Below are 57,312 nucleotides of genomic sequence, written 5' to 3'. Positions count from 1 at the left end.
GAGCGCCTGCTGGCCGAGGAAGACGCCCCGGACGAGGCGGCATTGACCGACGATATTGAGTGGCATCGGGGCGATCCGGGATCACGCTTTCACTGGCTCGGTGGATCGCAGTCCGTGGCATGGCTGGAACCCGGCGCGCGGCCTACGCTGATGCGCTTTACCGGTATCGCTCTGGCCGGTCCGCTAAACGAGGCGCTGTGGCAGACGCCACAGACGTTGGGCGCGGTGGATCGAGCGTCTCTCGCCGAGTGGCTGGAGAGTCAGTATGCCCTCCCGGGGGCGGCAGAGCTGGCGGGCTTTCTGGACTTTCTGGTCGAAGCGGGTGATCGCCAGGAGTACGCCATCAACTATGCCCCCTATACCTTGAATCGCAAGCGCCTCGAAGCTGAAATCGCGATCCTGGAGTCCGGCGAGTGTGGGGATGATGAGCGCGTCCACCTGTGTCGTCTGCAGCGGGTGCGCGACAACGCCTGTCGCTGCAACGACGAAGATCTCGCGGCCTGGGATGTGGCCCAGCTGGTAGACCTGACGCTGGCAGGGCGTCAGCTCGGCTGGCTGGACGACGAGCAGCTCAACACCTACCTGAACGCCGCCATGGATCTTGCCGGACGCCATTACGGCAGTTGGCAGGACTACGCTGAAGGGCTTTACAGTGGTTTCGGCTTCTTCATGGACGATACGCCAGAGCGCGACGCCTTTCTATCCCGTTTTCGGGAAGCACTCAACGCCTGGTTGACGGCGACACCGCTGCTGGCCGGCGCCTGGGCCAGTCTCGATTTTCCCGCCGGTCATGGCCGTCACTGGACGCCGTTGCATATCGACGTGCTGCCCCATGCCGCAGGCTATTTGCATTAACACTGTTCATTAACGAAGAGGGGTCGTCAAACCCTTCGTGATCGCCTATGATCCGCTGAACGCTGCGAGCCGTTGATCCGGTAGCAGCGTTTTTCTAGTGGATACCCGAAGATTCAAGCCGAATGCAGGCCGTTCTGGCAGTGATACCCAATGAGAGGGTGGCTCGTTTCCTGACGTGGCCTCTCTAGCGTGTCACCGCCACAGCGATGCCTCTCGTCCGTGGCCCAGTTTGCCGGCGAGACGACGCCTGTTCGGCTGACTGGTGAACGAGGTTGCGCTGCATGTTAAAACGCACGGCCATGGGGCTGGCGCTGGTCATCACAATGGCCGGCTGCTCGGCGCCAGCAGAACAACAACAGGTCAATGCGCAGTATTCCCTACCCGTGGTGCCTCAGGGGCAGACCGCGACACGCGTGCCGCCGATCGAGCGACAGCTGACCGCGATCCACGAATTTCGTCAGATGACCGTCTCTCCGACCGTCATTCGCGAGGCGCTGCTTGACGAGCACGAGCGCTGGGTGGGGACGCCCTATGTGCTCGGTGGCGAATCCCGCCGCGGCATCGATTGTTCCGCGCTGATGCAGCACGTCTTTGGCGAAGCCTTTGCGGTCGATCTGCCACGTACCACCGATCAGCAGGTGCTGGAAGGCAGTCGCGTTGCGCGCGATCAGCTGAAGTCGGGCGATCTGGTCTTCTTCAGGCCGCCGGGCCTCTACAATCATGTCGGGGTGTATGTCGGCGACGGCTATTTTCTACATGCGTCGGCTTCTCAGGGGGTCAAGCTATCGCGTCTGGATAACGTCTACTGGAAGCGCTACTACTGGCAGGCGCGTCGTCCCATGGAACGAACCCAGCTCGCGCAGCGGGTGATGTCGTCGCGTGGCGAGGGCTGATCGTAGTTGTCGATCGTATCGATCGTATAGCCTGACGGACAAGACGCACAAAAAGCAGGCATAAAAAAGAAGGGCAGCCATCGGCTGCCCTTCTTGCGTTCGGCACAGGCGCCTGCAGGCAGGCACCCGTATGTCCGAGGCGTCTTCAGTGCTGATGACCACCTTCGCCATGAACATGACCGTGAGAGATTTCTTCTTCGGTCGCGTCGCGCACTTCGGTGATCTCGACGTCGAAGTTCAGACGCTCACCAGCCAGCGGATGGTTGCCGTCGACGGTCACGGTGTCGCCTTCAACCTTGGTGACGGTGACCATCAGCGGGCCTTCTTGGGTTTGCGCCTGGAACTGCATGCCGGGCTGCACTTCGTCGACACCCTGGAACGCATCACGCGGGACTTCCTGAACCAGCGCCGGCTGGACGTCGCCGTAGCCTTCGCCCGGCTCGACAGCGACTTTCAGCTTGTCGCCGTTGCCACGGCCTTCGAGCTCCTTCTCGAGCCCGGGAATGATGTTGCCCGAGCCGTGTAGGTAGGTCAGCGGGTCGCGACCCTCTGAGCTGTCCAGCACTTCTCCTGCATCGTTGGTCAGTGTGTAGTGGAACGCGACCACGGAGTTCTGGGCAATCTGCATCTCGAAACCTTTGCGTTTGTGCATGTCAGGCATATCCTAACGTGCCATGGCGTATCTGTCAGGTCGCGAAAGGCGTGAATCTGCTCGTGAGGGCGCGTGAGCGGTTGAAGGCGCGGACGGTTGCGCCGTTCCCGGGCTGTGGGTAACCTCGCCTAGGGGAGACCATGTTTTTCGCGGTACTAGGAGAGTGTCGTCATGACCGTTTTCGTTGTGTGGATCATCGCCTTCGCGGCCGTGTTTCTGCTGGCCTACAAAGCTTGGGATGGCGCCTTCGGGCGAGCGGTTTCGCGCTGGCTGCCTGGCGTGCTGCAGGGCGATCCGGCCCAGGATCGCTGGATTATCTCGGGCGCGCTTGCGGTGCTCGCGGCCACGTTTTTCGTCAACCCGATCTCGATGCTGCTGACGCTGATCCTGCTGGCGCTCGTGATTTGGGGTGGCAAGCGTCTCGCCTGCTGGACGATGCGTCGGGTCAAGCTGCACTGATTTCCCTTGCCGCTCGCCATGAGGTGGTGAGCGACTAACAACGACGGGCGGTGCCAACTGGCACCGCCCGTCGTTGTTGAAGCGTTATCTGCGGGCCAGAGGCAGTCGGCCGTGACCCGCGTGGTATGGCGTCAGAGCCAGGTCGATAGCGTGATCGAGCCGAACTGGTCGCTGTCACTCTGCTCCTCGAACTCATGGGTACGCCAAAGCGCACTGTAGGTCAGCTGCCAGCGGTCCCAGGCCATGGCCAGCCCCATCTGGGCGTCGCCGACCCACTTGCGGCGATCCACCGAATGGCTGTCCTCGAAGGAGTTGCCGTCCAGCAGCATATTATGTGCCATGAACCGCCCTTCGAGATTGGCGAACAGGTACCAGCTGAATCCGCCATCCTGCTTGAAGAAGACGCGGCTGCCTTGTGAAGGCGCCACGGCGGGAATGCCGAAGCTACGATCGAGGCCCTGACCGACCCGCAGGCCGAGGCCGGTCGATGCATAGGTATAGAGGTTGCCAAGCGCAAAGCCGACAGAAGGGCCATATTCGGTTTCCAGTGCGCCGAGCTGGCTCTGTTTCCACCAGGCGGTTTCGTAAGCGACGTTGACGAATGGTTCGTTGTTGAGCTGATTGTGCCAGCCCTTGGGGTCGTCACTGTCGACCAAGTGATGGAAGTTTTCCTGCACTGTGTGCCCGCCGGCACCGGGACCAACGATACCGACGTCGAAATAGAGTCCGCTGGTACGGCGCCAGCCGGTCAGTTGCTCATCATCGAACAGCGATAGTCCGGCGTAGAGCACGCCGGCATAGGGGCGGTCATCCTCGATCAGGCGGCTTTCGTCGATATCTTCCGGGGTATAGATCTGCTGCCCGAAGCGATAGGAAGCGCCGTCCAGTGAGGCCGCGCTCCACCCGGGGATCAGGTCGGCGAAGTCGCGCGTCCAGTGGCCGGCGCCGGGCTCGAAGGACCAGTCGATTTCAAGGCCGTTAGTGTAGTGACCATCGTCACCGCTGGCGAAGATGTCGTTTTCGGATTTGAGTGTGAGCAGACCGTCTGCCCAGGTTGAACTTGAGATGGCAGTCAGTGCCACGGCGACGCTTGCGCGCGCCCATGAGTGTCCCTTCATATCTCGTGTTATTCCCTTTGAACGAGCTGTAAAACAAGCACACATACAATAGCGTATGTATCGCTACTCGCCCACTCGATCTTCGTATCACCCCCTCCAACGAAAAAGGCGCCCCGAAGGGCGCCGCGATACGGGCGAAACCGCGTCGGTCGATGCGCGCGTTTGGCCGCCAAGCGTCGGTCAATAGGGCGCGACGCTCACGCTGGAGCCGCTCGCGATCAAACGCACGCGCTGGCCGACCTGCCAGTTGCGGTCGGCTTTCTGGACGACGACCACGTTTTGACCACTATCCTGACGAATTTCGAGTTCATAACCGTCGACGCGGTCGGTGGCCTGCTGAACCTTGCTGCCGGCGATGGTGCCGCCGATGGCCCCGGCTGCCGTCGCGAGCGTTCGGCCGGAGCCGCCACCCACCTGGTTGCCGAGCAGGCCGCCAATCACCGCGCCGCCGAGACTGCCGAGCACGCTGTCGCCATTGCCGCCCTGGATCTGTACCGGACGCACCGACTGAATAGTGCCGTAGCTGACGCTCTGGGCCGTGCCCGCCTGATTGCCACGATAGACGTCACCCGAATAGGTCGAGTTGTTGGCACAGCCGGCGAGCGCCAGAATGCTCAGGGCGAGCGCGGGAATCAGCATACGTTTCATGATCAAACCTCCTGAAGACTTGCCAGCAAAGGGCGCGTGGCGAACATATTAAAACAGTGTTCTAAAACGCGTCCAGTGCTGTCCTTTCCATCGATCCGCCGTAGGGGTGCGCATCCAGTGTAGGCGAGGTGGCAGTGGTGCGCCCGCCAGCGCGTCACAATCCTCTCTGCGCATCCATGCGTCTTTGCGCCCCGTACATCTCTGCACCCCATGCGCGGTTCGTCAAATGTCGGCCGAACCACTCCTGTTCCAGATTTGCCTCGGCTACGAGTCAGCGTCGTCAGGCTCCAGCCCGCTCAGGCTGCCCGCGTCGAGCAGGGCGGCGAGCACGCGTTCGGCTTCTGGCCAAACCAGTACGCTCGCGTCGATGGGAGAGTCCGTCGCCAGCCGTTTGGCCAGCGCGGCGTCACAGACGAGCGCATCGCCGTCAGCGAACAGCGTGGCGCGGGTATCGTCCAAGTTGCGCCAGGCAAACCGCGAGCCCGGTGAGTGATGGAGTTCGCCCCCTGCCTCGAGCGCTTGGCGCAGCGTGCCAGGATCGGTCGGCGTTTCCGCCGCGACGAGTTGATCGAGGTACTTGGGCTGGGTCATGGCGCGGCCGAACCACTGGGCGATCTGATCGGGGCGGTCGATCGCCTCCAGCAACAGCTGGCGCACGCGCTCGATGGCGCCGTCGTCGAGTTCCGTCGGATGGGACGGTGGTTGCAGGTCGTCATCCGCATAGCGCCGGCTATCACCCATCTGCTCGCCGACGTAATCGGCGAAGCCGGTGACGATCTCGTCGCCGGACGGGGCGCGGAAGCCTACGGAGAAGGTCATGCAGTCATCCGACTGACTGACCCCGTGGTGAGCCCATCCGGGCGGCAGATAGAGCATGTCGCCCGGCTCGAGAACCCAGTCACTGTCGGCTTCGACCTCGAAGCGTTCGAGGATGCGCAGGTCGATGCCCGGGATGATGGCCGCGTCGTCTTCGACCTTGCCGCCCAGCTGCCAGCGGCGCTGACCGCTGGTCTGCAGCAGGAAGACATCGTATTGGTCGACGTGCGGCCCGACGCTGCCTCCCGGCGGTGCATAGCTGACCATGATGTCGTCGAGGCGCCAACTGGGCAGGAAGTCGAATGCCCCCAACAGCTCGGCGACCTCCGGTACATAATGGTCGACCGCCTGCACGAGTAGCGACCAGCCGCTCTCCGGTAGTCGTGCAAAAGTCGATTCGTCGAACGGGCCATGGGATACCTGCCACGCCTTGTCGGGGCCCTGCTCCTCGACCAGGCGGGACTCGATGCCGTCTTCGCAGGCTAGCCCTGCGAGGTCGTCCGGCTCCAGCGGCGAGTCGAAGTCAGGCAGGGCGCCACGGATCAGTAGCGGCGACTTCTGCCAGTGACGCGCGAGAAACTCGGCCGGCGTCAGGCCGCCGAGCAGCGCACGAGGTGAATGGGCGGTCGTCATATCGATCTCCCCAACGTGACGGGTCCGACGCCGTGTTGACGACGGAGCTGGCGATGGCTTGGCACGAACACCTAGAGCGCTTTGGCCTGGTCGGCGGCGTTGCCGACATAGGTGGCCGGACTCAGCGCCTTGAGCTCGGTCTTGACCTCATCCGGAAGGGCCAGGGTATCGATAAAGGCGGCGAATCCGGCCTGATCGATCCGCTTGCCGCGGGTCAACTCCTTGAGCTTCTCGTAAGGTTTTTCGATGCCGTAGCGGCGCATGACGGTCTGGATTGGCTCGGCGAGTACTTCCCAGCTGCTGTCGAGATCATCGTCGAGGCGCTGAGGATTGGCTTCCAACTTGCCGATTCCCTTGAGCGACGCCTGGTAGGCGATCAGGCCGTAGGCCAAGCCCACGCCCAGGTTGCGCAGTACGGTGGAGTCCGTCAGGTCGCGCTGCCAGCGCGAGATCGGCAGCTTGCGCGCCAGATGGTCGAGCAGTGCATTGGCCAGCCCCAGGTTGCCTTCGGAGTTCTCGAAGTCGATCGGATTGACCTTGTGCGGCATCGTCGAAGAGCCGATCTCGCCGGCCACGGTGCGCTGCTTGAAGTAGCCCAGCGAGATGTAGCCCCAGACATCGCGATCGAAGTCGATCAGGATCGTGTTGAAACGGCTGATGGCATCGAACAGCTCGGCGATGTAGTCGTGTGGCTCGATCTGTGTGGTGTACGGATTGAAGCCGAGACCCAGCGACTCGACGAAGGTCTGGGCGTTGGCGGCCCAGTCGATCTCCGGGTAGGTCGCGAGGTGCGCGTTGTAGTTGCCGACGGCGCCGTTGATCTTGCCGAGCAGCTCGACCGACTCGATCTGGCGGAGCTGGCGGGCGAGACGGTAGGCAACATTGGCCATCTCCTTGCCCAGCGTTGTCGGACTGGCGGTCTGGCCGTGCGTGCGCGACAGCATCGGCTGGTCGGCATGGGCCTGGGCCAGTGCGGCGATGGCGGTCTGAACTTCGCGCATGGTCGGCAGCAGGGCATCGAGACCGTCGCGCAGCATCAGCGCATAGGAGAGGTTGTTGATGTCCTCGCTGGTGCAGGCGAAGTGCACGAATTCAGTGATCGCGTGCAGTTCGGGCTGCTCGGCGATCGCTTCCTTGATGAAGTATTCCACCGCCTTGACGTCGTGATTGGTGGTTCGCTCGATGGTCTTGATGCGCTCGGCATCCTCGAGCGAGAACGACGTCACGAGCCGATCGAGGAAGGCGCGAGCGACATCCGACAGGGGCGGCACCTCGGCGATCCCGGGATGGTCCGCCAGGCGTTCCAGCCAGCGAATCTCGACGGTAACGCGAGCGCGGATCAGGCCGAACTCGCTGAAGTGTTCGCGCAGAGGCGCGGCCTTGTCGGCGTAGCGGCCATCCACGGGCGAAAGGGCGGTCAGGGCGGAGAGTTCGTTCATCGTTGAGTTCCCGAATCGTCGCGCGAGCCGGCCGGCTCGCGATCTAAAGTGGCGTTGGGTTGCACCCGTCAGTGGGCATCCAGCTGTTGCAGTGCGCGCTTGATGGCGCCGCGCTGGAAGATCAGGCGCCAGCGGCGCCCCCCCTGCTGATGCCACAGCAGGGCGAAGCGAACGCCGCCGAGCAGCGCCGTGCGAATTCGTTCCGGCATCATCGGGCTCTGCAGAAGGCTGGGCTCCCCCTGCACGACGATGCGATAACGGAAGGTCGATAGCGTTTCCTGGTAGAGCTCGCCGAGACTGGCGATGACATTCTCGTGGGTCTCGCCGAAGTGTTCCGCCTGCCCTTGGATGCGGCTCAGGCGCTCGCCCAGCGTGTTCATCATGGCGGCATCGTCGCGCAGCTTCTGCATCAGCAGAATCATCGAGAAGCCATAGCGCATGACCGTCGCTTCGCTCTGGCGGCGCGACATCACCGCCTGCAGCGTATCGATGCCCAGACGCAGGTTGTTGTGATGCCCTCCGTAGACGGCTTCGAAGGTCTCGGGGTTGGTCTCCAGCGTGGCGCGGATCAGGGTGTTCCAGGCACGCTCGTCGCACTGGCCGGTACGGGCGAGCTGGTCGACCACGGCGGCCGCCTGGAAGACGCCGGCGAGCGCGAGGCCCTGCCGGCCGTTGGCGTCGAGCGGTGCCGATTGAATGGGCGTCGGATTCATGCCGAACGCTGGCTCCCTGTCTTGGCGGTCGAAACCGGGGCGGTCGAGGTGTCGTCGGTCGAGGCGTCGAGCGATGACGTGGTAGTCAGTTCGGTGGCCCGGATCACGGCGCCACCGAGGCAGATGTCGCCATCGTAGAGCACCAGCGACTGTCCCGGCGTCACCGCGCGCTGCGGGGTGTCGAAACGCACCGTCAGGCCGCCGTTGGGCAGCAGCGTGGCGTGGCAAGGCACGTCCTGCTGGCGATAGCGGGTTTTCGCCTGCAAGGTTGTCGACGCGGGCGCGTGTCCGGCGACCCAGGCGGCCGTCTCGCAGTGCACCACATCGCTGTATAGCAGTGGGTGCTCGCCCTGTGCCACGACCAGCACGTTGCGCTCGAGATCCTTGGCAGCGACGAACCACGGATCTTCGCTATGATCCTTGAGCCCGCCGATGCCCAGGCCGCGTCGCTGCCCCAGGGTGTAGTACATCAGCCCCATGTGCTCGCCGATGACATCGCCATCCGGTGTCTCGATCTGTCCCGGCTGGGCGGGCAGGTACTGCTTCAGGAAATCACTGAAGCGACGTTCGCCGATGAAGCAAATGCCGGTGGAGTCCTTCTTGCGTGCGGTCGCCAGCCCGTGGCGCTCCGCCAGGGCGCGCACTTCCGGCTTTTCCAGCTCGCCGACGGGGAAGAGAGTACGGGCAATGGCCTCGCCCGGCACCGCGTGCAGGAAGTAGCTCTGGTCCTTGTTGGCGTCCAGTCCCTTCAGCAGTTGCGCCTGCCCCGACGTGTCCAGGCGGCGACGTACATAGTGGCCGGTGGCGATCAGATCCGCGCCGAGCATCTCCGCATAGTCGAGGAAAACCTTGAACTTGATTTCACGGTTGCAGAGGATATCCGGGTTGGGCGTCCGGCCGGCCTGATATTCGGCGAGGAAGTGCTCGAACACGTTATCCCAGTACTCGGCGGCGAAGTTGGCCGTATGCAGCTTGATGCTGAGGGTGTCGCAGACCGCCTGGGCGTCGGCAAGGTCATCCATGGCGGTGCAGTATTCGGTGCCGTCGTCCTCGTCCCAGTTCTTCATGAACAGCCCCTCGACGCGATAGCCCTGCTCGAGCAGCAGCAGGGCAGTCACGGAGGAGTCGACGCCGCCCGACATGCCGACAATGACCTTGGCGGATGACGAGGGGGGCGCGGAAGCGGTGGAGAGACTTGCGGTGGTCATGGCGATTCTCGGGACATAGAGGTCGCGCCGCCCGGAGACGAGGATCGACTGCGGTGGGCGCGTACCGCCGGAAAATGAAGACCGGAGATTATAGCCGAAAGCGCGTGATGGCATCGAGTCCGACGCGCGGACAGTGAGGAGCGACCCTCTCAGCGGTCGCGAATGAGCTCCAGCGGATAAAGACGGGCGTCTCGGGTATCGCGCAGCCGCTGCATGACGACCGGGCTGCGCAGGCGCCGTTCGCGGTGGAGATCGTCGATCTCGTCGAGCGTCAGCCAGTGCGCCGCGACGATGCCATGATCGAGCGAATTGCCCAGATGGGCCAGCGGCAGGCCGACGAAGCCATGGCTATGAAAGGTGAGACCATCGGTCGTGTGATGAACATAGAGTCCGAGATAGTGCGTGATCGCGACCTGCCAGGCGGACTCCTCGCGGACCTCGCGTTCGGCGGCGGCCACCAGTCGCTCGCCGCGCTCCAGGTGCCCTGCCGGCTGGTTGAACAGACTGAAGGGGCCGCCACGATCTTCTTCCACCATCAGGTAGCGACCGGCGCGTTCGACCACGACGGCCACGGTCACGCGGGGTGTCCAGCGGTTCATTGCATTGTTCTCCCCAAGCGATGATTCTCCCGAAACGAGGTTCCGCCATGAAGACTTCGGCTCTGGAACTTAGGCCGATCATACCCGCTCTGCCACAATTCGAAAGCTCGCTATCGAGTTGTCAGGCACGCCGCCGAATTGTCAGGCACGCCGCCGTTCAGCGCTTACGCTGTCGTCGAGCGCGGCTACGCGAGGCAGGGCGTGTGGCCGTCTGCGGCAGGTTGAGTGTCTCGCTGCGCCATTCACCGGGCGCCAGGCCCGCGAGCTGCCAGGGGCCGATCGCCGTGCGGATCAGGCGCAGGGTGGGGTGGCCGACATGCGCGGTCATGCGGCGAACCTGACGGTTGCGCCCCTCGCGTAGTTCGATTTCGAGCCAGCTCGTCGGAATCGACTCACGGTAGCGCACCGGCGGCGTTCGGTCGGGCGGAGCCGCTTGCGTCAGGTAACGCGCCCGTGCCGGGCGCGTCGGTCCGTCCTTGAGCGTGACGCCATCGCGCAGTGCCTGCAGTGCGGTTTCACCCGGCTGGCCTTCGACTTGCACCCAATAGCGTTTGGCCAGTTTCTGACGCGGATCGGCGATGCGCTGAATCATGGCGCCATCGTCGGTCAGCAGCAGCAGACCTTCGGAGTCGTAGTCGAGCCGGCCGGCCGCGTAGACATCGGGCTCCTCGAGATAGTCGGCCAGCGTGCCGCGCCCCTCGCTGTCGGTAAACTGACTCAGCACGCGATAGGGCTTGTGCAACAGGTAGATCCGACTCATGACAACAAAACGCCGGGACGTGGTGTCATCGGGCACGCATTCGTCATCCGAACGGCGCCGCGGCATGGCGCTACCGGTTGTGGTCGACTATTTTCAAGCAGGGCTTGCATCGGGGTGGCTTCGCCCGCATCTTCATTGAACCTCGGGTCTTCAACGGTATCCAATACCTCACAGAGTCCCATTTCGATGTACCTGAGTCGTTGCATCCAGGGATTCCTCCTTACTATGTCAGAGATCGAAGAAAGAGTGTCGCCCTATTCATCAAGGGGCCCGGCGCACATGGGCATGACGCGCCCTCCGGAGCCCGATCACGAAGAGCAGGGCGATGTCGCCGAGCAGACATCGGAGCCCAAACTGGCCCCGCCGCCCATGTACAAGGTCGTGCTCTACAACGATGACTACACGCCGATGGAGTTTGTCGTCGAAGTTCTGCAGCGATTTTTCGCCATGGACAGCGAAAAGGCGGTCCAGATCATGCTGGCCGTACACACTCAGGGCAAGGCGACTTGTGGCATCTTCACGCGTGACGTGGCCGAGACCAAGTGTCACCAGGTCAATGAGTATGCACGCGAGTGCGAGCATCCATTGATGTGCGACGTGGATGCCGCGGACTAGCGAAACGGTGCCGGCAGCCAAGAATGGCGCCGGCAAGCAGGATTCGAAACGGTAGGAAGCGGTAACGCGGGAACAACGCTTTCGTCGTTGGGGCTTGCGAAACCGCTGATTGTGCCCGATTGTGAAAGTGCCGACCGACGCCCTAAGCGGCTATAAAGGGGACTGCCATGTTGAGTAAAGAACTTGAACTCACCCTGAACACGGCCTTCACCGTGGCGCGCTCCAAGCGACACGAGTTCATGACCGTGGAGCACTTGCTGCTGGCGCTTCTCGATAATGCCTCGGCAGCCGATGTGCTGAACGCCTGTGGGGCGAATCTGGAAAAGCTTCGTGCCGATCTGCAGGACTTTATCAATTCCACGACGCCGCTGATTCCGGAAGATCAGGAGGATCGGGAGACACAGCCGACGCTGGGTTTCCAGCGCGTGCTGCAGCGTGCCGTCTTCCATGTGCAATCGTCCGGCAAGAGTGAAGTGACGGGCGCCAACGTGCTGGTCGCGATTTTCTCCGAGCAGGAGAGCCAGGCGGTCTATTTCCTCAAACAGCAGAGCGTGGCGCGTGTCGATGCGGTGAATTACATCGCGCACGGCATCTCCAAGGTGGCCGGACACGGCCAGTCCCAGCAGCCTTCCCAAGAGGGCGAAGAGGGCGAGGAGGCGACAGCCGAAAACGGCCAGCATCCGTTGAATAGCTACGCTACCAATCTTAACGAGCAGGCGCGCCTGGGTAAGATCGACCCGCTGATCGGGCGAGATCACGAACTCGAACGCGTCGTTCAGATTCTGGCGCGTCGGCGCAAGAACAACCCGCTACTGGTTGGCGAGGCCGGTGTCGGCAAGACCGCCATCGCCGAGGGGCTGGCTAAGCGAATCGTCGAGGAAGACGTCCCCGACGTCATTTCCGACGCAGTGGTCTACTCGCTGGATATGGGCGCACTGCTGGCGGGTACCAAGTATCGCGGCGACTTCGAGAAGCGTCTCAAGGGACTGCTGGCCGAGCTGCGCAAGCAGGACAACTCGATTCTGTTCATCGACGAGATCCACACGGTGATCGGTGCCGGAGCGGCCTCCGGGGGCGTCATGGACGCGTCGAACCTGCTCAAGCCGCTGCTCTCCTCGGGTGAGCTGCGCTGCATCGGTTCGACCACGTTCCAGGAGTTCCGGGGTATCTTCGAAAAGGATCGCGCGCTGGCCCGTCGTTTCCAGAAAGTCGACGTGCCCGAGCCGACGGTCGAGGACACCATTCGGATTCTCAAGGGGCTGCGCGGCCGTTTCGAGGAGCACCATCAACTCAAGTACACCGATGGCGCGCTCGAAAGTGCTGCCCGTCTCGCAGACCGTTATATCAACGACCGCCACCTGCCGGACAAGGCGATCGACGTGATCGACGAAGCGGGGGCGCACCAGCGCCTGCTGCCGCCAGAGGCCCGCGTGCCGACCATCGATGTCGATCAGGTTGAAGCCGTGGTGGCGTCGATCGCGCGAATTCCGCCAAAGAGCGTCTCCAGCTCGGACCGCAAGTTGCTCTCGAATCTGGAGCGCGATCTGAAGATGCTGGTCTTTGGCCAGGACGAGGCGATTACCAGCCTGTCGGCAGCCATCAAACTCTCCCGTGCGGGGCTCAAGTCGCCCGACAAGCCGGTTGGCAGCTTCCTCTTCGCGGGGCCGACCGGGGTCGGCAAGACCGAGGTTGCCAGGCAGCTGTCACATCTGATGGGGATCGAGCTGGTGCGCTTCGACATGTCCGAGTACATGGAGCGGCATACCGTATCGCGGCTGATCGGTGCGCCCCCGGGCTACGTCGGCTATGACCAGGGTGGTCTGCTGACCGAAGCGATCAACAAGCAGCCACACTGCGTGTTGCTGCTCGACGAGATTGAAAAGGCGCACCCCGAAGTCTTCAACCTGCTACTGCAGGTGATGGATCATGGCCGACTGACGGACAACAACGGTCGCGAGGCCGATTTCCGTCACGTGATCATCATCATGACCTCGAATGCCGGCGCCGAGCAGATCTCGCGACGTTCGATCGGTTTCCAGACGCAGGACCATTCCACTGATGGCATGGAAGTGATTCGCCGCACCTTTACGCCGGAGTTCCGCAACCGTCTCGACGGCATCATCCAGTTCCACGGCCTCGAGCCGTCGATCGTGCGCAACGTGGTCGACAAGTTCCTGGTTGAACTGCAGGCGCAGCTGGACGAGAAGCGCGTGCAGTTGGATGTCGACGACGATGCGCGGGCCTGGCTGGCCGAGAAGGGTTACGACCCGGAAATGGGGGCGCGTCCCATGGCTCGAGTGCTTCAGGAGAAGCTCAAGAAGCCTCTGGCGGAGATGATCCTGTTCGGCGACCTGGCCGAGAATGGCGGCGTGGTACATGTGCGCGTCGAGAACGACGAGCTGCAGCTGGAAACGGAGGCCGAGGTCGCCTGACCGTCGACTACGAAGCCTTGGGGGGCGTCAAGCCCCCGTTAACGACAACGCCTCGCCATGGCAACATGGCGAGGCGTTTTCGATTCGGGACTTCTCGGATTGGCCCTTGGCGCGGGCGACTGGCTGGTGCCGGGAATGGCGGGAAGGCTTCCCGACAGGCCGGGCGGAAAGGCCGCTAGAGCCGAGTCTCTATGATCAGCGGGAGCGGTAGACGATGCGGCCCTTGGAGAGGTCGTACGGGGTCAGCTCGACCTTGACCTTGTCGCCGGTCAGGATGCGGATGTAGTTCTTGCGCATCTTGCCCGAGATGTGTGCTGTCACGACGTGGCCGTTCTCCAGCTCAACGCGGAACATGGTATTGGGCAGCGTGTCGACGACGACGCCTTCCATCTCGATATGATCTTCTCGTGCCATATAGGCGATCCCTCTGGAAAGATTGAATTCGAGGCGCGAAAGGGGCGTCAATCAACGTCATTCACCGCGAACGGCTGCGATGGCCACCCGCGGTCAACGACGTTTCGGCCCACCCGGGCCCTGAAGTGCGCAACATTATGGGCCATCTTGAAAGGGAAGGCAAAAAGCACGGCGTGCAGGCTTGCAAAAGCCCTGGGTTTGATGTTCGACGGACCCTCTGCTTCCCGGCGCGGTGTCGATGACCCGGCTGGCTCAGGTCAACGCCGCGGCGGGGACCACGCGCTGCCAGCGTCCACCGTTGAGATATTCCAGCGGTTGGTAGTCGCCCTTGTAGCGCATCTTCTGGCAGTCGCGTATCCAGTAGCCGAGATAGACGTGGGGCAGGTGGCGCTTACGCGCTAGTTCGATCTGACTGAGAATGGCATAGCTGCCCAGCGAGCGGCGCTCGAAGAGCGGGTCCGGATCAAAAAAGGTGTAGATGGCGGACAGGCCATGACTCAGTAGGTCGGTGGCAGCGACGGCGATCAAGTGATCGCCAAGCCGGAACTCCATCAGCTTGGCGAACGGGTGGGAACGCGTCAGAAACATTCGATACTGCTCGCGACTCGGCGGGTGCATGTCACCGTCGGCATGGCGGGCTCGAATGTAGGCGGCGTAGAGGTCGTAGTGCTCCTCGTTGAACTCGACCGGCCGCAGGCGCAGCGTCAGATCCGCGTTGCGTCGCATCAGCTTGCGCTGCGTTCGTGAGGGAATGAAATCGTCGACCGGAATACGCACCGAAATACAGGCGCTGCAGGCTTCGCAGTGGGGGCGATAAAGGTTGCTGCCACTGCGCCGGAAGCCCAGTAGTGTCAGGGCATCGTAGACTTCCGGTGCCAGAGACTCCTGCGGATCGAGAAACAGCGTCGTAGCCTCTCGGCCCTCAAGATAGCTGCAGGGATGGGGAACCGTCAGGAAGAAACGAAGATCGCGTGCCTGACGCTGCGGGCTGTTCGCATTGTCGCTGCTCACGAAGACTCCGTTGGCCATAGGGAGGCCGGCTGAGGTGCGTTGACGTTTTGTTCAAGATAGTCGAGGAATCTCTCTCGAGCGATCTCTCTTGCGCCCATGCTGGCTAGATGGGCGGTATGCATCTGGCAGTCGATCAGTGCGAAGTTGTGTTGTTCCAGATGTCGCGCCAGATGAACGAGCCCGACCTTGGAGGCGTCGGCGCAGCGGCTGAACATCGATTCGCCAAAGAAGATCTTGCCTAGTGATACGCCGTAGAGCCCGCCTACCAGTTGGCCTGCTCGCCAGACCTCGACGCTATGCGCCAGGCCGGCGTGGTGGAGCTTGCAATAGGCTGCTGCCATTGCCTCGTCGATCCAGGTGCCTTCGGCGTCGGATCGGGCTTCCGCACAGGCGCCGATCACCCTCGAAAAGGCCTGGTCGAAGGTTACCGAAAAACCTCCATTGCGTAGGCGCTTGGCCAGGCTGAGGCGAACGACAACCTCTTCGGGAAACAGCACCATGCGGGGCGAGGGCGACCACCAGAGTATGGGTTGGCCCTCGGCGTACCAGGGAAAGATGCCGTGGCGGTAGGCGGTTTCCAGCCAGGCTGGCGTCAGCGCGCCGCCGGCCGCCAGCAGCCCATCGGGCTCGTCGAGCGCTTCCGACGGCGGCGGGAAGGCAATCACGGAGGGCGATAACCAGGGCAGCATGCAGCAATCTCTGACATCGGATGAGGAGGCAGCATAACAATCCGGCTTGGCTATGTCCGTTGGCGTCGGTTGAACGGGCCGTTGATCAGCGGCGTCGAGCGACGCTTGTCGATAACGCAATTTGTCGGGAGCAAGGCGGCGATTTGTCGAGAACAGGGCGGCGAGCGAGTCGCCGGCGGGGCGTGGCGAAACAGGGTCGAAAAAAAAAGCTGTCTGACAGCTCTCAAGCTCGCGTAGGAAAAGGCCGATAACATGATGACACTTTTTCTTACGGAAATATCATGACCGCAATTCAACAGCGTTTCCGAAGGGCCAGCATCGGTACCAAGCTGGCTCTGATCGTAGCTCTGCTGCAGATCCTGGTATTGATGGGGCTGGCCTTCGCCATGGCTCAGGTCAGCTCTGGTCAACTGCGCCAGGCCACCAAGCACGAGCTGGTCACCCAGCAGACCGCGCTTACCGACATGATGTCGTTGTTCGACTACAGCCTGCAGCATCAGGCTGACCGCTTTCTGAGCATCTTCGCCGATCAGTATTCGGGGCGTTTTGCCCTCGAGCCGGATGAGCGGGTGGAGGTTTCCGGCCGTGACACGCCGGTGCTGAAAGATGGGCTCGAAGTCATCAATGACAACACCTGGAAGCTGGACCGCTACACCAGCCAGACCGATACTCCGGCGACGATCTTCGCGCGTGACGGCGACGATTTCGTACGTGTGACGACCTCGCTCAAGGATAACGATGGCAAGCGAGCCATGGGAACGCTGCTGAATCGGGAGTCGCGCAGCTACGCCAATCTGATGCAGAACGAGCCCTACATCGGGCTGGCACGCCTCTTCGGGATCCCCTACATCACTAAATACCAGCCGATTACCGATGCCGATGGTCAAGTCATCGGTGCCTTGTTCGTCGGGGTCGATGTCAGCGCCGAAATGGCCGAGATGCAAGATCGCATTCGGGCAATGGGGATCGGTGCCGGCGGCTACACCATGCTGGTTTCGGCGGCGGGTGACACCCGTGGTGAGGTGCTCGCCGGTGGCCCCTACGAAGGTGATAACCTGCTGGAAGGGCCGGCAGCCGATTCGTTCGCGCCGATGTTCGCGCAGGATGCCGGCGAGGTCGAGTTCGTCGCCGACAACGGCGTCGAACGGTTGGCCGCCTACTCTCGCTACCCGGGCTGGCAGTGGATTCTGGTCGGCTCGGTGTCGCTCGACGAGATCATGGCTGATGTGGTCGAGGCACGAAACGTCTTTCTGGGCATTGCGCTGTTGGTGGCCCTCACGCTGAGTCTGACGCTCTACTGGATCTTCCGCCGCCTGGTGTCGCGGCCCATGGTCCGCGCTGTCGGGCTCGCCGAAGCGCTGGCCGAGGGGGATCTCTCGCAGCGGATCGAGACGCGTCGGCAGGATGAGATCGGCCAGCTCGCGGTCGCGATGAACGGTATCGGTGACGGCCTCGAACGGATTGTCGGGCAGGTCCGCGATGCCGTGACTCAGACCGATAGCCACACGCGAGAGCTGGTGGCCGGCAATGAGGAACTCTCCTCGCGGACGGAGTCACAGGCCGCGAGTCTCGAGCAGACGGCGGCAAGCACCGAGGAGATCAACGCCACGGTGCGCCAGAATGCGCAACGCGCGCGGGAAGGCGACGAGCAGGCCCGCCAGACCTCGAGCGCAGCCGGAAATGCACGCGGCACCGTGGAAGCTACGGTAGCGGCGATGCAGCGCATCGACGGCATGGCGAAACAGATCGCAGACGTGGTTGGCGTGATCGACAGCATTGCTTTCCAGACCAACCTGCTGGCACTGAACGCATCGGTGGAGGCCGCGCGTGCGGGCGAGCAGGGGCGGGGCTTCGCCGTGGTGGCGCAGGAGGTTCGAGGTCTTGCGGAGCGCTGTGCCACCTCTGCGCGCGAGATCAAGACGCTTGTCGAGCGCACCGTGGCCGAGGTCGATAGCGGCAATCAGCAGGCTGCGGAAGCGGGCGAGCGAGTTGGTGAGATCGTCACCCAGATCGAGCGCATTAGCCTGCTGATCTCCGAGATTCGCCTGGGTTCGGAAGAGCAGTCTCATGGCATCGAACAGATCAATATGGCGATTGCGCAGATCGACGAGACCACGCAAAGCAATGCAGCGCTGGTTCGGCAGTCGAGTGCTTCCACCCAGCAGCTCGGCGAGCAGAGCCGTCGGCTATCCGACACGGTAGCGCTGTTCCGGCTACGTGATGAAGGTGGTCATGTCGAGCGCTCACCGACCTCATCGCTGGCCCCGCCGGCGCGCGAGGCTCGACCCTCGACCCGACCAACGCTGCCGGCATGAAGCGCGCGGCCCTGCCCCGGGGCCGCGTTCGCGTCAGCTTGATTAGCCCCCTGTGATGTCGCCTCGGCGCCCGGTATGATGGCCGTTTAAGGATCCCGGGCCCGCGTGGCCCGGTCGTGGATCGCCGATAGCCGTATGGGCGACGGAACGCCGCCTGCGGTATCGGCCATGCAATGCGTGACGCCACTATCCAGGGCGGGCGCGAGGGGGTTGATCGTTTGAGTGCCAAGAGTCCGGCCAAGAAAAGCCGTCGTTCATCGACGCAGGCGCAAGCCAGGGAGCAGGCCCGCCGCGTGATCATGCATCTGCAGGGCGTGACGCGTGAGGGTGCCTTCATTCTGCTGCTCGCCGTCTGCGTCTTCCTGTTGCTGGCACTGTTCAGCTATTCCCCTACCGATCCGGGCTGGACCCAGAGCGGCCCCGACCAGTCGGTTACCAACTGGATGGGACCGATCGGTGCCTGGCTCTCTGACGTCCTCTACTCTCTATTCGGCGCGAGTGCGCTGTGGTGGCCGGGTATGTTCGGGCTCGGTGCCTGGCGCATCATGCGTCAAACGCAGGTCCAGATCGCTTGGGATCCGATGGCGCTGGCGGTGCATACCGGCGGCCTGTTGCTGTTGCTGATGAGCACCACGACGCTGGGAGATCTGCACTTCTACAACGCGGCGAGCGATCTGCCCAATCAGGCCGGCGGTATCCTCGGTAAGGGGATTGCCGGCTCGCTGTCGGGGCTGGTCGGTGTGCGAGGCACCACGCTGATCGCGATTGCCGCTTTCATGTGCGGTTTCACGCTGTTTACCGGGATGTCCTGGCTGACAGTGATGGACGAGCTCGGCAGCTCGCTCAACCGGTTCTGGCGTTGGCTCAAGGTGCGCCGCGCCGAGCAGCGCGAGCGTCGGGCGCAGCGTCGGGTCGAGGCCCCGGCGAGCCGTGAAAAAACACGTGGCAGGGCCGCGGTCGACGGCGCGGAGCCATGCACGAAGCCGGCGGCGGCGCCAGCCGACGAAGCCGACTCTCCGGCATCGGCCGTCGAAACCGAGGCGCCCCGCAAGGCGCGCTGGTGGGAGAAGTGGCTTCCTATCCGCCGGGGGCCGGTGCTCGACGAATGGGGCGACGATATCGGCGAAACGACCGAGCGTCGCGAGCCGGCGTGGCAGGAAGCGCTGGCGGGCGGCGCAGACACGCCGAACGACTCGTCGATGTGGCGCCATGATGGCCGCACCGACATCCCTTGGGACGTGCCAGCGCGGACGCCGTCCGCCAAGCGTCCCGAGTCTGCCTATTCAGCGCGTCAGCGTCAGGAAGAGGCGCGTGAACCGACGCTGGGCAAGCTGCCCGACGAGGCGCCGGAGGCGCCTCCCGAGACGACATCGGCGCGAGACGCGGAGGCCGTCGATGACACCGAAGGGGCCTCGACGACATTCCGCGCGGACGTGACCCGTCGGCGGATTCCGCAAGCCTTCCAGGCCCCGACGGCCGAAACCGAAGCGGCATCCAATGCCTCGATGGCAGGCGATGCGTCGACGAGCGCCTCCGAGCCGGCTTCAGACGCCGTCGCGACGCCAGCGTTGTCCGCCGATGACGATGCGGCAGAAGCAACACCCACTCGCTGGGGTATTCATGCGGAGCGTGACGACGTTGCCGGGCCATGGGGACAGGCGGCGGGCAGTGCGCCGCTCGAAGCTTCTTCTGCCGCGATGGCGCTGACCGCTCGAGAGGGCGCGTCGTCGACGTCGGCAGCGTCTTCCGACACCGAAACGTTGCGATCCGGGACTCCAGAGGCCGGGATGCCACCTTCCGAGCCATCGTTGGCTTCGCCGCCGCCGTTCGACACGGATGACGATCGGAATATGTCTGTCGCTCCCCCTTCGGCGGTTCCGTCCGCCTCGCCGTCGCGTGTCGATTGGGCCGCGGCCGAGGCCGACAGTGGAGAGATGTCGCCTGAAACGGCCCTCGAAACACCGGCGGACCCATCACCGATGCGAGAACGGCCCGACTGGCCGGAAGAGTCGAATGGCATCGACGTGGCGGGCGCCAGCGAAACGATGCCGAGCGAACCGGCATCGTTCGAGCGCGAGATCCCGCGCCCAGCACCGACGCCGCAGGCCGCGTCGACCCCGGTCACACCGGTGGCAAAAAGCCGACACGCTGCCGACGAGCCGCCGGCCACGCCGAGCGACGCGCCGCCGCATGTGGCAACCGCCGAGCAGGCGCGAGCCGGTGCGCTGGAGAACCAGCCGACCTTGTGGACCGTGGAGCACTTGCAGAGTCAGCGGCCGGGCGGCGACGAGCTGCCGGAGCCGACTGGCGACCTGCCGTCGGTACGGCTGACGACGCCGGCCGATCCGGAACAGCCCAACTATACGCCGGAGCAGCTTGCCGACATGGCCGAGCTGCTGGAGATGCGCCTGCGCGAGTACGGCGTCAAGGCCGAGGTGGTCGACACCTGGCCGGGGCCTGTCATTACGCGCTTCGAGATCAAGCCCGCCGCCGGCGTGAAGGTCTCCAAGATCAGCAATCTGGCGAAAGACCTCGCACGCTCGCTGATGGTCAAGAGCGTGCGTGTGGTCGAGGTGATCCCGGGCAAACCGACGGTGGGTATCGAGATCCCCAACCCGCATCGGGCGATGATTCGTATCCGACAGGTACTCGACTCCGATGTCTACCAACAGGCGGATTCGCCCGTGACGCTGGCGCTGGGCCAGGACATCGGCGGCAAGCCGGTGGTTGCCAACCTCAACAAGATGCCACACCTGCTGGTCGCGGGCACGACCGGTTCGGGCAAGTCCGTCGGCATCAACACCATGCTGGTGTCGATGCTGTTGAAGGCCACGCCCGACGAAGTGCGCATGATCATGGTCGACCCCAAGATGCTGGAACTATCCGTCTACGACGGCATCCCGCATCTGCTGGCCCCTGTAGTCACCGACATGAAGGAGGCGGCCAACGCCTTGCGCTGGTGCGTCGCCGAGATGGAGCGGCGCTACAAGCTGATGGCAGCGATGGGGGTGCGCAATATCGCTGGCTTCAACGCCAAGCTCGACGAGGCGGAGCGCCACGGGGCCCAGGTGCAGGACCCGCTGTGGGAGCCGCAGCCGTGGGAGATGCATCAGCAGCCACCAACGCTCGAGAAGCTGCCCTATATCGTGGTGGTGATCGACGAGTTTGCCGACATGTTCATGATTGTCGGCAAGAAGGTCGAAGAGCTGATCGCCCGCCTGGCACAGAAGGCGCGTGCGGCCGGGATTCACCTGATTCTGGCGACCCAGCGGCCGTCGGTGGACGTGGTGACTGGCCTGATCAAGGCCAACATTCCGACGCGGATGGCGTTTCAGGTGTCCTCGAAGATCGATTCGCGCACCATTCTCGACCAGGGCGGTGCGGAAAACCTGCTCGGCCATGGCGACATGCTCTATCTGCCCTCCGGTGCCGGCATGCCGCAACGTGTTCACGGCGCCTTCGTCGACGATGACGAGGTGCACCGCATCGTCGAGGACTGGAAACGCCGTGGCGAGCCCGAGTACATCGAGGAGATTCTCTCCGGCGGTGTCTCGGCCGACGCGCTGGCCGGGCTGGAGGCCGAGGGCGGCGGCGACGGCGAAGACGCCGAGCAGGATGCACTCTACGATGAGGCAGTCCAGTTCGTCACCGAGACACGCCGTGCCTCGATCTCGGCAGTGCAGCGGCGCTTCAAGATCGGCTACAACCGGGCAGCCCGACTGGTGGAGTCGATGGAGCAGGCCGGCGTGGTCACCTCCATGGGCAACAACGGTTCGCGGGAAGTGCTGGCGGCGCCGCCGCCGGTCGGCGATTGACCACCGCCTCGATGGCCGCCGGGTAAACCCGGCGGCCGTTTTGTGGTCCAACACCTGTCGATACGATTACGTCGGCGGTCTGCGTCGCCAGAAACACGTCGCAAGGCACACGCCCTACATGGACTCGAGACAAGGAACGCCCATGCGCATGATAAAAGTGTTGGCCATCACCGGCGGCCTGCTGGCGGTGCCGTTCGCCGCGCAGGCCGATCAGGCCTCGGCCGATCGCCTGAGCCATCTGCTTGAGCCGCTGAAGACCTATTCAGCAGATTTCGAACAGCAGATCCTGGATGCGGGCGGCTCCAGCCTGCAGGACACGAGCGGCCACATGTGGCTCTCGCGGCCGGGCCATTTTCGCTGGGAGGTCAACCAGCCCTATCGCCAGTTGGTGGTGTCCGATGGCAATGAAGTCACGCTCTATGACCCGGATCTCGAGCAGGTCACGATTCAGCCGCTGGATGACCGCGTGACACATACGCCGGCACTGTTGCTCTCGGGACGCGCTTCGGCGCTTGCCGACAACTACGACGTGACGCGCCAGCAACAGGGGGCCACCGAGACGTTCACGCTGGTCCCGCAGGCGAACGATACGCTGTTCGAACAGCTCAAGCTGACGTTCTACAGCGAAAAACTCGATGCGTTGCAGATGACCGACAGTACGGGGCAGCGTACGGCGATCGATTTCGACGACGCCGAGACCAATGTCAGCATCGATCCCGCGCAGTTCGCCTTCGAGATTCCCGAGGGGGCCGACGTGATTCGCGAGCAGAGCCCGGCTGCGCCCTGAAAACGCCTGACGCTGCGTGTGCAAGCTTGAAAGGCCCCGTCATCCACGGGGCCTTTTTGATGCCGGATCAGGCCTCGCCGGCGTCGGCCTGGCGATCGAGCTCCGCGCGCCAGGCCAGCATCTGGCGGTAGCGCTTCTCTTGGCCGAATTCGCTGGGGTCGTAAAACTGCCTTCGCGGCAGGTTCTCGGGCCAGCAGTCGTGCTGGCTGCCGGCGGGATAGCCGTTGGGCTCGCTATGGGCGTAGCGGTAGCCGTCGCCGTAGCCGAGGGACGACATCAGCTTCGTCGGCGCGTTGCGCAGATAGATCGGCACTTCGAGATTCGGGTGCTCGGCAACGAACGCCTTGGCCTGGCTCCAGGCCTGCTCGACACGATTGCTCTTGGGTGCCACGGCCAGATGGACGGCGGCATGGGCGATGGCTCGTTGCCCCTCGTAATCGCCGAGGCGCAGATAGGCATCCCAGGCGGCGATCACCATCGGCAGCGCGCGCGGGTCAGCGTTGCCGACGTCCTCGGACGCGATCGCCGTGAGGCGGCGCACGACGTCCAGTGGGTCGCCACCGGCGCCCATGAACTGGGCGATATAGAGCAGGGCCGCATCGGGGCGTGACGAGCGAACGGACTTGTGAATGGCCGAGAGTACGTCGTAGTAGTGCTCGCCCTGATTGTCGAATGCCGCGGCCTGATGGCCGATCACCTCGATCACCGACTCCCGTTCCAGATGCTCGCCGTGGGCATCCTGGCGCGTGAAGTCGCAGGCGGTCTCGAGCAGGCCGAGCGCACGGCGGGCGTCGCCGGCAGCGGCACGCGCGAGGATCGACAGCGCTTCGTCGCTGGCCATGATCTGGCGTTCGCCCAATCCCAGTGTCTCGTTGCTCAGGGCACGCTTCAGGACGACGATCAGATCACCGTCGCTGAGCGACTTGAGCACGTAGACCCGGGCGCGTGACAGCAGCGCCGAGTTGACTTCGAACGAGGGATTCTCCGTGGTCGCCCCAATCAGCGTCAGCAGGCCGGACTCGACGTGCGGTAGCAGCGCATCCTGCTGACTCTTGTTCAAGCGGTGGATTTCGTCGAGGAACAGTAGCGTCTGGCGCTCCTGAAGCCTTCCCTCGCGGGCACGCTCGACGGCGGCGCGGATATCCTTGACCCCTGCCATGACTGCCGAGAGCTGCTCCAGCCGTGCGCCGGAGGCTTCGGCCAGGATCTCGGCGAGGGTCGTCTTGCCGACACCGGGTGGTCCCCAGAGGATCATCGAGCGCACGCTGGCGCTTTCGGCCATACGACGCAAGGGCTTGCCCGGGCCGACCAGCGCCTGCTGGCCGACGTAGTCCTCCAACTGACGCGGGCGCATGCGGTAGGCAAGGGGAGCGTTCTCTTGAGCGCGTCGGGCGTCGTCGTCGGCAAAAAGGTCCATGGCTTCTTCCAGGCTGGCTGTCGGCAGCGAAACGGTACATTTCGCTACAGCAAATCAGACGTTAGGCGTAGAGCGTTTATCGCAAAAACCGCTAGGGTAGGAAATTCTAGCGTGTCGTCGCGCGTGGGCCCAATGCCGGCCGTGTCGGACGGCCCTGGCAAGTCATGGCACTTGTCGGGTGTCGGTCAATCGGTGGTCCCGACGTCATTCGGCGTGACACACACTACACTAGGCGGATAAGGCGGTGTGCTCGGCACCGCCACTGCACGGACAGGAGACTTCCCATGCCCATGCTGACCCAGTTACGCCAGGATCACGCCAATATGGCGCGCCTGTTGCACGTATTGCATCTGAAGCACAAGACGCTGGCCGGGGGCGATCGCCCCAACTTCCGCCTAATCCGGGAGGTCGTGGACTATATTCTCGATTACATGAGCGGGTTCACGATTCCGCTGGAGCGTATTTGCAGCGAGCAACTGGTCGCCCGCGAATCGCAGATCGACGAATTGAGCACCCGCCTTGCAGATGACTATCAGCATCTGCACGAGCAACTCATGCGGCTCTCTCAGGATATCGACATGATCCTGATGGATGGCGTCATGCCGATGGACAAGTTTGCCGACGACCTGCGTTCCTATCTCGACGCGCACCGCGCCTATCTCCGGGCAGAACGCGAGGAGCTCTTCCCGCTGATTCGCGAGCATTTCGACGAGGACGACCTGGCCCGGCTCTCCCGTGAACTGCCTGCCCAGGCCGAAGCCGAACTGGCAAGGCTGCAGGAAGCCTACCCCGAGCTCTATACCGAGTTTCGCGAAGCCCCTTCGCCGCTCGCTTCCTGACACCCCTACTGACGGTTCGCGGCTCGACGACGATCGCCACTGCGCGATCGTCGTCGCTTGCGTAGAATGGGCGGCGGACGAGGGCAAGAGGGCAGCGGATGGACCGACTGCAGGCAATGCAGGTTTTCCGGGCGGTGGTCGAGGCCGGCAGTTTTGCCGGCGGCGCCCGGCGGCTCGGTGTCTCCAACGCCATGGTCAGCAAGCAGGTCTCGCGCCTCGAGGAGACGCTGGGGGTGCGACTGCTCGTGCGCTCGACGCGTCAGCTGCAGCTGACGGCCGAAGGTGAGCGCTATCTGACGACCGCAGCGCGGCTGATGGATGAACTGCAGGCGCTGGAAGCGGAGCTGGGCGAACAGCGTGGCAACGTGCGCGGACGGCTGCGGATCGCGGCGCCAGTGGATTTCGGGGTGCAGGCCTTGATGCCGGCGCTGCAGGCATTCGAGGCGCGCCACCCTGCCGTGACCTTCGATCTGGTGCTGGAGGATCGTCGTGTCGACCTGCTGGCGGAGGAGTTTGACCTGGCTGTCCGCATCGGACAGCTCGAGGACTCCAGCCTGATTGCCCGCCCCCTGATGCGCATGCCGATGCATCTCTACGCCGCCCCGGACTATCTGCGCCGCCACGGTACGCCGACGCACCCGCGGGAGCTTCGCGATCACCGTTGTCTGCACTACACGCTCTCGCGTCATGGTACTTACTGGCCCTTCAAGGTCGACGGCGAGGTCTACCGCGTGAAACTCGAACCGGCGCTCTCCTGCAACAACGGGCGGGCGCTGGTGGAAGCGGCCGTTCTGGGCATGGGGCTGGTTCTGAAACCGGCCTTTCTCGGTGACGCGGCGGAAAGAGAGGGGCGGCTGGTTCGCTTGCTGTCGGCTTTCGAGATGCCGCCTCTCGAGGTTCACTTGCTCTATACCGACCGCGAGTATATGCCGGCGCGACTGCGCGCGCTGGTCGACGAATTGCGCGACCATTTTCAGGCCGGGCAGCCCGATGACTGATGCCCTGATCTTCGACTCCGGCGTCGGGGGCCTTTCCGTCGTGGCGGCGATCCGCCGCCGGCTGCCGGGCGCGAGACTGGCCTATGCCTGCGATAATGCGGCGCTTCCTTACGGCACCAAACCGGATGCTTGGCTGCGTGCGCGAATTGTCGAGGTCTGTGTGTCGGCCTGCGAAGTCAGTCGTCCCCGCGCGCTGGTGGTGGCCTGCAATACGGCCAGTACGCTGGCGCTCGAGGCACTGCGCGCACGGCTATCGATACCGGTGATCGGCACGGTGCCAGCCATCAAGCCGGCGGCGGCGCGCAGTCGAACTCGGGTGCTGGGATTGCTGGCGACCGGCGCAACGATTCAGCGGCCCTATCTCGACCGCCTGATTGCCGATTTCGCCGCCGACTGCGAGGTGGTCCGCGTGGCCGCCGATGTCCTGGTGCCGGCAGCGGAGCGGCTGCTGGCCGGCGGCGAGATCGATACCTCCCTGATCGCTGCGGTCGTTGCCCCTCTGTGGCAGCGCGGCACCGCCGAGGGTGTCGTGGATACGGTCGTGCTGGGCTGCACGCATTTCCCGCTGCTGCGTACTCACCTTGCTGCGCAGGCGCCGGCATCGGTGCAGTGGGTCGATTCCGGTGACGCCATCGCACGGCGTCTCGAGAGCCTGCTGCCCGAGCGTATGACGGGCGTCGCGTTGTCCGCGGCCCCCAGCTGGGCGACCGAGGACAGGGCCTCGGGGCTGCGCTCGGCGCTCTCCCGCTTCGACTTTGCCGCCCCCGAGCGCCTGCCTGCCGTAGCCGTTCCTTCGGTCCCGATTGCCCCCGTGGACTGAGGGTATGATTTACCGATGCTTTTTCGATTCTCGAGGAGTTTTGCTTGGTCATCACCGATATCGACCCGGCGCACTATGATGCCCAGCTGGACGCCAAGCGCCAGCGCATCGAAGCGCAATTTTCCCGCTTCGCTCCCCCCAAGCTCGAGGTCTTCGCCTCGCCGCCGATGCATTACCGCATGCGCGCCGAATTTCGCCTCTGGCATGAAGGCGATGACCTTTTCTATGCCATGTTCGAGGCCGATCCCGCGGCACCGAAGGGCAAGCGTGTCGTGCGCGTGGAGCAGTTTCCGGTTGCCGGTCGGCGCATCAACGCGCTGATGCCGCAGCTGCTGGGGGCAATTCGCGATGACCCGCTGATGCGTCACCGGCTGTTCCAGGTCGAGTTCCTGACCACCCTCAGTGGTGAAGCACTGGTCACGCTGATCTACCACAAGGCGCTGGACGCGGCGTGGGAGGCTCGGGCCCGCGAGCTGCAGGAGAGCCTCGGCGTCTCGCTGATCGGCCGTTCGCGCAAGCAGCGGCGGGTACTGACACGCGATCACGTCTGGGAGCGGCTCGAGGTCGACGGTCGAACATTCGTCTACCAGCAGGTCGAGAACAGCTTCACCCAGCCAAATGCCGAGATCTGCCGGTCGATGCTGCACTGGGCGCGTGATGTCACGCGCGGTAGCCGCGGCGATCTGGTCGAGCTCTACTGCGGCAACGGCAATTTCACCATTGCCCTGGCCGAGAACTTCCGCCGGGTGGTCGCCACCGAGATCTCGCGAACCTCGGTGGCTTCCGCTCAGGCCAATCTCGAGGCCAACGACGTGGACAACGTCCATGTGGCCCGCATGTCGGCCGAGGAATTCGCCCAGGCGCTCGTCGGCGAGAAGCAGGGCCGCCGTGTCGCCGCCATGCAACTCGATGACTGCGACTTCTCGACGGTGCTGGTGGATCCGCCTCGGGCCGGGCTGGATGCGGCCAGCTGCGAACCGCTGATGCGCTACGAGCGGATCGTCTATATTTCCTGCAACCCGGAGACGCTGGCGGTCAATCTGGCGCAGTTGACGCAGACCCATCGTGTCGAGCGAATGGCGCTGTTTGACCAATTCCCCTGGACCGACCACTGTGAATGCGGCGTCCTGCTGGTGCGCCGCTGATCGTCCGGCGCCGGTGCCTTGCCACCCATGCAAAGCCTCGCGGCTGTCAACGACCCGTGGCAGGGTGAGGAGGGGTGAGCGATGCGCAAGCGACATGCGCTATGACGAAGCTTGAATCGAGTAGGGCGCTATCGGGCGCTGGCGTAAGCTGCGCCAAGTCACGTGGCCGCCATGTCGGCGGTCGATGTCAGCCGAGGTGATAGATGCAACACGTCGCGATCGAGGGAAAGACGGAGTTTCTGGAGCAGCTGCGGGACAAGCTTTCCCGTCGCCTCCCCGAGGATAAGGTGAACCGGATCACGGCCTTCGCCGAAGATCTCTACGCCACGGCGCCGTTCGAGGAAGCGGCCGACCGCCAGCTGGAGGATATCTACGGCGCCACGCTGGCGGCCTGGCACTTCATGCGTACCTTCGATCCGGCCGATGCCAAGGTCCGGGTCTTCAACCCCAATTTCGAAGCTCACGGCTGGCAGTCGCCGCACACCGTCGTGGCCGTGCTGCACGAGGACATGCCGTTTCTGGTCGACTCCGTGCGCATGGAGCTCAACTATCGCGGCCTGACGCTGCACGCGATCCACAATGCCGTACTCGCGGTCGAGCGCGATAGCCGCCACCACGCCAAACGGATCACCGGCATTCACGCCGAACAGGCGCCGGCGTCGCACGAGTCGATCATTCTGATCGAAGTCGACCGGCATACCGATGACGCCACGCTTCGCGATATCGAACAGGGCCTGCACGAGGTGCTGGTCGACGTGCGTACCGCGGTCGCCGACTTCGAGCCGATGTGCGACAAGGTGGGCGAGGTGATCGAGGCGCTGGAGCAGGATCGCCCCGAAGGCGTCACGGCGGCCGATCAGAAGGAGACGATCGCTTTTCTGAAGTGGCTGGTCGACGAGCACTTCACGTTCCTTGGCTTTGCCGAGAGTCGCTGCGTGGGCAAGGGCAGCAAGGTGCATCTGGAGCGGGTCGAGGGCAGCGAGCTGGGCGTGCTCAAGCTCGATCAGCCGCGCTATCAGGAGCAGGCCCGTTTCGGTGACGAGGATGGCCCCACGCCCAGCCTGCTGCACTTCGCCAAGAGTGCCCATCACGCGCGCGTACACCGGCCGACCTATCCGGACCATATCGCCATCACGCGACATGATGCCAAGGGAAAGGTCATCGGTGAGTGGCGTTTCTTCGGTCTGTTCACTTCGCTGGTCTACAACGAGTCGCCGCGTAGCGTACCTGTGCTGCGGCGCAAGGTGCAGGCGGTCATCGACGCTGCCGGCGTCAACCCGAAGGGGCATAACGGCAAGCTGCTGCTGCAGATTCTCGAGGTGCATCCGCGCGATGACCTGTTCCAGAGCACGACCGAGGAGCTCAGCCGCACGGCATTCGGCATTCTCAATATTCGCGAGCGTCGTCGCGTGCGTCTGTTTATCCGTGAGGATCGCGCCGGCCAGTTCTACTCCTGCCTAGTGTTCGTGCCGCGAGATATCTTCTCCACCGGTCTGCGCCTGCGGATTCAGCGACTGCTGTGCGACGAGCTCGACGCGACCTTCGCCGACTTCAACCCGTATCTGTCGGAATCGGTCCTGGCGCGGATCCAGATCACTCTGCGCTTCAACGGCGACAAACCCGCCGAATACGATGCGCGCGCCATCGAGCGCAAGGTGATCAACCTGGCACGCAACTGGCGCGAGGATCTGCACGCGGCCCTGATCGAGGGGCTGGGCGAGGAGCTCGGCAACCAGCAGGCCCAGGTCTTCCGAGACGCTTTCCCCGGTGGCTACCGGGACGACTTCTCCGCGCGGACCGCCGCCAACGATATCCGCCACCTGTGCGCACTGGACGCCGGGGCGCCGATCGGGGTCAGTCTTTATCACCTGGCGGAGAGCGCGGCCGGCAACGTCAATCTCAAGCTATATCACCACGAATCGCCGATCCCGCTTTCCGATATGCTGCCGGTGCTCGAGAACCTCGGCCTGCGCGTGATCAGTGAGCGCCCCTACCGCGTGGCCACGCCGGAGCGAGTCTACTGGATCCACGACTTCACCTTCGAGTACCACGGGGTCGGCGAAATCGATCTGCGCGACATGCGCGACAATTTCATCGATGCCTTCACTCGCATCTGGGTCGGCGATGCCGAGAACGACAGCTATAACCGCCTGATCATCGGCGCCGGCCTTCACTGGCGGCAGGTGGCGGTGCTGCGCGCCTACGCGCGCTACATGAAGCAGCTGCGCATCGGTCTCTCGCAGCACTACATCGCCAATACGCTGGCGGCACATGCCGAGATCACCCGCGGCCTTGGAGAACTGTTCGCACTGCGTTTCTCGCCGGACGAGGCGTCGAGTCGCGAAGAACGTTGCCAGCAAGCGGTCGAGTCGTTGAACGGCCTGCTCGACCAGGTTGCCAGCCTCAATGACGACCTGCTGCTGCGCCGCTATGTCGATCTGATTCAGGCCACTGTGCGCACCAACTATTTCCAGCCTACGGCCGAGGGCGAGGACAAGGCCTACATCTCGTTCAAGCTCGAGCCGAGCAAGGTGCCGGGCATGCCCAAGCCGCGGCCGTTGTTCGAGGTGTTCGTCTATTCGCCGCGCATGGAAGGCGTGCACCTGCGCGGCGGCAAGGTCGCGCGCGGTGGGCTGCGATGGTCGGATCGCAACGAGGATTTCCGCACTGAGATCCTGGGCCTCATGAAGGCCCAGCAGGTCAAGAACTCGGTGATTGTGCCGGTGGGCGCGAAGGGCGGCTTCATCTGCAAGCGCATGCCCGAAAATGCCGACCGCGATGCCGTCCAGGCTGAGGGGGTCGAGTGCTATCGCCTGCTGATTCGCGGGTTGCTGGACGTCACCGACAACCTGGACGGCACGACCGTCGTGCCGCCGGCTTCGGTGGTTCGCCACGACCCGGACGACCCCTATCTCGTGGTGGCGGCGGACAAGGGCACGGCGACTTTCTCCGACTATGCCAACGCCATCTCGCTGGAGTATGACTTCTGGCTGCGCGACGCCTTTGCCTCCGGCGGCGCCCAGGGCTACGACCACAAAGGCATGGCGATCACCGCGCGTGGCGCCTGGGAGTCGGTCAAGCGCCACTTCCGTGAACTGGGGTTGAATACCCAGAAGGACGAGTTCACGGCACTCGGGATCGGCGATATGGCCGGAGACGTCTTCGGCAATGGCATGTTGTTGTCGGACCGTATCCTGCTGGTTGGTGCCTTCAACCATAAGCATATCTTCGTCGATCCGACGCCGGATGCCGGCAAGTCCTTTGCCGAGCGTCAGCGTCTGTTCAAGCAGCCGCGCTCGAGTTGGTCCGATTATGACGAGGCGCTGATTTCCGACGGTGGCGGCGTCTTCTCCCGCGATGCCAAGTCGGTTGCCATTTCGGCGCCCATGAAGGAGCGTTTCGGCATCGAGGCGGACAAGCTGTCGCCCAACGAGCTGATCAACGCGATGCTCAAGTCGCAGGTCGACCTGATCTGGAACGGGGGCATCGGTACCTACGTCAAGGGAGCCGACGAGAGCCATGCAGACGTCGGCGACAAGGCCAACGACGGCTTGCGCATCGACGGTAACGAGCTCAACTGTCGCGTAGTCGGCGAGGGCGGCAACCTGGGCCTGACCCAGCTTGGCCGCATGGAGGCCGCCGCCAAGGGCGTCAGAGTCAATACCGACTTCATCGATAATGCCGGCGGGGTCAACTGTTCGGACCACGAGGTCAATATCAAGATCCTGCTGGATGATATCGTCCAGCGCGGCGACATGACCGAGAAGCAGCGCAACCAGCTGCTCGCGGACATGACCGAGGAGGTCGGCGAGCTGGTCGTGCGTGACAATTACCGCCAGACGCAAGCGCTGTCGCTCTCCGAGCGGCAGTCGCAGGAGGGGCTGGGGCCGTATCGTCGCTTCATCAACGAGCTGGAAGCGGCCGGCAGTCTCGATCGCGAACTCGAGTTCCTGCCCAGTGACGACGCGCTGATCGAGCGCGGCAACGCCGAGGGCGGGCTGACGCTGCCGGAGCTGAGCGTGCTCATCTCCTATGCCAAGAGCACGTTGAAGAGCGATCTCATTGCCGCCGACCTGCCCGATGACCTGCAGGTCCAGCAGCACGTGACGCGCGCCTTCCCGGCGACACTGGCCGAACGCTTCCCGCAGGATCTCGACAATCACCGTCTGAAGCGCGAGATCGTTGCCACCCAGCTGGCCAACGACCTGGTCGATCACATGGGGATCACCTTCATCCGACAGCTGCGCGACTCCACCGGCGCTACCCGCGTGGAGATCGCTCTGGCCTACGTGATCGCGCGTGACAGCTTTGGCCTGTCCGCGCTGTGGGAGCAGATCGAGGCGCTCGACTATCGCGTCGATGCCCAGGTGCAGTACACCATGATGCTGGATCTGATGCGGCTGCTGCGGCGCGCCACGCGCTGGTTCCTGCGTCAGCGCGGCGGACTCTCGGTGAAGGCCTGTGTCGAGCAGTACGCCCCCCAGCTGACCCAGCTCAAGGAAGATATCGGCAAGCGCCTGCAGGGCGATGAGCGCGAGGCCTGGCTGGCCCGACGCGATGAGCTGGTCGGCCACGGCGTACCCGAAGCGCTGGCTGGCATCGTGGCGGCAGCGCCCAGCGTCTACGCCGGGCTGGGCATTATTCAGGCAGCACGCGCGAGCGGTGAAAAGATCCAGCGTGTCGCCGAGGTCTACTACGCGATCGGCGAGCGTCTGGCGCTGCCGTGGATGATGCACCAGGTCAATGAGCTGGACGTGCGCGACGGCTGGCAGGCCCAGGCGCGCGAGACCTTCCGCGACGATCTCGACCGCCAGCAGCTGGCGCTGACCGTCCGGGTGCTGGGCATGAGCGATGCGCCACGCGAGGTCGAGGCGAGGGTGGCACGCTGGCAGGAGCAGCACGCGCCGCTCTTCGATCGCTGGAATGCGTTGCTTTCCGAGATTACCGCCGGGACCCAAGTCACCTTCCCTCTGGTGGCCGTGGCGATCCGCGAACTGGTCGATCTTGCCGAAAGCGATAGCGAAGGCTAAGGTGGCCGCTGTGCCGGGCCCGCTGGGCCCGGCTCCGCTTTTCGTGACGAGCGGCGGGGAACGACGTGCCGGCGGTCGTCGAATAATCAGAAATGGCGCTTGTCGCGGTGCCGTTAAGGTGCCCTATCAAGCGCCTCTGTTATGCTGTGCGCCGATTCGGACGCAGCCAACGCAGAGGGACCCCATGAAGTATCGCGTGTTCTCCACTTTATTCGTGGCGATGAGCCTGGCCGGTGCCACCGCTCAGGTCAGTGCCGACAGCCCGGCGCTGCAGCGTGCCCAGGAGGCGGCCAGTAAGGTCGACCTGACCCAGTATTTCCAGTCCAGCTCCGATGCCCGCAGCCAGAGCTTTCTCTTCGGCGGTCTGCAGCAGCATCCGTTCACCGTCGCCGAGGCCGGCACCTATCGCTTCAGCAGCTCGATTCTGCCGGGCGAGTCGCCTGACTACCGCATCACGGCCAAGCTGATCGATGCCAATGGCAACGTGATCGAGCGTGGCGAGGGGCTGGGCACCAGCGGCGGTCTGGAGATGGAAGAGCACCTCGAGCCCGGTGACTACCGCCTGCAGGTTTCGGGCCAGAAATTCGGTACCACCAAGACCGGTGGTAACAGCTTCAACATCACCGTGGATCAGATCGATGCCGGTGGCAATGTCATCGCCGCCGACGAGGGCGGGGTCGATGACGGCGGCGGTCGCATCATGTTCGGTGGTGCGAGTGCCAGCGGCCGCACCACGGCGTTTGTCGACTCCGAGGACGAAGTGGCGACGCTCAGCGCCCCCGGCCGTCGCGCGGCAGAGGATGTTGCGGCCAGCGGTGCCGTTACCGAGGCGTCTCCCGAGGGGCCCGACTTCGGGACCGCCAACACGGGCGATACCGCGATGCCGCCGGCGGCGCAGGATCGTGAGGTCGGTGCACCGGAGAATGGCGTGGCGGCAGCCGCGGATGAGCTCGCTTCCGACCGTCCGCGTACCGGTCGCCCGGAACGTCCTGCGCTGCCGCAGGACGGTTTCGACGAGATCGTCGCCGACATTCGCATTCTGCAGCAGGGTGAGGTGCTGAGCTTCGACGTGGCGGAGACGGGTACCGTTTCCATTGCCAGCTCGACCTTCCCCGGCAACGAAGGCACGTATCGTCTCGAGGCCGAGGTGCTCGACGCCGACGGCAACGTGGTGGCAAGCGATGCCGGCAACCTGGCGATCGGCGACTTCGATATCGAGACCGTGCTCGAGCCGGGGCGCTATACCGTATCGGTGCAGGGGCAGCGTTTCGGTTCGGCCATGGGCTCGGCCAACCGTTACACGCTGCGCGTCAAGCAGCTCGACACCCAGTAAGCGCATCTCGCAGGACCGAAGGCCCGACGCGAGATTCGCGCCGGGCCTTCTTGTGTCCTGTCCCCGGGGCCGCTCTGGATGCTTGCCGCGGCGTCGAGTTGGGATATACTCGCCCGCCGCTTCCTTTCGCCAACGACGAGATTCTTTCATGTACGCCCTCGTTCGCTCCCTGCTGTTCCGGCTCGAGCCGGAAGCCGCGCACCGACTCACGCTGACGGCCCTGGATGGCGCCCATCGGCTGCATCTGACGGGACTGATGGGAGAGGCGGAAAGCGATAGCGCGCCGGTCGAGCTCATGGGGCTCTCCTTCCCCAATCGGGTCGGGCTGGCCGCCGGGCTCGACAAGAATGCTGATCACCTCGATGCGCTGGGCGCGCTGGGCTTCGGCTTCGTCGAAGTCGGCACTGTCACGCCGAAGGCGCAGCAGGGCAACCCGAAGCCGCGCCTGTTCCGCCTGCCCCAATCGCAGGCGATCATCAATCGCATGGGGTTCAACAACGCCGGGGTCGACCATCTGGTTGCCAACGTGCGACGTAGCCGCTATCGCGGCGTGGTCGGGATCAATATCGGCAAGAACTTGACCACACCGGTCGAACGCGCTGTCGACGACTATGTCACCTGCCTGCGCAAGGCGCATGGGGCGGCGCACTACATTACGGTCAATATCTCCTCGCCCAACACACCGGGCCTTCGCAACCTGCAGTTCGGCGACCACCTGAATGGTCTGCTGAGCGCGTTGAAGGAAGAAGTGACGCGACTGGATGCCGAACTGGGACGGCGGGTGCCACTGGCCGTCAAGATTGCACCGGACATGAATCGCGACGAGATCGCCTTGGTGGCCCGGACGCTCGCCGCCACCGGTGTTGACGGCGTGATCGCGACCAATACCACGATTTCGCGCGACAACGTCGCCGGCATGCCGCACGCGCATGAAGCCGGCGGGCTCTCCGGGGCGCCCCTGTTCGTCGCCTCGACCACGGTCGTACGTGAGCTGCGAGAGCAGCTGCCCGAGATGCCGATCATCGGTGCCGGCGGCATCGATAGCGGTGTGCGGGCCAGCGAAAAGCTGCAGGCAGGCGCCGATCTCGTCCAGCTCTACACCGGGTTCATCTATCGTGGGCCGGAACTGGTCGGGGAGTGCATTCGCGCGACGGGCGACTGATCCGCTGAGGGGGGGGCGCGGGAGGGCCTGCAAGAAGAGGCAACTTGCGATGGCGGGGGCATCAAAAAGGCCCGCCGGGATGGCGAGCCTTGAGGAGGGTGACGATCATGCGCCTGTCGGCATCACGTCATGACCATGGGGTTCTTGTGGATACCGGAAACGCCGGTCATGCCGGCCCACTGGTCCCCGCGACCTTCACGCCAACCGCTCATCCAGTATTCGCGCAGATTAACGTCCTGGCTAGGGCATTCGTCGCGTGAGCGACCGGCCATCCCCGCCTTGTAGCCGTGCAGATATGCCCGCTGGTTGCGATCACGTTTCTGTCGTTTCATCGTATGGCCTCTTGTCGAACGAACGAGTGCTTCTCTTCTAGGAACACCACTGGTTGGGAAACACTACAGCCGCCGGCTGACTGCAAGAGTTCGACCGGTCGACTGTCCGCGATGATGTCCGGACAGGCAATACGCATGCGTTATTTCGTAGCTACGACTGTTAGCTTTAGCCGAAGAGAGAAAGGCTGTCGATAGGCGTTTCGTCATAAGGCACCTCTTTCAACGTATCCATGGGAATATGACCGTTCCGCCAAGGTTCGATGACACCATCATGAAAGACGATAACTCACTGTTGAGCCTGACGATCACCTGTCCCTGGAGCGTCGAGCCTTTGCTCGCCGAAGAGGTGGCGGGGTTCGGGGCCGAGATACAAAAATCTACCGTTGCCGGGGTTCAGGCGCTGGCCGATCGCCAGAGCGCCTATCGCATCTGCCTGTGGTCTCGGCTTGCCAACCGCGTGATTCTGACGCTGGGACGTGCGCGTGGGTGTGACGAGCCGGCCGCGATCGTCGACGCCGTCAGATCGATGCCCTGGGCCGACTATCTGCGTGATGGCCAGACCCTGGCCGTGGATTTTCATGGCCAGTCGTCGGCGATTCGGCACACGCGCTTCGGCGCCCAGGTCGTGAAGGACGGCATCGTCGAGGCGATGACTGCCGCCGGCCGCTCGCGGCCATCGGTCGATACCCGCGACCCTGACGTGCGTATCTACGCCAATCTGCACCGGGGGCAGCTCACGGTCGGCATCGATCTGGTCGGCGCCAGCCTGCACCAGCGCGGCTATCGGCGCGATACCGGACACGCACCGCTGAAGGAGAACCTGGCGGCAGCGCTGCTCGTGCGTGCCGACTGGCCGGCTCGGGCCAAGCGCGGCGAGTCGCTGGTCGACCCCATGTGCGGTGCCGGTACGCTGTTGATCGAGGCGGCGATGATGGCAGCGGACATCGCGCCGCAGCTACAGCGTGAGCGCTTTGCCTTCCAGCGCCTGGCGAATTACGAGCCGGCGCAATGGCACGAGCTGGCGCGGGAAGCCAAGGTGCGTGCCGAGGTCGGCCGGCGGCGGGCAAAAGCGAGCCTGTGGGGCTTCGACCAGAGCCCGCAGGCGATCGCCGCCGCGCGCAGCAACGCCATGCGCGCCGGTATCCCGGCCTTGATCACGTTGGCGGGCGGCTCAGTGAAGAGTCTGGCCCGGCCGTCGGAGGCGGCGGAGAGCGGCTTGGTGATTACCAACCCGCCCTACGGCGAGCGCCTGGGCGAGCTTCCGGAGCTGGTGTCGCTCTACAGCGACCTCGGTGCGCGACTGAAGCGTGATTTCGGCGGCTGGCAGCTGGCGCTCTTTACCGGGAACCCGGATCTCGGCCACCGGCTCGGGCTGCGTGCGCACAAGCAGTACGCCTTCAAGAACGGTCCGCTGGACTGCAAGCTGTTGCTGGCGGATATCGCCCGGCGCGACGTCGATGCCAGCGAAGCGCCGGCAACGGGTGGCGAGGCGCGAACGGCGACGCTAAGCGAAGGCGCACGCATGTTTGCCAACCGGCTGCGTAAGAACCGCAAGCGGCTGGCCAAGTGGCTCAAGCAGTCGGGCGAGGCATGCTACCGGCTCTACGATGCGGATATGCCCGAATACGCACTGGCGATCGATGTCTATGGCCATCAGATTCATGTGCAGGAGTACGCGCCGCCGAAGTCTGTCGATGCGACCAAGGCGCAGCGGCGCCTGCTCGATGCGCTGAGTGCTATTCCGGAAGCGCTCGAGGTGCGGCCGGAGCAGGTCCACTACAAGCAGCGCGAACGTCAGAGCGGCAGGGCGCAGTACACCAAGCAGAGCGACAGCGGCGACCGCTTCGTGGTCGAGGAGGGACCGGCGAAGCTGTGGGTCAATCTGACCGACTACCTGGATACGGGTCTGTTTCTGGATCATCGTCCGGTTCGCCGCCTGCTGCGTGAGCAAGCGGCCGGCAAGCGCTTTCTCAACTTGTTCTGCTACACCGGTACGGCGACCGTGCACGCTGCGATAGGGGGGGCAAGCGATAGCCTGAGCGTCGATCTCTCGAATACCTACCTGGAGTGGGCGCGGTACAATTTCACGCTCAACAAGCTTGATCCGAGTCGGCATCGCGTGGTGCGCGACGACTGTCTGCACTGGTTGGAGACGGCGGGAGGAACGTTCGACCTGATCTTCCTCGACCCGCCGACCTTCTCCAACTCGAAGCGCATGGCCGGAACACTAGATATCCAGCGTGATCATGCGCAGCTGATTGCGCTCGCCATGGCGCGCCTGGCGCCGGGCGGGGAGCTGATCTTTTCCAACAATCAGCGCGGCTTCACGCTGGACGACACGGTTGCGACGCGCCATGTCGTCGAGGAGATCACGGCGCAGACCTATGATCCGGATTTCACCCGGCGTGCCAACCTGCACCACTGCTTCCGGATTCGTCACCTCGATTGAGGGCATGTCGATCCTCGCGCGCGGGCGCGAGGATCGGGGCTTGGGCGGTAGAGGCTGGGGCGACGGTGAGTGGGATCGGTATCAGTCCAGCAGCGAAAGCTGAGCGACGGCCTTGCGGCCTTCCGGGCTGTCGTCATCGGCTTCCAGCACCTTGCGATAGCCGCGGGCGGCCTGAATATGCGAGAGGTCCTCGACCCACATCATGGCCTGCGCGTAACTGTCGGCGACCGCGTGCTTCAAACCGCCGTATTGGGTGCCGATCTGCCCCCAGGCGCGACTGAAGATCCAGTCTCCGAACATGTCCTGGTGCAGATGGACCAGGACATAGTCATGTTCACTTTCCCAGCGGACGATCACACGGACTCCTGAGGTATCGATGGCTCTGGCTTGTTCGCGATGGCAGGCAAGGCCTAATATATTCCCGCCGAACGCGTGGGCACTGGAGGGTGCGGCGTTCGACGCCAGGACCATTGTAAAGCAAGTGCCGAGGAAATCGACGCGTGCGTCGACTCGTCATGCTGCCTCGATCCCGGCAATGATTCGTCAACAAGAGAGGTTTCATGCGCATCCTGGTGGATGAAAACGTGCCGCTGGCGGAAGAGTTCTTCAGCGAGCTGGGGGAAGTGACGCGACAGGCCGGGCGCGAGATGACGGCCGATAGCCTGCGCGGCCACGATGTCCTTGTGGTGCGTTCGATCACGCAGGTCGATGCTCGTCTGCTCGAGGGCGCCGATCGGCTCAAGTTCGTCGGCACCTGTACCATCGGCACCGATCATATCGACTCACAGGCGCTGGAGGAGCGTGGTATCGCCTTTGCCAGCGCGCCGGGGAGCAACGCCGGTTCGGTGGTCGACTACGTTCTCTCCAGTCTGCTGCTGCTGGCGGAGGAGGACGGCTTCTCCTTGAGCGGCAAGACGATCGGTATCGTCGGTGCCGGCAACGTCGGTGGTCGTCTCGCCGCGCGCCTGGATAACCTCGACGTCGAATGCCTGATCTGCGATCCGCCGCGGGCCGCCGCCGAAGGGCGCGAAGATTTCCTCGATCTGGATACGCTGATCGCGCAGGCCGATATTCTCTGTCTGCATACGCCGCTGGTCAGCGGGGGCGAGCACGCCACACACCACCTGATGAATCGGACGCGCATCGAAGCACTGAAGCCCGGCACGGTGCTAATCAACGCCGGGCGAGGCGATTGTCTCGATGGGCAGGCGCTGCGCGAGCGTCTCGAACGCCAGGGGGATCTGCGCACGGTGCTCGACGTGTGGGAAGGCGAGCCGGGCATCGACGAGGCGCTGTTCGAGCTGATCGATATCGGCACGCCGCATATCGCCGGTTACAGCGTGGATGGCAAGATGCTCGGCACCGAGATGATCTACCAAGCGGCCATGCGTCATTTCGGCCTGCCGGCCCGCAAGAAGCTGGGGCAGTTGAAGCCCGATCCGTGGCTGCGCAAGATCGTGCTGCATAGCTGGACGCCGCCGCTCGAGGCGTTGTCGATGTGCGCCCGCGCCTGCTATGACGTGCGCCGGGATATGCTCGCCTTCGACCGCTATCGGCGCCGCCTGGGCATGGCGGCGGGATTCGATGCCTACCGCCGGGAATATCCGCCGCGGCGGGAGTTCCAGACCCTGCGTGTGGAGCTGAAGAAGAACAAGGGCGGTCTGCGCGATGCCCTCGAAGGCTTCGGTTTCAGCGTCAAGCTCGGTAAATGAACGTGACGCCGGCGCCCGGAGGGGCGCCGGCATCGGCTCAGTCTCGCGCCTCCCTCACGTATCGGCGGTGTCCCGCTCGGCATCCTCTCGCTTGACCACGCGGTGACCATCCTCGCTGCTGCCCCGTTTCCAGTAGCTGGAAATGTACATCTCGCGCTTGTCGACGCCACGATCGTCAATCAAATGGCGGCGCAGCTTGCGCATCGCCGAAAACTCGCACGCCACCCAGATGCCCGGCACGCCCGGCAGCCAGTCGAAGTCGCGCAGGGCGCCGACCAGGCGCTCGCTGTCGCTGCCCGGGTTCGGGTTGATCAGCCAGTTGACGCGCATGGCCGGTGGCAGGTCGAACCACTGGATATCCACTTCGCTGGTCACCTCGATGATCGCATAGCCCTGGGCATCGGCCGGAAGCCGTTCCAGGTTGGCGCCGATCGCCGGCAGCGAGGTCATGTCCCCGACCAGCAGGTACCAGTCGGCCGCTTGCGGAAGCCGCTTGACCGGCCCCGGGCCGCCAATCATGAGACGCTCGCCCAGGTTGGCCGAGCGGGCCCAGGCAGCCGCCGGGCCGGCATCCTCATGCATGGCCACATCGACATCGATCTCGTCGTCGCGCTGGCGGCGCACGGTATAGGTGCGCGTGGCACTGCGCGGCGTGCCGTCTTCGGCCTCGCCGGTCGGAATCATCAGCTTGATATAGGCGCTCTCCTGATCCGCGGGAAAGGCTTGCATGCCCTCGCCGCCGAAAGTCAGGCGCAGCATATTGGGGGTGACGGTTTCGCGCTTCAGTAGGGTATAGCGACGCGGTGCGGGCTTGGGCATGGCGGATTCCTCAGTGGAGGGGGCTCAGTGGATGTGGCTTAGTGAAGATTGTCGATCATCAGGCGGGAGAGGCGTACGAAGGCTGCCAGGTCTTCCGAGGCCAAGTGGCGGGCCAGGTCGGCATGGACGTGACGTTCGCAGGCGTCGATGCGGGTCAGCAACGCTTCACCTGCCTCGGTCAGGGCCAGCAGCTGGCTACGCCCGTCCGCGGGATTGGCGGTGCGTGTGACGGTGCCGCTCTCGACCAGCTCGCGCGTCAGCCGAGTGATCTGGGCCTTGTCGCGCTGCAGGCACTGGGCGACTTCCCCCGCCGTGCATGGGCTCAGGGTACGGACCGCCTTGAGTGTACGGATGTGTGATACCGCCAGCTCGCTCCCGCTTTCGCGGTAGGCGCGACGCAGGGCGCGTTTGTAGGCGTGCATGAGCTGATGAAGTGATTCACCAACCGACGTGTCGGACATGGGGAGCTCGAAGGTAGGAAGCTATGGTTGATATTATCAACTAGTTTGCGGTGTCGCGCCTTTGAATGTCAACCATTCTCATTGGAGATGGCCTGCGCCGGTTGTCAGGCTCGAGCGGTCGCGGCCATGATCGCCGGGGCTGTGACGCTTCCCGGCGATTGACGCAAAAGGGGTTTCCAGGACCAAGAAGTGGTTTCCGGGATCAGGAAGTCGCTTCGAGGGCGGGACGTCGGTTGACGCGGCAGCAGATCGGATAGAGCAGCAGGGCCAGCGCAATGCCGACCAGTGGTGGCGCCCAGGTGGCCAGCCAGGCACCCAGCGTGGCAAGGCAGTAGGCGATGATGCCCGGCCAGTGCAGCGTGGGTAGCGTAGTCGCCGCAAGGCGCGGATAGGTGCCGCGCCGAACCAGCAGATAGTCGGCCAGAATGACGCCGCCCAGCGGTGGTATGCAGGTGCCCAACGCGACGAGAAAGGGAATCAGCAACGCATCCATGCCGGCCATGGCCAGTAGCGTTCCGATCAGTGCTCCGCCGAGCGTGACCCAGCCTCGTTGGCGCGTGCGCAGCAGGTTGCAGCCGGCCGCGGCGAAGTTGTAGATGGTATTGTCCTGCGTGGTCCAGAGATTGAGGAACAGCATCGCCAGCCCGATCAGCGTGAGCCCCTGCAGTATCAGCACGTCGACGATATCCGGCTGACTGTAGACCAGTGCCCCGATGGCGCCTACCAGCACCATTAGCCCATTACCGACGGCAAAGGCCAGCAGCGTCGCGATGACGGCCTGGCGCGGCGTGCGCGCGAAACGGCTCCAGTTGCTGGCCTGCGTGGCCCCGGAGACGAAGGTGCCGAAGATCAGTGTCATGCCGGCAGCCCAGCTCATGCCGTTTGCCGGTTCAATGAGCGCCAAGCCCTGCCAGCCGCCGCCGTCGCGCCAGGCCATCGCCATGCTGATCAGGATAAGCAAGGTCATCGCCGGTACAGCCAGGTTCGACAGGCGCGCCAATCCGCGGTAGCCGATGAAGGCGGTCAGGCAGAAGCTGAGCCCGAACACCAACATCAACGGCAGCCGCCAGAGCGGGGCGAGTGAGAGCGTGGAGACCAGGACATCGGCGATGGTTGCCACGCCCCAGGCATACCAGCCGACTTGGGTAATGCCGAGCAGCAGATCCGACAACACGCTGCCGCGCTCCCCCAGAGCGAAACGCGCCATTAGCGCCGTGCTCAGGCCGGACTGGGCCGCCGCCCAGGCGATGGCCGCAGCGTAGATGCCGAGCAGCAGATTGCCGACGACGATTAGCATCAGCAGTTCGTGGAAGTCGAAGGCCGCGCCCAGTTGGCCGCCGGCGAACATGGTGGCGGTGAAAAAGGTAAAGCCGAGCAGTAGCAGTGCCAGGGAGGCGAATGGCTTGCGCGCATCCGCCGGGACCTCGCTCAGCGGATAGTCGTTGTCGGGCTGGGGTAAAGACATGGGGGCTCTCGCTATCCTGAAGGGTGGAGAGCGTCAAGCAAGCGGCGTACCGTTGCCGACAAAAGCGAGCCGGCGCGGAGGCTTCCCGTCGTGCGGCGGGGCGCCGCACCAGTGTGTTGCACCAACGCGGGGCAATGACGGGCGGTCTGGCGCCACCGGCGGATGACAAGAGTGCGCTATCTGTAGACTTCGCGCGTGCGCCCCACGCTCGGGCAGTGGTTACAGGGCCACGGTTACAGGGCCACGGCTCGGCCAATAAACTGAATCGGCCCGGTGGGATGGTCGAGCGGCGACCCGCCGGCGTCCTCGAGCGTGAGCTCGAACAGCTGGTTTTCCTCTAGCGGCGGTAGGTGTTCCAGGCTCAGATGGCGACTTTCGCCGGGTTCGATCAGCCCGAGCGATACCGGGCCGCCCCAGTCGTCGGCCTTGGTCCAGAATTCCAGCGTCTTGCCAGGGGGAACCTCGAAGCCGCCCGTCGGTATCAGTTCGATGTCGCGGGGCGAACTGGCCTGAACCACCCAGCCGGCCTGGCTGTGCTGTGGTGTCATCAGCACGACCAGGAAGCGTGGCGCGGCGGGTTGCGCCGGTTTCAGCGCCGTCAGAGTGCCCAGCGTGAGCATGCCTGCCAGGCCGCAAACAGCCAGTCCGCGCCACAGGCTCAGATTTTGCCAGAGCGCCTGCAGCCAGGTAGGCCCTGTTGGGGGCGATAGGGTATCCCTGACGACGGCGTCTTGCGAGGCATGTGCCAGCGTATGTTCGATGCGGCCCCACAGCGCGGCTGGCGGCTCGATCGGTTCGGCCAGACGTGTATACGGTTGCAGGCGCTTTTCCCAGCGTTCGACGGCCGCTCGTAACGCACCTTCCTCCGGCAGTCGCTGCTCGATATCGCGGCGTGTCTCAATGTCGAGCGTACCGAGCACGTATTCGCCCGCCAGCGCATCGATATCGCCGGCGTTTCGGGGCATCGTGTTGTCACTCATGTCAGACACTCGTGCAGTGCAGTCAGACTGCGCTTGATCCAGGCCTTGACGGTGCCCAGCGGGCGCTCGAGGCGTGTCGCGATTTCCTGATGGGTATAGCCGTCGACGTAGGCGTGGAACAGGCAGTTGCGGCGTTCCGCGTCGAGTTCGGCGAGGCAGCGATCCAGTTCGCCCTTGCCCAGCCAGTCGAAATGATCGCTGGCCTCTGCCGCCGCAGCGAGAGCGTTGGTTGCCTCCAGGCGCTCGGCCGTTTCGTCATCGACCGTGACTTCGCGGTGACGGCGACGAACATGGTTAAGGGCGAGATGGCGCGCAATGCTGAAGATCCAGGTCTTGCCCGAGCCGCGTTCGCGGTCGAAGGTGTGAGCCATTTGCCAGATCTTGACGAAAGCATCGTGGATCAGATCTTCGGCGGTCGCGCGGTCGCCCACGATGCGCTGTACCACCCCCAGCAAGCGCGCGCCCTCGAGTGTGTAGATCGCCCGCAGTGCCTGATGATCACCATCGGCGCAGGCCATCAGCAGTGTATTGTGGTCCGTTTCGGCTGCCACTCGTGCATCCCTTGTTCCCGGCGCCATGAAGGCGTTTGGTGCCAGTCTACGCAACGCGGGCTCGCCTTGGCGAGCCCGCGCAGTGGGGGAAAGTGCCTGCCTTAGCCGGCCTTGAAGAAGTTGTAGTCCGCCTGATATTCGACCACTTCGGTCGCGCCGTCGTTGTCCGCGCTGCAGGCCATGTCCGGTGCGACGCCGCCTTGCGTGTTGAGCCGCTGGACGTAGGTCACACCACGCATGTGGCCTTCTCCCTCGGCGGGGTTGGCTGCCACCAGCTGTAGGGGAATGTTGCCGGTGCCGCCATCGGCGGTGCCGACCTGCGTTCCGGTGATGGCCGAGCCGTCACTGGATTCCCAGGTGGCTGGCGGTCCGTAGTAGCTGCCGACCTGTTTGCCGTCGGCGTCGTTGAGGCGGGCATCCGGTCCCTTGAAGACCCAGGCATGGGCACCGTCCTTCATCTCGCAGGCGTAGGTGATCTCGCCGACACCGACCGTTTCCATGGCGATCCGATTTCCGGCAGGCAGCGTGACATCCGAAGGGACCATTTCGGCGGCGGCGGGCAGGGCGATAGCGCCGAATAGGGCGGCGGTCAGGCTGAGGCTGGCTAGCGGCATGGCTTTCATGAGCACTCTCCTTGCGTGAAAGATGGCGAGATCACTCGTCTCGCCAGCGGGATACACGCGAGGAAGTAGGGCGGATGCAGGCTAGCCGGAAATATTTCGCGTCGGCGTCGCCACGGGGCGCCGACAGGCAGGAGATCATGACCATTGGCCATGACGACGATGCCCCGCGCTGAGGCGGGGCATCGAGGCGATAACCGGCAATCAAGGCATTGCCTTGGAGACATTGTCTTGGAGACATTGCCTTAAAACATTACCTTATTCGCGATACGCGGACTCTTTCAGTGCGCGAATGCGGTCGTCCAGCGGCGGGTGGCTGGCGAACAGCTTCTCCATGACCTTGCGTGTCTGGCCGGTGGTGATGGCGAAGGCGGTGAGCGAGTCCGGCATCTGATCCGGCTGCTGGGTTTCGGCCTTCAGGCGCGACAGGGCGTTGATCATGGCGCCGGCGCCGGCGTACTTGGCGCCGGCAGCATCGGCGCGGTATTCGCGAAAGCGCGAGAACCAGGCGACGATGATCGAGGCGACCAGCCCAAAGACGATCTCGGCGACGATCACTACCGCGAAGTAGCCCAGAAAGCCGAGCCCGCCGCCATTGTCGCGGTCACGCAGGAAGCTGTCGACGACCTGCGCGACGATGCGTGCGAAGAACATCACGAAGGTGTTGAGCACGCCCTGAATCAGGGCCAGCGTGACCATGTCGCCGTTGGCGACGTGGCCAATCTCGTGTGCCAGCACCGCGCGAATTTCCTCGGGGCGCATGCGATCCAGCAGCCCTTGGGAGACGGCAACCAGTGCGTCGTTCTTGTTCCAGCCTGTCGCGAAGGCGTTCGACTGCTGTGCCGGGAAGATCGCGACCTCCGGCATCTGGATGCCCGCCTGCTGCGAGAGTTCGCGGACGGTGTCCAGCAGCCACTGTTCGGTGCTGTTGCGCGGCTGTTCGATCACCTGGGCGCGGGTGCTCATCTTGGCCATCCACTTGGAGAGGAACAGCGAGACGAGAGAGCCGGCCATACCGATCACGAAGCAGAAGATCAGCAGGCTGTTCATGTTCATGCCGTTGGCATTCAGGTAGGGCTCGACGCCCAGAATGCGCAACGTGAAGCTGGCGACGAGAACCACCGCCAGGTTGGTTGCCAGAAACAGGATGATTCGCATCATCGGTTGTACCCTCAGTTTGGAAAGCGTCGTTCTTGCCATGGTGTGGATCGTGCCGCGTGGCTGGCCTTGGCGGCACGATGGCTGCGGTATTGTTATTCGTTAACACCCGGTAATCAGGTGGTTATGGTGGGTTAGATACGACTTTCGTGAATAGGTTTCAAGAGGGAAAACGCGAAAGCGTGAGGGAGGGCGCGCCGCCACGCGCCCCGAACACTGAATAAATCAAGAGGGCCGAATTCCCGATCCGGTGTCAGCCCCTGACGCCTCCCCCTCAGGATAGGCGGGAATTACTGCCGGTAGCGCGAAAGGAAGCGGGCGAAGCGGTCGAGGGCATCGCCGAGCTGGTCGGCCCAGGGCAGGGTGACGATACGGACGTGGTCCGGGTCTGGCCAGTTGAAGGCGGTTCCCTGCACCAGCAGAATGCGTTCCTGCAGCAGCAGATCGAGTACCATCTGGGCGTCATCGCGAATGGGGTAGACCTCCGGGTCCAGTCGCGGGAAGGCGTAAAGCGCGCCCTTGGGCTTGACGCAGGAGACGCCGGGGATGGCGTTCAGCTTTTCATACACGACGTCGCGCTGCGCCAGCAGGCGGCCGCCGGGCAGGATAAGGTCGTTGATCGACTGGTAGCCGCCGAGGCCGGTCTGGATCGCGTGCTGGGCGGGCACGTTGGCGCACAGTCGCATCGAGGCGAGCATGTTCAGGCCCTGGATGAAATCCTCGGCGTTCTGCTTGCCGAGACCGCCGGAGAGGATCATCCAGCCGGAGCGGAAGCCGGCGCAACGATAGCTCTTGGAGAGGCCATTCATGGTGACCACGAGCTGGTCGTCTTCGGCCAGTGCGCCGGTCGAGACGTGTTCGACGCCGTCATAGAGAATTTTGTCGTAGATCTCATCGGAGAACACCACCAGGCCATGCTGGCGCGCGATCGCCAGGATCTCCTTGACCACCGCCGGCGGATAGACCGCGCCGGTGGGGTTGTTCGGGTTGATCAGTACGATCGCCCGGGTGCGCGAGGTGATCTTGTCGCGAATATCGGCGATATCCGGTGACCAATCGGCGTTCTCGTCGCACAGATAGTGCACCGGATGGCCGCCGGAAAGGTTGGCGGCGGCGGTCCAGAGCGGGTAGTCCGGTGCCGGAATCAGCACTTCATCGCCGTCGTTGAGCAGCGCCTGCATGGCCATCACGATCAGCTCGGAAACGCCGTTGCCAATGAAGACGTCTTCGATGCCGACCCCCGGGATGCCCTTGCGCTGACACTCCTGCATGATCGCCTTGCGGGCCGAGTAGAGTCCCTTGGAATCGCAGTAGCCCTGGGCTGTCGGCAAATTGCGCATGACGTCCTGAAGAATCTCTTCAGGCGCTTCGAAGCCAAAGGGCGCAGGGTTGCCGATGTTGAGCTTGAGAATGCGGTGGCCTTCGTCCTCGAGCCGCTTGGCATGATCGAGGACGGGCCCGCGAATGTCGTAGCAGACATTGTCGAGCTTGTGCGATTTCCGAATGGGGCTGTTCATTGGGGTTCCGTATGCAGCATCGCCGAGGCATCGGACGGATGCGGTCACTCTAAACGATGGGTGGCTTGGGGCGGGAAGAACGCCGACACCCCAGCATAACGCCGCGGGGGCGCGGCGCAAGGGGCAGTCGGCGATGAAAAAGCGGCGTCACTGTATGGCTGTATGACGATGTTCAGCCCGGTAGCTCGTCCTCGGCAGGCATCGGTGGCAGGGCAATATCTTCCGGCAGTTCCAGCGTCACTCGCCCCAGTTTGCCGTCACGCAGTTCGTGCAGCAGCACTTCGGCGCCGCGGTGCAGATTGATCACGCCGCCGGCCTTGAGTCCGCCGCGTTTGCGAGCGATCTCGTTCATGATCGCGTGGCCATCGAAACCGGCCTGCGCCTGCAGATCGACCAACCTGGGGCCGTCGGCATCGACCGCATCGGCATCGACAGGCGGGGCATAGACTGGCAGTTCATCGAGTTTGTAGCGTTCGCGCAGGGCGGCGGGGTAGCGTTTGGCCAGTTCTGCAGCGCAGACGATGGCAACATCCACGTACTCGATCGCAGTATCGCGAATGGCGCCGCTGGCCGCCAGACGGTAGGCACTGGCCTGATCCTCGATCTTCGGCCACAGCACGCCCGGGGTGTCGGTCAGCGCCACACGGCCGTCGATACGGATCTTCTGCTGGCGCTTGGTCACGGCCGGTTCGTTGCCGGTCTTGGCGATCTTGCGGCCGGCGAGGCCGTTGATCAGCGTCGATTTTCCCACGTTGGGAATGCCCATCACCATGACGCGAACATCGCGATCCTGGCGTACCTGGCCGGCCAGTTCGTGACACAGGGCGGGAATCTGCTTCAGTTCCCGTGTCTGCGTGGTGGTCACGGCGATGGCCCGACTATCCGGCTGGGCATCGAAGTGCTCGATCCACTGCTGTGTCGCCTCGGGGTCGGCGAGATCGGCGCGTGAGAGGATCTTCAGCACCGGCTTGTGTTCGGTCAGGTCGGCCAGCATCGGGTTGCCGCTGGAGTAGGGTAGACGCGCATCGAGCACCTCGATCACCACGTCGATCTCCGGCAGCGCCTCGGTGATCTGACGGCGTGCCTTGTTCATATGTCCGGGATACCAGCCGAGCATGCGTCTCTCCTGCGAATCGGTCCTGGCTCAAAAAAGAGCGGGCCGACATTCTAGCAGAACGTCGGCCCGCCCTAGGGGTGCAGTTGCGTCAGGCGCCCGCTATCACCAAGGCTTGGATACGTTCACTCTCCAGCATGGAAGGTGATCGCGACCGAATTGATACAGTAGCGCTGCCCGGTGGTTTCGGCCGGGCCATCGGGGAAGACGTGGCCCAGGTGCGCGTCACAGCGCCGGCACGTGACTTCGATGCGGCGCATGCCGTGGGTCGTATCAAGATGCTCTTCCACCGAGGCGGCGGCCAGCGGGCGATCGAAACTCGGCCAGCCACAGTGTGCCTCGAACTTGTGCTCGCTCTCGAACAGCGGCGCCCCGCAGCAGACACAGTGGTATATGCCCTGAATCGGCTCGACCTGATAGTCGCCGCTGAACGGGCGCTCGGTGCCTTTCTCGCGGGTGACGTGATACTGCTCGGGGGTGAGCTGCTCGCGCCATTCGGCATCACTCTTTTGCACCTTGCTCATGGTCGGCCTCCTTCATGCTTCGACGTCTCGGACGCATTACAGGTCATTTGCGCCGTGTTGACCAGTAGCGATTAGGCAATGCCGAATATGGGTGAAATCAATTGCTTGACACTTGAAAATGGCCTCAGTACTATACGCGCCACCTCGACGGAGACGAGACATCACGTCCCATTCGTCTAGTGGTCCAGGACACCGCCCTTTCACGGCGGTAACAGGGGTTCGAACCCCCTATGGGACGCCACTCGACTCTCGGCGAGGGATGCGGTAAAACGCTGTGAGACAGCAAAGGCGCGGGAATAGCTCAGTGGTAGAGCATCGCCTTGCCAAGGCGAGGGTCGGGAGTTCGAATCTCCTTTCCCGCTCCAGTTTTAGCAGTACCTGAAGCGTGTCGAGGGTCGTGAGCTGGTGCGCCAGCCCGGCAAAACGCCGGTCCGATCGATCTCCTTTACCGCTTTAGTTTGAAGTACCGGAACGGCTTTGCCGATCCAGCCTGCGTCCCATTCGTCTAGTGGTCCAGGACACCGCCCTTTCACGGCGGTAACAGGGGTTCGAACCCCCTATGGGACGCCACTTCGATGATCGTAGATCATCTCGTCGAAGCTAGACTTCGACACGACAAGCGGGAATAGCTCAGTGGTAGAGCATCGCCTTGCCAAGGCGAGGGTCGGGAGTTCGAATCTCCTTTCCCGCTCCAGTTTTAGCAGTACCTGAAGCATGTCGAGGGTCGTGAGCCGGAACGCCGGTCCGATCGATCTCATTTCACGCTCCAGTTTGAAGTACCGGAACGGCTTTGCCGATCCAGCCTGCGTCCCATTCGTCTAGTGGTCCAGGACACCGCCCTTTCACGGCGGTAACAGGGGTTCGAACCCCCTATGGGACGCCACTTCGATGATCGTAGATCATCTCGTCGAAGCCAGTCTTCGACCGACAAGCGGGAATAGCTCAGTGGTAGAGCATCGCCTTGCCAAGGCGAGGGTCGGGAGTTCGAATCTCCTTTCCCGCTCCATTTCTAGTCGTATCCGAAGTGTAGTCTAGGGTCGTGAGCCGGAACGCCGGTCCGATCGATCTCCTTTCCCGCTCCATTTCTAGTCGTATCCGAAGTGTAGTCTAGGGTCGTGAGCCGGAACGCCGGTCCGATCGATCTCCATTCCCGCTCCATTTCTAGTCGTTTCCGAAGCGTAGTCTAGGGTTGTGAGCCGGAACGCCGGTTTGATCGATCTCCTCTCCCGCTCTCGTTTTTATAAAGCGTAAAAGAAGCTTGTAACGCTGAGATGCTAGCGTGGAAGCGCCTTCTTTTGGCTCCAATCTCTATTTCCCTCGTATTATCTCGAATTTCCCCTCGTGTTATCTCGAAGGTTGTCTGTGCAGCCGACAATCTTTCGGTTTGATCCGGTGTGTCGAGAGTTCGCTAGTCGTTCCTTGAGCCCGGCTTCCTTTTCTGGCCTCTCGATACCTGCTGGATTCATGAGCCTTGGCGTGCATCGTCTGGGATGGCGCCGAGCGTGACTGTCCATCCGATGGTTCGGTAGGGATGTACGATGGCCAATGCCGATTTCAGTCTCTTCAGGCACTGTCGACGACCTTGCCGGTCGGGTATGAACCGCGTGAGCGTTAATGTCGCTGTGGCCGTCGTGCCATGGCCCTGGAAGCAGTTGGCGCCCGACCGAGGCCGCTGATCGGACGCCCTGTCGCGTTCAGGCCGCCTGGTTCAGGCAGCGCTTTCCTGACTGGTGGCCGCGCTTGATGCAACGCGCCGGTTGAGCCACAGAATCACCAAGGCAATGAGCGCCAGTGCGCCGCCGGCTACCGGGACGGCGCCATAACCCAGGCCGAGCCCAAGGGCGCTGCCGCCGGCACTGGCGCCGATCGCATTGCCCAGATTGAAGCCCGCGATATTGATGGCGGCGGCTAGGCTTGGGGCTTCGGCCGCCGCGCGCATCGCACGGACCTGTAGTGGTGGCACGATAATAAAGGCGGCGACCGCCCAGAGCGCCAGGATGACAAGGGCGCCGGCCGGCGTCAGCGCCATGAAGGGCACGCACAGCATTGTGATCGCCAGCGCCGCCAGGCCGATGGTCGTGCCGCCATCCAGCGACCAGTCCGCCAGTCGGCCGCCAAGCCAGTTGCCCGCCGTCAGCCCGAGCCCGATCACCACCAGCGCCAGCGTAATGAAATCGCCAGAGGCGTGGGTCAGGTGCTGCAGCAGGGGGGCGACATAGGTGTAGAGCGTGAAGAAGGCGGCGGCGAACAGGACGGTCAGCGACATCGCCACCAGCATGTCGAAGCGCAGTAGCGCGCGCAGCTCCCGACCGACCTCCGGACGATGGCCGCGTTCGTCGCGAGGCAGCGCCAGCGCCAATCCGACGAGTGCAAGGACGCCGAGGGCGGCCGTACCGGCGAAGGCTTCCCGCCAGCCGATCTGTTGGCCGATCCAGGCGGCGGCCGGCACGCCGCCGATATTGGCGATGCTCAACCCCAGGAACATGGTGGCGACAGCGCTGGCCTGTTTTTCCCTTGGCACTACCTGGGTTGCTACAACCGCGCCGAATCCGAAGAAGGCGCCTTGCGAAAGACTGGTGATCACGCGTGCCGCCAACAGCGTCGTATAGCCTGGCGCCATTGCCGAGAGCAGGTTGCCCAGAATGAAGACGCCCATCAGCAGCATGAGCGAGGTACGCCTCGCGAAGCGGCTCAGGAGCAGGGTGATGACCGGTGCGCCGATCATCACGCCGACGGCGTAGGCCGTGACCAGTGTCCCGGCGGTGGGGATCGAGACCCCGACGCCGTCGGCGATGGTCGGCAGCAGGCCCATGGGGGCGAACTCCGTGGTGCCGATACCGAAGGCGCCAAGGCCCAGTGCCAGCAATGGCCAGTTGATCCGGCCGGTGGCCGGTGAAGCGGTGTCATGCACGATCAGGATTCTCGGTTGATGCGATCGATGTTGGACGCCACCGGTACCGCGTGTTGCTGTCAACGCGATCCGTGTGCGGCGACCATCGTGGTACGGATGAAGGATGCGTTGTGTCGGCGATGCATCGTATACCGGCACAGGTCGAGGGTGCGTGTCGGGCGCCAAGCCTCGAGCATGGGTCGAGAGCGGGCAAGCTGGCACCGCAGGCGGCACCAAGACATCCCGCCGGTACGGCAACCGGCCATCATAGGGCTGCCCGGGTGGCGCTATTGTAGAAAGCGCGTCAGCGCGTGATAACCGTGCAGGCCCGATAGCATCTATGAGACCGCTGCATGAATAGAACGCCCCGTTGCCTGCTATCGAGAGCTGCCACCGATGGTCTCCGCATCCACGCCCATCTGTCGCAGTCGGCGGGCGTCAGTCGAGGGGGCGAGGCCGAATAGTCGGGCATACTCACGGCTGAACTGAGAGGCACTTTCGTAACCGACGGCGAAGGCCGTGCTGGCGACGTCGGTGCCGCTCAGTAGCTGCTGGCGGGCCTCCTGCAGGCGTAACCGCTTCTGATACTGCAGTGGGCTCATGCCGGTGATCGCCTTGAAGTGACGGTGAAACGACGCTGCACTCATGTCGGCGCGAGCAATCAGATCGGGCAGGGCAACATGGCGGTCGAAATGCTCGCGAAGGTGGGCGATGGCACGACGGATCTGCGCCAGACGGCTATCGCTGCTGGCAATCTGCCTGAGGGCGCCGGCCTGCGGCCCCTGCAGCAGCCTGTAGAGAATCTCGCGTTCGATCATCGGTGCCAGCGCGGGGATGTCGCCAGGGGCATCCAGCAGGGCGAGCAGGCGTCGCCACGGCTCGAGAAGGGCGTTATCGATCGTGTTGACCGCAAAGCCACCGCTGGTGCTGCCCGTCGCAGCAGGAAATGATGCCACCAGCTCGGCGAGCTTGGCGCGATCCAGGGTCAGCGTGAGCGCGATGTAGGGCCGCTCGGCGGTTGCCTCCACGATACGGCTCGAGACGGGCAGGGCGACGGAGCCGATGAAGTAGCTCCCCGCAGCGTAGTGAAGCCGATGCTCGCCGATCATGATCTCCTTGGCACCCTGAAGCACGAGACACATCATCGGCTCATAAAGGGTGGCAATTGGGCAACTCGAGGCGGCAGTCGCGAAGACGGAAACGTGGGGCAGCAGGCTGGTATTGCGCCCGATCTCGGCATGTGGCTGGATCTGACGGCATAGCGTGGCAAGAGAGATTGGCATGGCGGTGGCGTCTAACGATCGAGCGTTTAGATCCGCGTTGAGAGAATCGAGCAGATGATAGAGACGAACGGGTGAACAGGGTGAATAGATAACAGGCTAAATTGTTATAGGATCATGGCGGATACGCGAGCCAGCTGGCAAGCCTTGCTGATCGGCTCGCTCACCCGACCGCTGACGGCGGTCATTCGCGGGCTGAATGGGGTCGATCTCTGCCATGCACGATATAGCGTCTACTGCATCCCACTCAGTCCACCGCATCCGACTCAAGGAGCGCTTATCATGACGGATCTCATTCGCGTCGGCTTCATCGGCCTCAACCCGGATAGCCACTGGGCGGCGACGGCACATTTGCCGGCCCTGAACGCGCTTTCCGACACGTTTCGCATTGTCGGGGTTGCCAACAGTTCGCCCGAGAGCAGCCAACGGACAGCCGAGGCATTGAACCTGCCGCAGGCGTTCGACAATGCGCAGGCGCTGGTCGACTCGCCGGAAATCGATCTGGTCGTGGTCACGGTCAAGGTGCCGCATCACCTGGCGCTGGTCACCGCCGCGCTGGAGGCCGGCAAACATGTCTACTGTGAATGGCCCCTCGGCAACGGGCTGAATGAGGCGCGTCAGCTGGCGGCGCTGGCGCGTGAAAAAGGCGTGGTTGCTGCCGTTGGCACGCAGGCACGCATGGCCGTTGAGATCGCGCATCTCAAGCAATTGATCGCGGACGGTTATGTCGGTGAGGTGTTATCGACCACCTTGGTCGGTTCGGGGGGGAACTGGACCGGAGAGACGACCGACGATCTCTATTATCTCTTCGACAAGCGCAACGGTGCGACCATGCAGTCCATCCCGCTGGCTCATACGCTTGCCGCGATGCAGGACGTGCTCGGTGAGTTCGGTCCGCTGACGGCGCGCTTCGCCAGCCATTACGACAGCGTCAAGGTCACCGATACCGGCGAGACGCGTCCCAAGACGACGCCCGATCAGATCATGGCCAGCGGCACGCTGACGCGCGGGGCGGCGTTTTCGCTGCACTATCGTGGCGGTGTCTCTCGGGGAACCAACTTGCTGTGGGAGATCAATGGCACCGAGGGCGATATTCAGGTGACCGGCGATCTCGGTCATGCGCAGATCGTGCAGCTCACCGTGCGTGGTGCCCGGGGCGACGAGACCGAGCTGTCGTCGCTCATGCCGCCCGAATCAGCCTACGAAGGTTGGCCTGAGTTTGCAGCGGCGCGCAATATCGGTCATCTCTATGCCCGTCTTGCCGACGACATTCGAAACGGTACGCGAACCGCGCCGACGTTTGACGATGCCGTTCACCTTCACGAACTGATCGATACGCTCGAGCGGTCTGCCGAGCAGGGGAGCTGAAGCCCCCCAGCGGTTGACGTGGAGGTTCTAGGCGATCGCGGGCAAGCGGTGAAAGACAGCTATCGGCCGTGTCTTCGGTCGGTGGCGCGGACCTTTGCCTATGTGAGCATTGATGCTATCTGCGTCACGCGTGCATATTTGACGCTGCCTGAAAACATGCCAGCGCTGGCCTCAGCGTTGACGGTCTTCCGTTTACTCACCATAATTCGGCGGCGTTTTCCGAGCGACCGTGCGACTCGACGACTCTCGGGTCAACCTACTCTCATCCGTGCTGACGTATTCGGGTCACTCTGCACACGTCGCGTCCTCTCGAGATGCGCGTTTCATCTTCGGCTCGCGCCGCACATGGGGCGGGTACCTCTTCCTTGACGGCGATACGCCTCGAGTTTGCCACGACGGTTTCGCTATAACGGTTTCGCCGCGTCGCTCGCTCCGCCAGAGATTGAACCCCGTGGAACTGCCCCCATATTGGGCGGCACTTCTGATGCAACATGTTTCGTGCATACGATTCATCAATACGACAGGAATCCCTGATGGCAGAACCGGCACTGTCCATCCGCGGGCTCACCAAAGTCTACGGTAATGGTTTTGAAGCCCTGAAAGGCATCGATCTCGATGTCCAGCAGGGTGATTTTTTTGCGCTGCTCGGCCCTAACGGGGCGGGCAAGTCGACCACCCTCGGCATCGTCTGCTCGCTGGTCCAGAAGACCGCGGGGCAGGTGAAGATCTTCGGCACCGACATCGATCAGGATTTCGCCAAGGCGAAGTACAACCTGGGCGTGGTTCCGCAGGAGTTCAACTTCAGTCAGTTCGAGAAGGTCGAGGATATCGTTCTCACGCAGGCCGGCTACTACGGCATGCCGATGAAAGAGGCCAGACCGCGCTGCGACCAGCTACTCAAGGATCTCGGTCTGTGGGACAAGCGCAGCGGCCCAGCACGGATGCTCTCTGGCGGCATGAAGCGCCGCCTGATGATTGCACGAGCGCTGATCCACCGTCCGCGCCTGCTGATTCTCGACGAACCGACGGCCGGGGTGGATATCGAGCTGCGCCGCAGCATGTGGGAGTACATGCGCCGGATCAACGAGGAAGAGGGCACGTCGATCATCCTGACGACGCACTACCTTGAGGAGGCGGAGAGCCTCTGTCGCAACATCGCGATCATCAACCGCGGCGAGATCGTCAAGAACACTTCGATCCGTGAACTGCTGACCGAGCTGGATACCGAGACGTTCCTGCTCGATCTGGCCGAGCCCCTCGAGACGACGCCGGTGCTCGAAGGTTTCGAGCTCGAACGCGTGGATGCTGGGCAGCTGGCGCTCTCGGTGCGCAAGGGCACCAATCTGAACGATGCCTTCGACCAACTGACTCGACAGGGCGCGCGGGTGGTCTCCATGCGTAACCGCGCGAATCGGCTCGAGGAGCTGTTCGTGTCGATGACCTCCCAGCCCGACGTCGAGCAGAGCATCGATGGCGGCAACACGACACAGGGCAAGGAGACGGCGTCTTGAATAACCGCCAACTGCTGATTTCTCTCTGGACCATGGTGGTGAAGGAGGTGCGCCGCTTCGTGCGCATCTGGCCGCAGACGCTGGTACCGCCCTCCATCACGATGACGATGTACTTCATCATCTTCGGTAACCTGATCGGCTCGCGCGTGGGCGAGATGCACGGCATCTCCTACATGTCCTACATCGTGCCGGGGCTGATCATGATGTCCGTCATTACCAACAGCTACTCCAACGTGGCGTCCTCGTTCTTCTCCAATAAGTTCCAGCGCAGCGTCGAGGAGATGATGGTGTCGCCGATGCCCAACTGGGTAATTCTCGGCGGCTTCGTCATCGGCGGTGCCGCGCGCGGGCTGGGCGTGGGCCTGATCGTTACCATGGTATCGCTGTTCTTCACCCATCTCGACCTGCAGCATCCGCTGCTGACGCTCGGTGTGGTGATCATGACGGCGCTGCTCTTCTCCATCGGCGGTTTTATCAATGCGCTGCTGGCGAAGAAGTTCGATGACATCTCGATCATTCCGATCTTCGTGCTCACCCCGCTGACCTATCTCGGCGGTGTGTTCTACTCGATCGACCTGCTGCCGGACTTCTGGCAGAACGTGACCATGATCAATCCGATCCTCTACATGGTGAACGCCTTCCGTTTCGGGATCCTCGGTATCTCCGATATTCCCGTGACCGGTGCGCTGGTCGCCATCGCGACGTTTATCGTCATCTTCTGGTGCTTGGCACTGTGGATGCTCAACCGTGGCAAGGGGATCCGCTCGTGAATCCATCGCGGCCGGAGACGCTGACCGAGGCGCCGCTCGGTCGGGAGTCGGCCTATCCCGAGCGCTACGATGCGGGTCTGCTGTTTCCCATCGCGCGGGCGGCCAATCGTCAGCCGCTGGGGTTCGACGACGCGTCGCTGCCGTTCGTCGGCGGCGACGAGTGGTGGGCTTTCGAG

At 63.6% G+C, this 57,312-nt stretch carries 48 protein-coding genes and 6 tRNA genes (2 of these 54 cut by a window edge); 27 read left to right on the top strand and 27 right to left on the bottom strand.

Annotated elements, in window-relative coordinates:
* Nucleotides 1–855 carry the 3' portion of a DUF1266 domain-containing protein gene (locus MC381_RS05930; protein WP_251976806.1) on the top strand. The gene continues 1,554 nt to the left of window position 1, outside the view, so only the last 855 of its 2,409 coding nucleotides appear in the window; the start codon falls outside the window, past its left edge; its stop codon occupies nt 853–855.
* A 281-nt stretch (nt 856–1,136) separates the two neighbouring features.
* Entirely contained in the window at nt 1,137–1,748 is a 612-nt protein-coding gene (locus MC381_RS05925) for a C40 family peptidase (RefSeq protein WP_251976805.1), read from the top strand.
* A 145-nt stretch (nt 1,749–1,893) separates the two neighbouring features.
* Here MC381_RS05925 and MC381_RS05920 read toward each other — a convergent pair whose 3' ends face one another.
* Nucleotides 1,894–2,376 (bottom strand): FKBP-type peptidyl-prolyl cis-trans isomerase, encoded by a 483-nt coding sequence (locus tag MC381_RS05920; RefSeq protein WP_251976925.1) that lies wholly within the window; start codon nt 2,374–2,376, stop codon nt 1,894–1,896.
* Nucleotides 2,377–2,571: 195 nt separating this feature from the next.
* Between MC381_RS05920 and MC381_RS05915 the strand changes: the two genes are divergently transcribed.
* The gene (locus MC381_RS05915; protein ID WP_251976804.1) at nt 2,572–2,859 is read left to right on the top strand and encodes a hypothetical protein; all 288 of its coding nucleotides are present in this window, start codon (nt 2,572–2,574) and stop codon (nt 2,857–2,859) included.
* Between the two features lie 131 nt (nt 2,860–2,990).
* Here the strand turns inward: MC381_RS05915 and MC381_RS05910 are convergent, their stop codons facing one another.
* The 8 genes from MC381_RS05910 to MC381_RS05875 form a co-directional block, all read right to left on the bottom strand.
* Nucleotides 2,991–3,941 (bottom strand): lipid A deacylase LpxR family protein, encoded by a 951-nt coding sequence (locus MC381_RS05910; protein ID WP_251976803.1) that lies wholly within the window; start codon nt 3,939–3,941, stop codon nt 2,991–2,993.
* 216 nt (nt 3,942–4,157) lie between these two features.
* The gene (locus MC381_RS05905) at nt 4,158–4,625 is read right to left on the bottom strand and encodes an outer membrane lipoprotein (RefSeq protein WP_286009645.1); all 468 of its coding nucleotides are present in this window, start codon (nt 4,623–4,625) and stop codon (nt 4,158–4,160) included.
* Nucleotides 4,626–4,889: 264 nt separating this feature from the next.
* A complete protein-coding gene (locus tag MC381_RS05900; protein WP_251976802.1) occupies nt 4,890–6,074 on the bottom strand; it encodes a cupin domain-containing protein in 1,185 nt (394 codons plus the stop codon).
* A 71-nt stretch (nt 6,075–6,145) separates the two neighbouring features.
* Nucleotides 6,146–7,513: an adenylosuccinate lyase gene (gene purB, locus MC381_RS05895; RefSeq protein ID WP_251976801.1), complete on the bottom strand. Its 1,368-nt coding sequence runs from the start codon at nt 7,511–7,513 to the stop codon at nt 6,146–6,148.
* Between the two features lie 68 nt (nt 7,514–7,581).
* Complete coding sequence (gene hflD, locus MC381_RS05890) at nt 7,582–8,226, bottom strand: high frequency lysogenization protein HflD (RefSeq protein WP_251976800.1); 645 nt, start codon at nt 8,224–8,226, stop codon at nt 7,582–7,584.
* Nucleotides 8,223–9,434, bottom strand: coding sequence for a tRNA 2-thiouridine(34) synthase MnmA (mnmA, locus tag MC381_RS05885; protein WP_251976799.1), 1,212 nt, complete (start codon nt 9,432–9,434; stop codon nt 8,223–8,225). The genes hflD and mnmA overlap by 4 nt, the downstream gene beginning before the upstream one ends.
* Before the next feature lie 149 nt (nt 9,435–9,583).
* The gene (locus MC381_RS05880; RefSeq protein ID WP_251976798.1) at nt 9,584–10,033 is read right to left on the bottom strand and encodes an NUDIX domain-containing protein; all 450 of its coding nucleotides are present in this window, start codon (nt 10,031–10,033) and stop codon (nt 9,584–9,586) included.
* A 157-nt stretch (nt 10,034–10,190) separates the two neighbouring features.
* Nucleotides 10,191–10,793 carry a pseudouridine synthase gene (locus tag MC381_RS05875; protein WP_251976797.1) on the bottom strand — a complete coding sequence of 201 codons (603 nt, stop codon included), beginning with the start codon at nt 10,791–10,793 and terminating at the stop codon, nt 10,191–10,193.
* Nucleotides 10,794–11,072: 279 nt separating this feature from the next.
* On the opposite strand from MC381_RS05875, the gene clpS reads away from it, so the two are divergent.
* Nucleotides 11,073–11,408: an ATP-dependent Clp protease adapter ClpS gene (clpS, locus tag MC381_RS05870; RefSeq protein WP_251976796.1), complete on the top strand. Its 336-nt coding sequence runs from the start codon at nt 11,073–11,075 to the stop codon at nt 11,406–11,408.
* Between the two features lie 167 nt (nt 11,409–11,575).
* Nucleotides 11,576–13,840 (top strand): ATP-dependent Clp protease ATP-binding subunit ClpA, encoded by a 2,265-nt coding sequence (clpA, locus tag MC381_RS05865; protein ID WP_251976795.1) that lies wholly within the window; start codon nt 11,576–11,578, stop codon nt 13,838–13,840.
* Between the two features lie 195 nt (nt 13,841–14,035).
* Here clpA and infA read toward each other — a convergent pair whose 3' ends face one another.
* The 3 genes from infA to aat form a co-directional block, all read right to left on the bottom strand.
* Complete coding sequence (gene infA, locus MC381_RS05860) at nt 14,036–14,254, bottom strand: translation initiation factor IF-1 (RefSeq protein WP_013332816.1); 219 nt, start codon at nt 14,252–14,254, stop codon at nt 14,036–14,038.
* A gap of 252 nt (nt 14,255–14,506) precedes the next feature.
* Nucleotides 14,507–15,265, bottom strand: a complete 759-nt coding sequence (locus tag MC381_RS05855) for an arginyltransferase (protein ID WP_251976794.1) — start codon at nt 15,263–15,265, stop codon at nt 14,507–14,509.
* Nucleotides 15,262–15,954, bottom strand: a complete 693-nt coding sequence (gene aat, locus MC381_RS05850) for a leucyl/phenylalanyl-tRNA--protein transferase (RefSeq protein ID WP_251976793.1) — start codon at nt 15,952–15,954, stop codon at nt 15,262–15,264. The genes MC381_RS05855 and aat overlap by 4 nt, the downstream gene beginning before the upstream one ends.
* Nucleotides 15,955–16,235: 281 nt before the next feature.
* On the opposite strand from aat, the gene MC381_RS05845 reads away from it, so the two are divergent.
* From MC381_RS05845 to lolA, 3 genes are all read left to right on the top strand, one after another.
* Complete coding sequence (locus MC381_RS05845; protein ID WP_251976792.1) at nt 16,236–18,269, top strand: methyl-accepting chemotaxis protein; 2,034 nt, start codon at nt 16,236–16,238, stop codon at nt 18,267–18,269.
* 173 nt (nt 18,270–18,442) lie between these two features.
* The gene (locus MC381_RS05840; RefSeq protein ID WP_251976791.1) at nt 18,443–22,084 is read left to right on the top strand and encodes a DNA translocase FtsK; all 3,642 of its coding nucleotides are present in this window, start codon (nt 18,443–18,445) and stop codon (nt 22,082–22,084) included.
* Nucleotides 22,085–22,226: 142 nt separating this feature from the next.
* On the top strand, nt 22,227–22,871 hold the full coding sequence (lolA, locus tag MC381_RS05835; protein WP_251976790.1) for an outer membrane lipoprotein periplasmic chaperone LolA: 645 nt from the start codon (nt 22,227–22,229) through the stop codon (nt 22,869–22,871).
* 67 nt (nt 22,872–22,938) lie between these two features.
* Here the strand turns inward: lolA and MC381_RS05830 are convergent, their stop codons facing one another.
* Nucleotides 22,939–24,288, bottom strand: coding sequence for a replication-associated recombination protein A (locus MC381_RS05830; RefSeq protein ID WP_251976789.1), 1,350 nt, complete (start codon nt 24,286–24,288; stop codon nt 22,939–22,941).
* 290 nt (nt 24,289–24,578) lie between these two features.
* Here MC381_RS05830 and MC381_RS05825 point away from each other — a divergent pair, with 290 nt between their 5' ends.
* The 7 genes from MC381_RS05825 to MC381_RS05795 all read left to right on the top strand — a co-directional run bounded on the left by MC381_RS05825 (nt 24,579) and on the right by MC381_RS05795 (nt 35,615).
* Entirely contained in the window at nt 24,579–25,127 is a 549-nt protein-coding gene (locus MC381_RS05825; RefSeq protein ID WP_251976923.1) for a hemerythrin domain-containing protein, read from the top strand.
* Nucleotides 25,128–25,225: 98 nt separating this feature from the next.
* On the top strand, nt 25,226–26,125 hold the full coding sequence (locus MC381_RS05820; protein ID WP_251976788.1) for a LysR family transcriptional regulator: 900 nt from the start codon (nt 25,226–25,228) through the stop codon (nt 26,123–26,125).
* Entirely contained in the window at nt 26,118–26,945 is an 828-nt protein-coding gene (gene murI / locus MC381_RS05815) for a glutamate racemase (protein ID WP_251976787.1), read from the top strand. Before MC381_RS05820 ends, murI begins: the two co-directional genes overlap by 8 nt.
* Nucleotides 26,946–26,989: 44 nt before the next feature.
* On the top strand, nt 26,990–28,090 hold the full coding sequence (gene trmA, locus MC381_RS05810; RefSeq protein ID WP_251976786.1) for a tRNA (uridine(54)-C5)-methyltransferase TrmA: 1,101 nt from the start codon (nt 26,990–26,992) through the stop codon (nt 28,088–28,090).
* A gap of 203 nt (nt 28,091–28,293) precedes the next feature.
* Nucleotides 28,294–33,120: an NAD-glutamate dehydrogenase gene (locus tag MC381_RS05805; RefSeq protein WP_251976785.1), complete on the top strand. Its 4,827-nt coding sequence runs from the start codon at nt 28,294–28,296 to the stop codon at nt 33,118–33,120.
* Between the two features lie 184 nt (nt 33,121–33,304).
* Nucleotides 33,305–34,453 carry a hypothetical protein gene (locus MC381_RS05800; RefSeq protein ID WP_251976784.1) on the top strand — a complete coding sequence of 383 codons (1,149 nt, stop codon included), beginning with the start codon at nt 33,305–33,307 and terminating at the stop codon, nt 34,451–34,453.
* A gap of 148 nt (nt 34,454–34,601) precedes the next feature.
* Nucleotides 34,602–35,615, top strand: a complete 1,014-nt coding sequence (locus tag MC381_RS05795) for a quinone-dependent dihydroorotate dehydrogenase (RefSeq protein WP_251976783.1) — start codon at nt 34,602–34,604, stop codon at nt 35,613–35,615.
* Nucleotides 35,616–35,737: 122 nt separating this feature from the next.
* On the opposite strand, the gene rmf is transcribed toward MC381_RS05795, so the two are convergent.
* Nucleotides 35,738–35,947: a BatR family protein gene (gene rmf / locus MC381_RS05790; protein ID WP_251976782.1), complete on the bottom strand. Its 210-nt coding sequence runs from the start codon at nt 35,945–35,947 to the stop codon at nt 35,738–35,740.
* 271 nt (nt 35,948–36,218) lie between these two features.
* Between rmf and rlmKL the strand changes: the two genes are divergently transcribed.
* Nucleotides 36,219–38,396, top strand: a complete 2,178-nt coding sequence (gene rlmKL / locus MC381_RS05785) for a bifunctional 23S rRNA (guanine(2069)-N(7))-methyltransferase RlmK/23S rRNA (guanine(2445)-N(2))-methyltransferase RlmL (protein ID WP_251976781.1) — start codon at nt 36,219–36,221, stop codon at nt 38,394–38,396.
* A gap of 81 nt (nt 38,397–38,477) precedes the next feature.
* On the opposite strand, the gene MC381_RS05780 is transcribed toward rlmKL, so the two are convergent.
* The gene (locus MC381_RS05780) at nt 38,478–38,753 is read right to left on the bottom strand and encodes a WGR domain-containing protein (protein ID WP_251976780.1); all 276 of its coding nucleotides are present in this window, start codon (nt 38,751–38,753) and stop codon (nt 38,478–38,480) included.
* Between the two features lie 203 nt (nt 38,754–38,956).
* Here MC381_RS05780 and pdxB point away from each other — a divergent pair, with 203 nt between their 5' ends.
* A complete protein-coding gene (gene pdxB, locus MC381_RS05775; RefSeq protein WP_251976779.1) occupies nt 38,957–40,108 on the top strand; it encodes a 4-phosphoerythronate dehydrogenase PdxB in 1,152 nt (383 codons plus the stop codon).
* A 54-nt stretch (nt 40,109–40,162) separates the two neighbouring features.
* Here the strand turns inward: pdxB and MC381_RS05770 are convergent, their stop codons facing one another.
* From MC381_RS05770 to msrB, 10 genes are all read right to left on the bottom strand, one after another.
* A complete protein-coding gene (locus MC381_RS05770) occupies nt 40,163–40,927 on the bottom strand; it encodes a siderophore-interacting protein (RefSeq protein WP_251976778.1) in 765 nt (254 codons plus the stop codon).
* 38 nt (nt 40,928–40,965) lie between these two features.
* Nucleotides 40,966–41,388 carry a MarR family winged helix-turn-helix transcriptional regulator gene (locus tag MC381_RS05765; RefSeq protein ID WP_251976777.1) on the bottom strand — a complete coding sequence of 141 codons (423 nt, stop codon included), beginning with the start codon at nt 41,386–41,388 and terminating at the stop codon, nt 40,966–40,968.
* A 202-nt stretch (nt 41,389–41,590) separates the two neighbouring features.
* Complete coding sequence (codB, locus tag MC381_RS05760) at nt 41,591–42,853, bottom strand: cytosine permease (RefSeq protein WP_251976776.1); 1,263 nt, start codon at nt 42,851–42,853, stop codon at nt 41,591–41,593.
* Between the two features lie 233 nt (nt 42,854–43,086).
* Entirely contained in the window at nt 43,087–43,833 is a 747-nt protein-coding gene (locus MC381_RS05755; protein ID WP_251976775.1) for an anti-sigma factor, read from the bottom strand.
* Nucleotides 43,830–44,384: a sigma-70 family RNA polymerase sigma factor gene (locus MC381_RS05750; RefSeq protein WP_251976774.1), complete on the bottom strand. Its 555-nt coding sequence runs from the start codon at nt 44,382–44,384 to the stop codon at nt 43,830–43,832. The genes MC381_RS05755 and MC381_RS05750 overlap by 4 nt, the downstream gene beginning before the upstream one ends.
* A 101-nt stretch (nt 44,385–44,485) precedes the next feature.
* Nucleotides 44,486–45,007 (bottom strand): DUF3455 domain-containing protein, encoded by a 522-nt coding sequence (locus MC381_RS05745; protein WP_319022827.1) that lies wholly within the window; start codon nt 45,005–45,007, stop codon nt 44,486–44,488.
* Between the two features lie 255 nt (nt 45,008–45,262).
* Nucleotides 45,263–46,165 (bottom strand): protease HtpX, encoded by a 903-nt coding sequence (htpX, locus tag MC381_RS05740; RefSeq protein ID WP_251976773.1) that lies wholly within the window; start codon nt 46,163–46,165, stop codon nt 45,263–45,265.
* Between the two features lie 287 nt (nt 46,166–46,452).
* Nucleotides 46,453–47,679: a pyridoxal phosphate-dependent aminotransferase gene (locus MC381_RS05735; RefSeq protein ID WP_251976772.1), complete on the bottom strand. Its 1,227-nt coding sequence runs from the start codon at nt 47,677–47,679 to the stop codon at nt 46,453–46,455.
* 172 nt (nt 47,680–47,851) lie between these two features.
* Entirely contained in the window at nt 47,852–48,796 is a 945-nt protein-coding gene (gene ylqF, locus MC381_RS05730; protein ID WP_251976771.1) for a ribosome biogenesis GTPase YlqF, read from the bottom strand.
* A 122-nt stretch (nt 48,797–48,918) separates the two neighbouring features.
* Nucleotides 48,919–49,317: a peptide-methionine (R)-S-oxide reductase MsrB gene (msrB, locus tag MC381_RS05725; RefSeq protein ID WP_251976770.1), complete on the bottom strand. Its 399-nt coding sequence runs from the start codon at nt 49,315–49,317 to the stop codon at nt 48,919–48,921.
* A gap of 165 nt (nt 49,318–49,482) precedes the next feature.
* Here msrB and MC381_RS05720 point away from each other — a divergent pair.
* The 6 genes from MC381_RS05720 to MC381_RS05695 all read left to right on the top strand — a co-directional run bounded on the left by MC381_RS05720 (nt 49,483) and on the right by MC381_RS05695 (nt 50,323).
* Nucleotides 49,483–49,558, top strand: a tRNA-Glu gene (locus MC381_RS05720).
* Nucleotides 49,559–49,607: 49 nt separating this feature from the next.
* Nucleotides 49,608–49,682 (top strand) — tRNA-Gly (locus MC381_RS05715).
* A 129-nt stretch (nt 49,683–49,811) separates the two neighbouring features.
* Nucleotides 49,812–49,887: transfer RNA gene (locus MC381_RS05710), tRNA-Glu, on the top strand.
* A 49-nt stretch (nt 49,888–49,936) separates the two neighbouring features.
* Nucleotides 49,937–50,011 (top strand) — tRNA-Gly (locus tag MC381_RS05705).
* Nucleotides 50,012–50,124: 113 nt separating this feature from the next.
* A tRNA-Glu gene (locus MC381_RS05700) sits at nt 50,125–50,200 on the top strand.
* A 48-nt stretch (nt 50,201–50,248) separates the two neighbouring features.
* A tRNA-Gly gene (locus tag MC381_RS05695) sits at nt 50,249–50,323 on the top strand.
* A gap of 702 nt (nt 50,324–51,025) precedes the next feature.
* Here the strand turns inward: MC381_RS05695 and MC381_RS05690 are convergent.
* Both MC381_RS05690 and MC381_RS05685 read right to left on the bottom strand, forming a co-directional pair.
* The gene (locus MC381_RS05690) at nt 51,026–52,228 is read right to left on the bottom strand and encodes an MFS transporter (protein WP_251976769.1); all 1,203 of its coding nucleotides are present in this window, start codon (nt 52,226–52,228) and stop codon (nt 51,026–51,028) included.
* A gap of 356 nt (nt 52,229–52,584) precedes the next feature.
* Nucleotides 52,585–53,490, bottom strand: coding sequence for an AraC family transcriptional regulator (locus MC381_RS05685; protein ID WP_251976768.1), 906 nt, complete (start codon nt 53,488–53,490; stop codon nt 52,585–52,587).
* Between the two features lie 279 nt (nt 53,491–53,769).
* Here MC381_RS05685 and MC381_RS05680 point away from each other — a divergent pair, with 279 nt between their 5' ends.
* The 4 genes from MC381_RS05680 to queF all read left to right on the top strand — a co-directional run.
* A complete protein-coding gene (locus MC381_RS05680) occupies nt 53,770–54,855 on the top strand; it encodes a Gfo/Idh/MocA family protein (RefSeq protein ID WP_251976767.1) in 1,086 nt (361 codons plus the stop codon).
* A gap of 533 nt (nt 54,856–55,388) precedes the next feature.
* Nucleotides 55,389–56,366: an ABC transporter ATP-binding protein gene (locus MC381_RS05675; RefSeq protein WP_251976766.1), complete on the top strand. Its 978-nt coding sequence runs from the start codon at nt 55,389–55,391 to the stop codon at nt 56,364–56,366.
* On the top strand, nt 56,363–57,136 hold the full coding sequence (locus tag MC381_RS05670; protein WP_251976765.1) for an ABC transporter permease: 774 nt from the start codon (nt 56,363–56,365) through the stop codon (nt 57,134–57,136). The genes MC381_RS05675 and MC381_RS05670 overlap by 4 nt, the downstream gene beginning before the upstream one ends.
* A protein-coding gene (gene queF / locus MC381_RS05665; RefSeq protein WP_251976764.1) for an NADPH-dependent 7-cyano-7-deazaguanine reductase QueF crosses the window boundary here: on the top strand, nt 57,133–57,312 show its beginning. The gene runs 660 nt beyond the window's last position; only the first 180 of its 840 coding nucleotides appear in the window; the start codon lies at nt 57,133–57,135; its stop codon lies beyond the right edge, outside the window. Before MC381_RS05670 ends, queF begins: the two co-directional genes overlap by 4 nt.

The organism is Salinicola avicenniae (assembly GCF_023736115.1).
GTDB lineage: Bacteria > Pseudomonadota > Gammaproteobacteria > Pseudomonadales > Halomonadaceae > Salinicola > Salinicola avicenniae.
Note: the sequence above shows the minus strand (reverse complement) of the source record. Positions and strands in the feature narration are given on the sequence as shown.

Excerpts from the sequence above, each read along its gene's own strand:
- MC381_RS05925 (WP_251976805.1), top strand. The coding sequence starts at position 1,137 with ATGTTAAAACGCACGGCCATGGGGCTGGCGCTGGTCATCACAATGGCC.
- MC381_RS05920 (WP_251976925.1), bottom strand. The coding sequence starts at position 2,376 with ATGCAGATTGCCCAGAACTCCGTGGTCGCGTTCCACTACACACTGACC.
- MC381_RS05915 (WP_251976804.1), top strand. The coding sequence starts at position 2,572 with ATGACCGTTTTCGTTGTGTGGATCATCGCCTTCGCGGCCGTGTTTCTG.
- MC381_RS05905 (WP_286009645.1), bottom strand. The coding sequence starts at position 4,625 with ATGAAACGTATGCTGATTCCCGCGCTCGCCCTGAGCATTCTGGCGCTC.
- MC381_RS05900 (WP_251976802.1), bottom strand. The coding sequence starts at position 6,074 with ATGACGACCGCCCATTCACCTCGTGCGCTGCTCGGCGGCCTGACGCCG.
- purB (WP_251976801.1), bottom strand. The coding sequence starts at position 7,513 with ATGAACGAACTCTCCGCCCTGACCGCCCTTTCGCCCGTGGATGGCCGC.
- hflD (WP_251976800.1), bottom strand. The coding sequence starts at position 8,226 with ATGAATCCGACGCCCATTCAATCGGCACCGCTCGACGCCAACGGCCGG.
- mnmA (WP_251976799.1), bottom strand. The coding sequence starts at position 9,434 with ATGACCACCGCAAGTCTCTCCACCGCTTCCGCGCCCCCCTCGTCATCC.
- MC381_RS05880 (WP_251976798.1), bottom strand. The coding sequence starts at position 10,033 with ATGAACCGCTGGACACCCCGCGTGACCGTGGCCGTCGTGGTCGAACGC.
- MC381_RS05875 (WP_251976797.1), bottom strand. The coding sequence starts at position 10,793 with ATGAGTCGGATCTACCTGTTGCACAAGCCCTATCGCGTGCTGAGTCAG.
- clpS (WP_251976796.1), top strand. The coding sequence starts at position 11,073 with ATGGGCATGACGCGCCCTCCGGAGCCCGATCACGAAGAGCAGGGCGAT.
- clpA (WP_251976795.1), top strand. The coding sequence starts at position 11,576 with ATGTTGAGTAAAGAACTTGAACTCACCCTGAACACGGCCTTCACCGTG.
- infA (WP_013332816.1), bottom strand. The coding sequence starts at position 14,254 with ATGGCACGAGAAGATCATATCGAGATGGAAGGCGTCGTCGTCGACACG.
- aat (WP_251976793.1), bottom strand. The coding sequence starts at position 15,954 with ATGCTGCCCTGGTTATCGCCCTCCGTGATTGCCTTCCCGCCGCCGTCG.
- MC381_RS05845 (WP_251976792.1), top strand. The coding sequence starts at position 16,236 with ATGACCGCAATTCAACAGCGTTTCCGAAGGGCCAGCATCGGTACCAAG.
- MC381_RS05840 (WP_251976791.1), top strand. The coding sequence starts at position 18,443 with ATGCGTGACGCCACTATCCAGGGCGGGCGCGAGGGGGTTGATCGTTTG.
- lolA (WP_251976790.1), top strand. The coding sequence starts at position 22,227 with ATGCGCATGATAAAAGTGTTGGCCATCACCGGCGGCCTGCTGGCGGTG.
- MC381_RS05830 (WP_251976789.1), bottom strand. The coding sequence starts at position 24,288 with ATGGACCTTTTTGCCGACGACGACGCCCGACGCGCTCAAGAGAACGCT.
- MC381_RS05825 (WP_251976923.1), top strand. The coding sequence starts at position 24,579 with ATGCTGACCCAGTTACGCCAGGATCACGCCAATATGGCGCGCCTGTTG.
- MC381_RS05820 (WP_251976788.1), top strand. The coding sequence starts at position 25,226 with ATGGACCGACTGCAGGCAATGCAGGTTTTCCGGGCGGTGGTCGAGGCC.
- murI (WP_251976787.1), top strand. The coding sequence starts at position 26,118 with ATGACTGATGCCCTGATCTTCGACTCCGGCGTCGGGGGCCTTTCCGTC.
- MC381_RS05805 (WP_251976785.1), top strand. The coding sequence starts at position 28,294 with ATGCAACACGTCGCGATCGAGGGAAAGACGGAGTTTCTGGAGCAGCTG.
- MC381_RS05800 (WP_251976784.1), top strand. The coding sequence starts at position 33,305 with ATGAAGTATCGCGTGTTCTCCACTTTATTCGTGGCGATGAGCCTGGCC.
- MC381_RS05795 (WP_251976783.1), top strand. The coding sequence starts at position 34,602 with ATGTACGCCCTCGTTCGCTCCCTGCTGTTCCGGCTCGAGCCGGAAGCC.
- rmf (WP_251976782.1), bottom strand. The coding sequence starts at position 35,947 with ATGAAACGACAGAAACGTGATCGCAACCAGCGGGCATATCTGCACGGC.
- rlmKL (WP_251976781.1), top strand. The coding sequence starts at position 36,219 with ATGAAAGACGATAACTCACTGTTGAGCCTGACGATCACCTGTCCCTGG.
- pdxB (WP_251976779.1), top strand. The coding sequence starts at position 38,957 with ATGCGCATCCTGGTGGATGAAAACGTGCCGCTGGCGGAAGAGTTCTTC.
- MC381_RS05770 (WP_251976778.1), bottom strand. The coding sequence starts at position 40,927 with ATGCCCAAGCCCGCACCGCGTCGCTATACCCTACTGAAGCGCGAAACC.
- MC381_RS05765 (WP_251976777.1), bottom strand. The coding sequence starts at position 41,388 with ATGTCCGACACGTCGGTTGGTGAATCACTTCATCAGCTCATGCACGCC.
- codB (WP_251976776.1), bottom strand. The coding sequence starts at position 42,853 with ATGTCTTTACCCCAGCCCGACAACGACTATCCGCTGAGCGAGGTCCCG.
- MC381_RS05755 (WP_251976775.1), bottom strand. The coding sequence starts at position 43,833 with ATGAGTGACAACACGATGCCCCGAAACGCCGGCGATATCGATGCGCTG.
- MC381_RS05745 (WP_319022827.1), bottom strand. The coding sequence starts at position 45,007 with ATGAAAGCCATGCCGCTAGCCAGCCTCAGCCTGACCGCCGCCCTATTC.
- htpX (WP_251976773.1), bottom strand. The coding sequence starts at position 46,165 with ATGATGCGAATCATCCTGTTTCTGGCAACCAACCTGGCGGTGGTTCTC.
- MC381_RS05735 (WP_251976772.1), bottom strand. The coding sequence starts at position 47,679 with ATGAACAGCCCCATTCGGAAATCGCACAAGCTCGACAATGTCTGCTAC.
- ylqF (WP_251976771.1), bottom strand. The coding sequence starts at position 48,796 with ATGCTCGGCTGGTATCCCGGACATATGAACAAGGCACGCCGTCAGATC.
- msrB (WP_251976770.1), bottom strand. The coding sequence starts at position 49,317 with ATGAGCAAGGTGCAAAAGAGTGATGCCGAATGGCGCGAGCAGCTCACC.
- MC381_RS05685 (WP_251976768.1), bottom strand. The coding sequence starts at position 53,490 with ATGCCAATCTCTCTTGCCACGCTATGCCGTCAGATCCAGCCACATGCC.
- MC381_RS05680 (WP_251976767.1), top strand. The coding sequence starts at position 53,770 with ATGACGGATCTCATTCGCGTCGGCTTCATCGGCCTCAACCCGGATAGC.
- MC381_RS05675 (WP_251976766.1), top strand. The coding sequence starts at position 55,389 with ATGGCAGAACCGGCACTGTCCATCCGCGGGCTCACCAAAGTCTACGGT.